This is a genomic window from Paenibacillus sp. GCM10027630 (genome assembly GCF_042676305.1).
Classification (GTDB): domain Bacteria; phylum Bacillota; class Bacilli; order Paenibacillales; family NBRC-103111; genus Paenibacillus_S.
In genome coordinates, this window is the sequence record NZ_JBHTGY010000010.1 from 230,687 (window position 1) to 288,357 (window position 57,671).

Annotated in this window: 42 protein-coding genes and 1 riboswitch (2 of these 43 running past the window's edge); of the genes, 32 read left to right on the top strand and 10 right to left on the bottom strand. The window is 46.2% G+C overall.

Translation table 11 applies throughout. From position 1 onward, the window contains the following. The 5 genes from ACFQ0C_RS05895 to ACFQ0C_RS05915 all read left to right on the top strand — a co-directional run. A protein-coding gene (locus ACFQ0C_RS05895) for a fibronectin type III domain-containing protein (protein WP_379364857.1) crosses the window boundary here: on the top strand, positions 1–1,770 show its 3' portion. The gene continues 1,086 nt to the left of window position 1, outside the view; the window shows 1,770 of its 2,856 coding nt (coding positions 1,087–2,856); its start codon lies off the left edge, out of view; its stop codon occupies positions 1,768–1,770. A 64-nt stretch (positions 1,771–1,834) separates the two neighbouring features. After that, positions 1,835–2,749 carry a TRM11 family SAM-dependent methyltransferase gene (locus ACFQ0C_RS05900; protein WP_379364859.1) on the top strand — a complete coding sequence of 305 codons (915 nt, stop codon included), beginning with the start codon at positions 1,835–1,837 and terminating at the stop codon, positions 2,747–2,749. Positions 2,750–3,009: 260 nt separating this feature from the next. Beyond that, the gene (locus ACFQ0C_RS05905) at positions 3,010–3,786 is read left to right on the top strand and encodes a hypothetical protein (protein WP_379364861.1); all 777 of its coding nucleotides are present in this window, start codon (positions 3,010–3,012) and stop codon (positions 3,784–3,786) included. Positions 3,787–5,103: 1,317 nt separating this feature from the next. Further along, complete coding sequence (locus tag ACFQ0C_RS05910; protein WP_379364863.1) at positions 5,104–7,032, top strand: dihydroorotate dehydrogenase; 1,929 nt, start codon at positions 5,104–5,106, stop codon at positions 7,030–7,032. Between the two features lie 262 nt (positions 7,033–7,294). Further along, entirely contained in the window at positions 7,295–7,609 is a 315-nt protein-coding gene (locus tag ACFQ0C_RS05915) for a DUF2325 domain-containing protein (protein ID WP_258212960.1), read from the top strand. A 320-nt stretch (positions 7,610–7,929) separates the two neighbouring features. On the opposite strand, the gene ACFQ0C_RS05920 is transcribed toward ACFQ0C_RS05915, so the two are convergent. Next, on the bottom strand, positions 7,930–8,799 hold the full coding sequence (locus ACFQ0C_RS05920; RefSeq protein ID WP_379364865.1) for a helix-turn-helix domain-containing protein: 870 nt from the start codon (positions 8,797–8,799) through the stop codon (positions 7,930–7,932). Between the two features lie 217 nt (positions 8,800–9,016). Here ACFQ0C_RS05920 and ACFQ0C_RS05925 point away from each other — a divergent pair, with 217 nt between their 5' ends. Further along, positions 9,017–9,358, top strand: coding sequence for a hypothetical protein (locus ACFQ0C_RS05925; RefSeq protein ID WP_379364867.1), 342 nt, complete (start codon positions 9,017–9,019; stop codon positions 9,356–9,358). A gap of 60 nt (positions 9,359–9,418) precedes the next feature. On the opposite strand, the gene ACFQ0C_RS05930 is transcribed toward ACFQ0C_RS05925, so the two are convergent. The 3 genes from ACFQ0C_RS05930 to ACFQ0C_RS05940 all read right to left on the bottom strand — a co-directional run bounded on the left by ACFQ0C_RS05930 (position 9,419) and on the right by ACFQ0C_RS05940 (position 11,890). Further along, positions 9,419–10,999, bottom strand: coding sequence for a glycoside hydrolase family 26 protein (locus ACFQ0C_RS05930; RefSeq protein ID WP_379364869.1), 1,581 nt, complete (start codon positions 10,997–10,999; stop codon positions 9,419–9,421). An 84-nt stretch (positions 11,000–11,083) separates the two neighbouring features. After that, on the bottom strand, positions 11,084–11,281 hold the full coding sequence (locus ACFQ0C_RS05935) for a hypothetical protein (protein WP_379364871.1): 198 nt from the start codon (positions 11,279–11,281) through the stop codon (positions 11,084–11,086). 240 nt (positions 11,282–11,521) lie between these two features. Then, the gene (locus tag ACFQ0C_RS05940; protein ID WP_258212965.1) at positions 11,522–11,890 is read right to left on the bottom strand and encodes a helix-turn-helix domain-containing protein; all 369 of its coding nucleotides are present in this window, start codon (positions 11,888–11,890) and stop codon (positions 11,522–11,524) included. Positions 11,891–12,332: 442 nt separating this feature from the next. Between ACFQ0C_RS05940 and ACFQ0C_RS05945 the strand changes: the two genes are divergently transcribed. The 12 genes from ACFQ0C_RS05945 (at position 12,333) to ACFQ0C_RS06000 (ending at position 25,615) form a co-directional block, all read left to right on the top strand. Next, a complete protein-coding gene (locus tag ACFQ0C_RS05945) occupies positions 12,333–12,512 on the top strand; it encodes a hypothetical protein (RefSeq protein WP_379364874.1) in 180 nt (59 codons plus the stop codon). A gap of 115 nt (positions 12,513–12,627) precedes the next feature. Continuing rightward, positions 12,628–12,856, top strand: a riboswitch (cobalamin riboswitch). 412 nt (positions 12,857–13,268) lie between these two features. Then, positions 13,269–15,197, top strand: coding sequence for a precorrin-3B C(17)-methyltransferase (cobJ, locus tag ACFQ0C_RS05950; RefSeq protein ID WP_379364876.1), 1,929 nt, complete (start codon positions 13,269–13,271; stop codon positions 15,195–15,197). 34 nt (positions 15,198–15,231) lie between these two features. After that, positions 15,232–16,338 carry a sirohydrochlorin chelatase gene (locus ACFQ0C_RS05955; RefSeq protein ID WP_379364878.1) on the top strand — a complete coding sequence of 369 codons (1,107 nt, stop codon included), beginning with the start codon at positions 15,232–15,234 and terminating at the stop codon, positions 16,336–16,338. Between the two features lie 64 nt (positions 16,339–16,402). Next, entirely contained in the window at positions 16,403–17,176 is a 774-nt protein-coding gene (gene cobK, locus ACFQ0C_RS05960) for a precorrin-6A reductase (protein ID WP_379364880.1), read from the top strand. A gap of 3 nt (positions 17,177–17,179) precedes the next feature. Further along, positions 17,180–17,830, top strand: coding sequence for a precorrin-8X methylmutase (locus tag ACFQ0C_RS05965; RefSeq protein WP_379364882.1), 651 nt, complete (start codon positions 17,180–17,182; stop codon positions 17,828–17,830). 6 nt (positions 17,831–17,836) lie between these two features. Further along, a complete protein-coding gene (locus tag ACFQ0C_RS05970) occupies positions 17,837–19,156 on the top strand; it encodes a cobalt-precorrin-5B (C(1))-methyltransferase (protein ID WP_379364884.1) in 1,320 nt (439 codons plus the stop codon). Between the two features lie 483 nt (positions 19,157–19,639). Continuing rightward, complete coding sequence (cbiE, locus tag ACFQ0C_RS05975; RefSeq protein WP_379364886.1) at positions 19,640–20,953, top strand: precorrin-6y C5,15-methyltransferase (decarboxylating) subunit CbiE; 1,314 nt, start codon at positions 19,640–19,642, stop codon at positions 20,951–20,953. After that, positions 20,946–21,656: a precorrin-2 C(20)-methyltransferase gene (gene cobI / locus ACFQ0C_RS05980; RefSeq protein ID WP_258212973.1), complete on the top strand. Its 711-nt coding sequence runs from the start codon at positions 20,946–20,948 to the stop codon at positions 21,654–21,656. The genes cbiE and cobI overlap by 8 nt, the downstream gene beginning before the upstream one ends. Then, entirely contained in the window at positions 21,656–22,432 is a 777-nt protein-coding gene (gene cobM / locus ACFQ0C_RS05985) for a precorrin-4 C(11)-methyltransferase (protein ID WP_379364889.1), read from the top strand. Before cobI ends, cobM begins: the two co-directional genes overlap by 1 nt. After that, on the top strand, positions 22,429–23,553 hold the full coding sequence (locus ACFQ0C_RS05990) for a cobalt-precorrin 5A hydrolase (RefSeq protein WP_379364891.1): 1,125 nt from the start codon (positions 22,429–22,431) through the stop codon (positions 23,551–23,553). The genes cobM and ACFQ0C_RS05990 overlap by 4 nt, the downstream gene beginning before the upstream one ends. Positions 23,554–23,627: 74 nt before the next feature. Then, complete coding sequence (locus ACFQ0C_RS05995; RefSeq protein ID WP_379364893.1) at positions 23,628–25,028, top strand: cobyrinic acid a,c-diamide synthase CobB; 1,401 nt, start codon at positions 23,628–23,630, stop codon at positions 25,026–25,028. Positions 25,029–25,057: 29 nt separating this feature from the next. Next, positions 25,058–25,615 carry a nitroreductase family protein gene (locus ACFQ0C_RS06000; RefSeq protein ID WP_258212977.1) on the top strand — a complete coding sequence of 186 codons (558 nt, stop codon included), beginning with the start codon at positions 25,058–25,060 and terminating at the stop codon, positions 25,613–25,615. Between the two features lie 193 nt (positions 25,616–25,808). Here the strand turns inward: ACFQ0C_RS06000 and ACFQ0C_RS06005 are convergent, their stop codons facing one another. After that, positions 25,809–28,067, bottom strand: coding sequence for a PAS domain S-box protein (locus tag ACFQ0C_RS06005; RefSeq protein WP_379364896.1), 2,259 nt, complete (start codon positions 28,065–28,067; stop codon positions 25,809–25,811). A 1,113-nt stretch (positions 28,068–29,180) separates the two neighbouring features. Between ACFQ0C_RS06005 and ACFQ0C_RS06010 the strand changes: the two genes are divergently transcribed. The 4 genes from ACFQ0C_RS06010 (at position 29,181) to ACFQ0C_RS06025 (ending at position 33,505) form a co-directional block, all read left to right on the top strand. Beyond that, positions 29,181–30,191, top strand: coding sequence for an aldose 1-epimerase (locus ACFQ0C_RS06010; protein ID WP_379364898.1), 1,011 nt, complete (start codon positions 29,181–29,183; stop codon positions 30,189–30,191). Positions 30,192–30,248: 57 nt separating this feature from the next. Then, positions 30,249–31,223 (top strand): Gfo/Idh/MocA family protein, encoded by a 975-nt coding sequence (locus ACFQ0C_RS06015; protein WP_379364900.1) that lies wholly within the window; start codon positions 30,249–30,251, stop codon positions 31,221–31,223. 87 nt (positions 31,224–31,310) lie between these two features. Continuing rightward, a complete protein-coding gene (locus ACFQ0C_RS06020) occupies positions 31,311–32,552 on the top strand; it encodes an MFS transporter (protein ID WP_379364902.1) in 1,242 nt (413 codons plus the stop codon). 68 nt (positions 32,553–32,620) lie between these two features. Further along, positions 32,621–33,505, top strand: coding sequence for a metal-dependent hydrolase (locus ACFQ0C_RS06025; RefSeq protein WP_379364992.1), 885 nt, complete (start codon positions 32,621–32,623; stop codon positions 33,503–33,505). Between the two features lie 171 nt (positions 33,506–33,676). Here ACFQ0C_RS06025 and ACFQ0C_RS06030 read toward each other — a convergent pair whose 3' ends face one another. The 3 genes from ACFQ0C_RS06030 to ACFQ0C_RS06040 all read right to left on the bottom strand — a co-directional run bounded on the left by ACFQ0C_RS06030 (position 33,677) and on the right by ACFQ0C_RS06040 (position 36,548). Next, positions 33,677–34,759, bottom strand: a complete 1,083-nt coding sequence (locus tag ACFQ0C_RS06030) for a Gfo/Idh/MocA family protein (RefSeq protein WP_379364905.1) — start codon at positions 34,757–34,759, stop codon at positions 33,677–33,679. Between the two features lie 71 nt (positions 34,760–34,830). Further along, on the bottom strand, positions 34,831–35,169 hold the full coding sequence (locus ACFQ0C_RS06035; RefSeq protein ID WP_379364907.1) for an NIPSNAP family protein: 339 nt from the start codon (positions 35,167–35,169) through the stop codon (positions 34,831–34,833). Positions 35,170–35,456: 287 nt separating this feature from the next. Further along, a complete protein-coding gene (locus tag ACFQ0C_RS06040; protein ID WP_258212988.1) occupies positions 35,457–36,548 on the bottom strand; it encodes a ParM/StbA family protein in 1,092 nt (363 codons plus the stop codon). A gap of 199 nt (positions 36,549–36,747) precedes the next feature. Here ACFQ0C_RS06040 and ACFQ0C_RS06045 point away from each other — a divergent pair, with 199 nt between their 5' ends. The 10 genes from ACFQ0C_RS06045 to ACFQ0C_RS06090 all read left to right on the top strand — a co-directional run bounded on the left by ACFQ0C_RS06045 (position 36,748) and on the right by ACFQ0C_RS06090 (position 56,496). Further along, the gene (locus tag ACFQ0C_RS06045) at positions 36,748–37,701 is read left to right on the top strand and encodes a M23 family metallopeptidase (protein ID WP_379364910.1); all 954 of its coding nucleotides are present in this window, start codon (positions 36,748–36,750) and stop codon (positions 37,699–37,701) included. A 19-nt stretch (positions 37,702–37,720) separates the two neighbouring features. Then, entirely contained in the window at positions 37,721–38,155 is a 435-nt protein-coding gene (locus ACFQ0C_RS06050; protein ID WP_258212990.1) for a bactofilin family protein, read from the top strand. A 189-nt stretch (positions 38,156–38,344) separates the two neighbouring features. Continuing rightward, positions 38,345–40,135: an MHYT domain-containing protein gene (locus tag ACFQ0C_RS06055; RefSeq protein WP_379364913.1), complete on the top strand. Its 1,791-nt coding sequence runs from the start codon at positions 38,345–38,347 to the stop codon at positions 40,133–40,135. Positions 40,136–40,259: 124 nt separating this feature from the next. Continuing rightward, positions 40,260–42,644 (top strand): helix-turn-helix domain-containing protein, encoded by a 2,385-nt coding sequence (locus tag ACFQ0C_RS06060; RefSeq protein WP_379364916.1) that lies wholly within the window; start codon positions 40,260–40,262, stop codon positions 42,642–42,644. 230 nt (positions 42,645–42,874) lie between these two features. Further along, positions 42,875–44,512 carry a type 2 periplasmic-binding domain-containing protein gene (locus ACFQ0C_RS06065; protein WP_258212993.1) on the top strand — a complete coding sequence of 546 codons (1,638 nt, stop codon included), beginning with the start codon at positions 42,875–42,877 and terminating at the stop codon, positions 44,510–44,512. Between the two features lie 102 nt (positions 44,513–44,614). After that, positions 44,615–45,577: an ABC transporter permease gene (locus ACFQ0C_RS06070; protein ID WP_379364918.1), complete on the top strand. Its 963-nt coding sequence runs from the start codon at positions 44,615–44,617 to the stop codon at positions 45,575–45,577. A 21-nt stretch (positions 45,578–45,598) separates the two neighbouring features. Beyond that, positions 45,599–46,480, top strand: coding sequence for a carbohydrate ABC transporter permease (locus ACFQ0C_RS06075; protein ID WP_379364920.1), 882 nt, complete (start codon positions 45,599–45,601; stop codon positions 46,478–46,480). A 218-nt stretch (positions 46,481–46,698) separates the two neighbouring features. Continuing rightward, entirely contained in the window at positions 46,699–54,312 is a 7,614-nt protein-coding gene (locus ACFQ0C_RS06080) for an immunoglobulin-like domain-containing protein (RefSeq protein WP_379364922.1), read from the top strand. Positions 54,313–54,555: 243 nt separating this feature from the next. Continuing rightward, positions 54,556–55,530 carry a protease complex subunit PrcB family protein gene (locus ACFQ0C_RS06085; protein ID WP_379364924.1) on the top strand — a complete coding sequence of 325 codons (975 nt, stop codon included), beginning with the start codon at positions 54,556–54,558 and terminating at the stop codon, positions 55,528–55,530. Positions 55,531–55,704: 174 nt separating this feature from the next. After that, positions 55,705–56,496, top strand: a complete 792-nt coding sequence (locus tag ACFQ0C_RS06090) for an alpha/beta fold hydrolase (protein ID WP_379364926.1) — start codon at positions 55,705–55,707, stop codon at positions 56,494–56,496. 185 nt (positions 56,497–56,681) lie between these two features. Here the strand turns inward: ACFQ0C_RS06090 and ACFQ0C_RS06095 are convergent, their stop codons facing one another. Next, entirely contained in the window at positions 56,682–56,885 is a 204-nt protein-coding gene (locus tag ACFQ0C_RS06095) for a hypothetical protein (protein ID WP_379364928.1), read from the bottom strand. A gap of 43 nt (positions 56,886–56,928) precedes the next feature. After that, positions 56,929–57,671 carry the 3' portion of a lysophospholipid transporter LplT gene (gene lplT, locus ACFQ0C_RS06100; RefSeq protein WP_379364930.1) on the bottom strand. 502 nt of this gene lie beyond the right edge of the window, so only the last 743 of its 1,245 coding nucleotides appear in the window; its start codon lies off the right edge, out of view — the gene reads right to left on this strand; the stop codon is at positions 56,929–56,931.

The window sequence follows — 57,671 nt, forward strand, 5'->3', positions numbered from 1 at the left end:
TACGTGGGTGGACAATTCACTGTAGCAGGCGGCATCCCAGCCAATTATATGGCCAAATGGGTTACAGGCATCACAGATCCGGTCGTGACCAAGCCGGACCCGCCGACTGGAGTGACCGCGGCTGCAGGCAAAGGTTTGGCGACGGTAAGCTTTACACCTCCTGCTAATAATGGAGGAGGCGCCATTACAGGCTATACGGTCACATCCAGTCCGGGTGGCTTCGCGGCAAGCGGGACAGCTAGCCCGATTACGGTAACAGGGCTTACCTACGGGATGGCATATACGTTCACAGTGACGGCATCGAACGAAGCCGGAACCTCTGTGCCATCAGCACCTTCTGGTCCCGTAACTCCGGACTCAACGGCAACCGTGCCGGATCCGCCGACGGGGATAAGCGCAGCGGCAAGCAACCAATCGGCAACTGTTAGCTTTACACCTCCGGCTAATAATGGGGGAAGCACCATTACGAGTTATACCGTCACATCCAATCCAGGAGGCTTGACGGCTAGCGGAGCTAGAAGTCCGATTACAGTTACGGGGCTAACCTATGGAACTGCGTATACATTCACGGTGACAGCGACGAATGGAATAGGCACATCGATCCCGTCAACGCCTTCAGGCGCAGTGTCGCCAGGAGGTCCAGCGGCAATAGTGCCGGATTCGCCGACAGGGGTAAGCGCAGCTGCAGGTAACCAATCGGCGACAGTAAACTTTATACCGCCTCTCAATAACGGAAGCAGTGAAATAACCAACTATACCGTTACATCGAATCCGGATGGCTTGTCGGCAAGCGGCAACGTCAGTCCGATCACGATTAACGGGCTGAATAACGGAGTATCCTACACGTTCACGGTAACAGCAACCAATGGGGCAGGGACATCCGCACCATCCTCTGCTTCAGCATCCGTAACACCAAGGTTTCCGTCCAAGTCTTCATCCAAATCATCAGGCTCTCCTTTGGTTATTGCACCTGAGGCGCCAACAGAAGTAAGCGCAGCAACGGGTGACGGCTCAGCCGTCGTAAGCTTTACACCGCCGACTAGCAATGGAGGCAGTGCCATTACGGGCTATACCGTAACATCCAGTCCAGGCGGCTTGACAGCAAGCGGGACAGATAGCCCGATTGCGATTACAGGGCTGACTAACGGAACGGCCTACACGTTTACGGTGACAGCGACAAATGGAGCAGGTACTTCCATCTCGTCCGCAGCTTCTGCTTCCGTCACGCCAGTCCCTTCTGCCCCAGCTGTGCTGCAGCACAAAGCCTACATATCGGGATTTCCCGATGGCACGTTCAGACCGGATAAAAGCGTCTCACGCGCAGAGATAGCAACCCTATTGTCTCGAGTATTCGATAAGGAAGATCAAGCAGCAGCAAAAGTATATACGGATGTCGAGTCCGGGTATTGGGGAAAAGCAGCGATAGACAAGGTGACTAGAATGGGGTTGATGCAAGGCTACGAGAATGATGCTTTCGGACCGGATAGAAGCGTCTCTCATGCGGAAATAGCCATTATTGTAGATCGTTTAAACATCCGCAAGGATGAGGTGGAGAAAATGCTGGGCCGAAATTCGACTGAAGCTGTAACCCGTGCCGAAGCCGTCACCATACTGTGTCGTTTGCTTGGCAGGCTTCCTCTGTCAGGAGCAGCGCAGAAGTGGAGCGATGTTCCACAGCAGCATGGAAATTATGAATATATACAAGAAGCGTCCATCGACCATGCCTACGAGCTAAGCTCGGACGGCAAGGAGCATTGGCTTCCTTTTTAAACAGTCCTCAATAATGTTAAACTGTAGGGGACTATGTTTTTGAAAGTAAGAATGGAGCCATCGAGTGAATTTATACACCTTTATATGCCATGAGGATGAGAGAGAGCTGTGCAGCCTAGAGCTGCGCACCTTGTTTGGAGCCGAGCCCCGAGCCGGTTATATTCAATCGGACCGGTCCATTGATCCGAGCCGCAGTCCCTTCATCAAGCAGCGGCTTGCTGTGATGTACAGTGGCGGCAGCCTCGAAGAAATAGCGCATCAAGTAGAAGCGCTGGAGTTGGGGACTTCGACATTCAAGGTTACTTATGTCGAAGCTGAGGGCGCTGCTGCCTACGATGAGCAGCGGTCGATTGAGCGGCAGCTTGGCGCTCGTATTCGCGGCAAGGCCGATATGCGTAAGCCGCAGCGCCTGCTCGGCGTGGCTTACGCGGAAGGGCGCTGGCTGTTCGGCGACTGCCGCAGCAGCGAAGCCGTATGGCTGCGGCATAATGCGAAGCCGCAGCATTATTCTACCGCGCTAAGCACACGTGTGGCTCGCGCAGTGGCGAATATCGCCGTGCCGCAGCCGGCGGGCGTGAAGGCAATCGATCCCTGCTGCGGCATCGGGACCGTGTTGATTGAGGCTCTATCGATGGGCATCGATATAATCGGTCGAGACATTAACCCGCTGGCAGTGCGCGGAGCACGGGCGAATTTACTGCATTACGGCTTCGCGGATACAGTGGCCATCGGAGATATCCGAGCGTTGACTGGCAGCTATGATGCGGCAATTGTTGATCTGCCGTATAATCTTTGCTCTAAGCTTTCTCAGGAGGAGCAGCTGGAAATGCTCCAGAGCGCGCGCCGATTAGCGCGCAGAGTGGTGATCATCGCTACGGATACCATCGATTCGGCCATTATGCAAGCCGGATTCACACTAACTGATCGGTGTGTCGTTAAGAAAGGGAACTTCTCGCGTCATATCATCTTGTGCTCATAATCTTCTATTGCAAACAACCGCTCTCATGCAGCCACTGGTTGGCTCAAGTGTGCGGTTGTTTTGCATTTAAATTAATTAAGTCTATGACGCGAATAAATTCGCACAATAGGTTGGCTATCATTATCATCTGAATGGGGTCATAGTACCTTGTGAGGAAATTATTTACAAGGACAAGTATAGTGCGATATGGACAAGCATATACTGCTAACAACTGCATATGTTAACGGACTAATCTAATATTTGGACGGGAGGTTTTGTTAATGAAACAGTCTTTGCTGCGCTTATTGAACGCGCTTTCACTTCTCGGAGTGCTTGTGGTGAATTGGCTTGCGGATGCGTTGCCTATCAACGGATTAACTACTGGGCAAATATCGGCCATGTATCCCGTACAGATTACACCCGCGCCCTATGCCTTTTCCATTTGGGGGTTAATTTATGCTCTGCTCATCGGTTTTGTCATCGTTCAATGGCTGCCCAAGGTACGGGAACGCGCAGAGGTGAAAAGTATCGGACCGTGGTTTGCGGTTAGCTGTTTGTTTAATGTGAGTTGGATTCTGGTGTGGCATTATTTATATATCACTACTTCTGTATTTGTGATGCTGGGCCTGGTGCTCTCCTTAATAGCTGTCTATTTATGTACAAGACCGTTCGGATGGTCGTCGGAGCCGTTGGTTCTATGGTTGGTGCAAGTTCCATTCAGCATTTATTTGGGTTGGATTTCTGTTGCAGCCATAGTTAATGCTGCAGCTGCTCTTTATGCGGCGCAATGGGACGGGTTCGGCATGTCCGGTACGGTGTGGACGGTGTTCTTAATACTTTTGGCATCGATTCTTACTCTTGCTGTGGGCTGGCTCTACACGGATCCTGCTTATGTTCTAGTACCCGTATGGGCGTTTATTGCCATAGGAGTGGCGAATCAAGGAAACAGCGCGATTGTTGATATGGGTGGGATTGCAGCCATTCTTCTGTTTGTTTTTGCCCTCTGTCTATTAGCAGGTAGAAAGCTCCAATGGAACAGATCCGCTGTTGCGGGGTGAAGAGGTAGAGATTCGGGGAAGCCCTATTTAGTTTGATTGTTTACGTGCTCTTTTGACCTGAGATGCTTCAGCTTTAATAACACATTGTTGAAGGCCGTGTCCCTAGGGGCACGGTCTTTTTGAGTAATTTGCATGTTTTTGGGGTGAGCGAAGCTTACCCCTTAAATTTTCTATGTCTTTGGGTTCATCTAACATGAAATCCGCTGACTAACGGAACGTCGATCCTCTATGGGGTGAAAACCCATCCCATTTCATGAAGTAGCGGAACTACGATGTGTTATTCCGACTTTTAATAGACTGAAATGCCATATTTACAACAAATAAGAGATCCTAGTTCCCTTTAACTTGAATAATAAAGTGAAAACAATGAAATAGCGCACCTCACTTCCGTTTAGCGAGTGGTTGGCTGTACTAAAGGGGATGAAGGCACGCCAAAGCTTTAGCTTTGAAGGTACATATGGAATACTACGATGGGTAGGGCTGTGAATACCGGATGGAAGGACGAATAGGTAAGAAAAAAGGTGCAGGCCGCACCGCGTAGAACAAGAGAGGGAATCGGTATGGAGTGGAGAAACGTAAGTGTCCGCTCTATGGGGTTCGACTGATCACATACAACGCCACAACGCGCGCTCGGGAGCCGCGCACGTTGGAAAGATACGTGTTCCTACTGCTGCAAGCCTACCAATCCAATGAATACAATTTCAAGAGTGGTCGCGGATAGCCACACCCGTTTCCTCCCCAGCACACACCCAGCACACACACGTAGGAGTTTTAAACATAAAAGGACCGTCAATTTCCTGGCGATTTATCTTATAATATTTAGTCAGAAAGATTAAGTTTGAACCGGAGGTTCACCTTTCTAATATTGCAAGAAAAGCCACCGCTAAGACACGAATGTATCTCCTCGATAGTTTCGAGTAGAAAACTATGTTTGACCGAGCGTGGGAGATAGCGGTAGTGATGGCTAGCTGGAATTTCTTTTCTGTAGCTAATTCTCCGTTCATATCCCTATTAAGGAGCTTAACTGGAAAAGCTCCATCTTTATACAGCGTCATTGAGTGAAAATGCCGTGGGTGATGAAATTAGCATGAGGTTTGCCCGTTACTTGACCCGTTGGACCGATTTTGCACTATAATAGCTGGAGGTTTTCCAGCTACTCATGGGTCCATTGCTAGATGCCGTCGTGATTAATCCTTAGCTGGAAAAAAAGGATAACCACGCTGTCTGTGGAATACCATTAAATTAATATACTGCGACTAATCAAGTTTGTACTCGTTAACTTTTATAATAATATTTTATAGTTTTGAGGTGTTGAGCATGCCGGATTGGTCCTATCAAACATTATTTCGCCCTGTCTTGTTTCAACTGCCATCGAAGCTTGCACGTGATTTTACGTTGAATGCAATGGGTGCCTTAAGTCGGCTTCCAAGCGGAAGCTTTGTGATCCGGACGTTGGGACATATGGAAACCGAGCCTATCTTGGAAACAAAGCTGTCAGGGATAACGCTAAAATATCCTGTAGGGCTATCAGGAGGCTTAGATACTCGGGGAACTGCACATAGAGCTTTAGCGCAGTTCGGCTTCGGTTTTATCGAGATTGGGCCGATTACTATACAACAATCGGCTTCAGACCAACAAATCCTGCGTGTTGTGGAGAAGGAAGCGATCCTCTACCCTGATGATAGCGTTAATGAAGGGCTGGACTCCACTATACAAGCGATGCGAAAGAATCAGGGACATACACTTCCGCTAATGTTTCGCATTAGAAGCGCGCCTGAATTGCTGCTAGAGGAAGCCCTGGAGGAGCAGCGGCTGCTTATGGAGAAGCTTTCGCCATATGCTTCCGCATTTTATATTGAGCTTCACAGCAGCACGAATGGAGCGGCAGAACAGACCGCCACATATTTAGAAGCGGTTCTGAGGGTTGGAGATTCGCTTTCAGACCCGAAGCCGATGCTTCTGTATATCCCGCTCGATTACCCCAACGAAGAGCTGCACAAGTTGCTGAGCTTGCTCCGCATCGATAGATGGAGCGGGATCGTCATAGGGGACATGCGCAAAACGATAGAAGGGTATGTGACTGGAAAAGAGAGCAAACCGCTATGCATGGATAAGGTGGCTCTCATACGCCGATTATGGGGTCAACATCTGCCCGTTATTGCAACTGGAGGTGTTCATGAGCCGCAGGATGCGCTTGATCTAAGACAGGCGGGAGCTACCTATGTCCAGCTGCATAGCGGCTTGGTGTATGCAGGCCCGGGACTTCCGAAACGGATCAATGAAGCTGTGATCTATGAGCAGATCAAAAATACGCAGCCGCCTGAAAGTCCATCCTTCTGGTTTAACTGGGGTTGGATGTGCCTGCTGGGAATCGGCATGATAATCGGCGGCTTACTGGCCTGGATTATAGCGGCAACGAGTGTCGTCCTTCCTTACGATGTTTCTTTTCTTGGCATGGCTGTCTCCGCACTGGAAGAAGCCAATCCATTCGTGCTCCAATTTATGTCTCATGATCGGGTTACTTTAGCCGGAACGATGATATCCATTGGTGTCATGTACTTTCAGTTATCCCGACATGGTCTTCGCAAGGGGCTTCACTGGGCCAAAACAGCGCTTATGACCTCCTGTTTGTTCGGGTTCAGCAGTTTTTTTCTATATTTGGGCTATGGTTACTTTGATCCGCTTCACGCACTGGCCGCGGCTATTCTGCTGCCTATGTTCATACTGTCAATGCGAAGAAATGTGGAGCTGCCCTCCTATGATCGTCCGAATGTGTTGAATGACCGGCTCTGGAAGCAAGCACAATGGGGGCAGCTGATGTTTGTTGTTCTGGGCTTCTCACTGGCTATCGGAGGTATAGTTATTGCCCTCGTTGGGATAACGAAGGTATTTGTCCCGCAGGATCTGGCCTATTTATGCGCCTCACCTGAAATGCTGCAAGCGATTAATGAAAGGCTGCTTCCTCTGATTGCCCATGATAGGGCTGGCTTCGGCGGAGCGTTATTCGCCAGTGCTTTATCTATATTAACTGCGGCGCTATGGGGGGTGAACCAGGGCCGGCGCTGGTTGTGGTGGGCTTTTTTGATCGGCGGCATGCCTGGCTTTATTGCAGGCTTCAGTGTTCATTGGCATATTAACTATACAGATTTCATCCATCTTCTACCGGCTTATTTTGCATTTCTAGTCTATTTAATAGGTTTGGTTTTACTCTATCCTTATTTGATGTATAAGCCGACAGACCAATAATCATACTGAAAAAAGAGCATCCTTCTACAGTAGGGAGAGATTATGTCTAAATCTCGTCCAGGAGCAGGGTGCTTTTTGTATTATTTCGGACATAATAAAAAGCAGTTCTTGACAATGATAATGATAACCATTATCATTTAAAGTGTAAGTAACATTTGCAAGCAGTCATAACTAGCTTATGATACTGGTTCCGTTAAAGCGGAACATGGAGAAAGCTTACGATGCTGGTTTCGATATAGCGAAACCCTTAGGAGGAATGTACATGCCGGCGATTTTGGTAGTAGGGGCCGATCATTTAGGAAATATGCCAGAGCAATTAGCTAATATAGGTTTTGATGAGGTTATGCATATGTCAGGACGTAAATGCCAGATGGTTCGTAAAGGTATTCCCGACCGGATCAATGCCGTGCTGGTGCTGACCGACTATATCAATCACAATTTGACTAAAGTAATTAAACAACAAGCCAAGGAACAGGATGTTCCGATTTATTATGCCAAACGTTCCTGGTGTTCGGTTCAGAAAGCTTTATGCTCCTGCACAATGGAATGCGAATTAGCTAAAAATAACAAGCACTAAACGGCACGCTAATCATGTCCAAGCAGTAGTCCCATACCCTGAATAGGGCTGTACGGTCTGTCTGGACATGAGGTATAGGTATTACATAGAATAGAGCTTCCAACACAGGTGAATACTGGATGCTCGTTGAGGCGCTTTATGGTTGCGGTCGAGCCTCTTAGTCTTTTAATAAAGGCATACTCAATGCTTTAGTCATCCGAATCCAGTACTTCTTCCATCAAATTCCCCACGCAAGCTCACTTTAGATTTTTCCGCAGAGTTCCCTCAGGTAGCTCTAAATCCCTTATTGCCTAAAGCTGCCTCATTTACCACAAGAGCGCTTATTTCTGCATAAATGAATGAGTGCGGTATTGAAGAGGCGAAAATCCGGTAATCTTTTTAAATAATCTGCAAAAATACGAAAAATTAGGAATTCCTACACTAACTCCAACTTGCTCAATTGGGGTTGTTTCTGTGTTTAGCAGCCAGCATGCCTGACGGATCCGACGCGACATGAGATAATCGGTGATACTGCTGCCGGTTTCGGAGCTGAATAGATGAGAGACATGATGCTTGGATAAATGCAGTTCTTTGGCCAATATATCGAGATCAAAAGGAGCCGTATAATTCATTTCAATCCATTGCATGATTTTCTCGGAGTGACGTTCAGAGCGGATGGGAGCATTTTCTGTAAGTGCATTTTCATGCCATAATCTGCGGATTCGGTCTAATATTTGTATGGTCATCAGCGATGCAGCCTCGTAATACTCTGTGTCGGACTGGCTTAGGTGTTTGTCGAAGAAGTGGCTGAGAATTTGCAGAATAAATGCTTCGTCGGATTCATCTGCGGTAATCACTTGATTAGTAAGAGTGCCTTTCCATAAATGCTCGAAAAATCGATTTACAGCAGGGAACATTTTTATATATGCTACCAAGACAGTAGGCTCAAATTTAAGCACAGAGCGTTCATAAGGACAATCTTTGCTCACTTCAAAATGTACCCTATGCAGCTGGAACGGCTGAAGGCACAGAATGCTGCCTGCTTCGAGGGTATACATCTTTTGATTTAATACCGCATGGCCCCGGCCACGGTGAACGATCAGCAATTCGATGCCTTGATGGTAATGGTAGAATCCAATGTACTCCTCGCAGTAATTTCTATATTGAAGATAAAACGGGTTTTTATCCAGCTGAAATTGTGCCAACAGCAAAATAACCGCATCCTCTCCCAATGATATAAAAACATCGCAACACAGTACTATTTTGACACAATCAAATATAACTGTACACCATTGAAATTTGTTATTCTATGAGTAACGCCGCTCCAGGCAGAAACGGTAATCCATTCCATTAGCACCATGTTGTGAAAGGACAGTATGGGGGAGCAGCGTTCACAATGATGTGATTATCCAAAAGGAGACGGATCGTATGACGACTACGGTACAGGATTTAGTAACGGATGCTGAGTACACTCGTATTTTGGATGGAGTTAACGATTTATTGAAGGAAACCTATCATATTCCCGATAGCAAATCGGCCTGGGTTTTAAATCAAAGCCACGACAGGGTAGATGATTATTTATTCGACTATTCATCCTATGTAGCCTTAGTTAAGGAGACACGTAATTATATACGGGATACGTTTGAGAACCAGTTTGAACAGAAGGTTCAGAAGGAACAGGAGCAGACGAACCGGATGATTAATGATGCTGCAGCATGGCTTGCCTTCGAATGCGTCAAATGCTATTTTGAAAAGCGTTTATGGAAATAATAATTAAAAAAACCTCTCCTTCCGCTTTTTCCACGGGATGAGAGGTTTTTTTGTGCTTGTTTATTTGGGCAAGGGGATGCTCGCTTCCGCAAGCTTTTCCATGCTTCGGTTAAAAGCGGTGATAGCCAGCGGCTGGGATGGATCAAGCTTGGAAAAATCAAGCTCCATCTCCCAAGGCAGCTCGTACGTTATGCCCAGTTGCTTACCGTCCTGATAATAGGCGATAGCAAACGGATGCTTGCTCTGAGGCATTGATACATGGGTAAATACCGTATGCTTGCCCTGCAGCTTTGAAGCTTGGGACCATGGAATGTAGTTCACATTTTCATTGGTACGAGCACCCTCTTCAACGCGGCTCAAGAATAGGTCGTCTTGGATGGATCTCCTGTAGAGCAGGTCTGCAAAAGGGTTCTCTCCAAGATCGTAAACCGCATCCATCTTGCTGCGAATGGCACGTTCCTTGCCGAAGTTAAAATAAGTGATAGCTTTTACCCGAGGATACATCCGGGCTAAATAACCATAGAGGTCCCCAAGCTGTCCTTCGGCCCAACGTTCGTAGCTTTGGTTGGTCGTCAAATTATAATGCGAGACGGCTCCTTCCGAGATCATAATAGGTTTGCCGGGAAATTTGCCGCTGAGCGGTTGAAACGATTGAAGGAATCCGCTCTTGTCATTGACTGTATCCCCAGGGCCTCCAACTGCATAGAGTGAGTAGCCGATCCAATCAACGTACTCGTCACCAGGATAATAGTCATCGATATTGTCCATAGGCATGAAATTTGGCGACCAAACCATAACGACATTCGGCGCTTCTTCTTTCATAATGTTATGGATGAGGCGGAATTTCTCAATGTATTTCTTTGGATCACCGTGCCATGGTACCCAAGCTCCATTCATTTCCGAAGCGTAGCGAAGAAATACTGGAATACCGGATGCCTTGGCTTCTCGAGCGAAGGTTCTCACATATTCATCGTCTTGCACATCGTCCAGTCCATATCGAGGCTCCCAACCGATTTGTAAGGCGCCGCCCAATGCTTTTACCGTTTCAGCTGTTTTTACCGGGAAATAGGAGGTAGGATTGGTTTGAACTTTCCTCCATCCGACATAGGATAAGTAAATCGCGTGCTTGCGGCCATAGACGGATTCAATGTTGTTCATATTAAACGCAACGCGTTTATCTGCCCCAAGCATACCTAAGTAAACACCGGATTGAGGCTCGAATTTGGCAGGCGTAGGGGACGCTGCTGATGGGACGCTAACGTAAGGCTCTAGCGTAACCGCCTGCAGTTCAGCCACTGTTGGCTCGAAAGCAGTCGACACTGCAGAGGAGGAATCGCGAGCCAAGTATTGATTGCTTAGCTGATCAGCCGCAATGGCTTGCTCCAGCTCATTTACGCTTCTATGATAAGCGGCTTTGCGGCTGACCAAATCGGCCGCGGCACGCCATTCGTTTTTACTCACCGTATCCGCCAGTTGTTGATCCCACCAAGCTAACGTTTGAGTAGCTGCACTAACCGCAATGGGTTCGGCTTCCATCAGTGGACTAATCAATGGAACCGAATCTGTATTAAGATGGGACTGTACAATGTACACAATATAAGCAGCAAACAAAGAGGCAACTAGCAGCGAGATTTTCCTCATTCGTACATTCCTCCGGCGGGTGATAGTTTCCTCACCATTATACCGTATAACATAAGCAGCGAATGCAGAAATATGAGGAAATAATCAGGTTCTGTTTAAAGAACGTTCTGCACGAATAAAAGCTATGAACTTTCTGGCATCCTCGTGGCTTAGCTCGCGACCATCCAGTGTGAGAGTAAACTCCTCTAATAGGTGATCATCCGAAAATGCCAACCGTTTCACAAAGGTTTGGATATCTTTATTACTGAGAATGAAAATCCCCCTCTTTCCGATCCTTTTCATCGCTTGATATGACCCCCATTTGAGCAATATCTAATTGGTTCATTATGATACCTTGTGTATCAATAAAGTGGATAGTCTTAGTTTTTTTATGAAAAATGATACTTTTTGTATCAATATATTCTCGCATGAAATGACTTGAATTTCAATCATTTTTCTAAAAAGTTAGGCAACTGACAAATGAAAAAAAGGCTAATCCCCATTAGCAGGAACAGCCTCTTGTTTGGTTTTGTAAAAAGATAGTTAACCCATGGATCGTTCCGCACGAATAAATGCAATGAAACGTCGCGCTTCTTCTATAGTTAATGCTTTACCGTCAATAGTTAAATTGAATCTTTTCAAAATTTCCTGATCGGATAACTCCAGACTGTCAGTGAACGCACTGGTTTCGAGGTACACAGACGCTTTGGGATCCTTGGTTCGACTCAATAAATAATCAACAGATACGTTGAAGAAGTTGGCCAGCTTTTGCGTTGTTTCATGGTCGGGCTCTCTGCGGTTATTTTCATAATGGGAAAGCGAGGCACGGGTAATTTCTAATTTGCGCGCTAGTTCTTCCTGAGTCAGCTTTTTTTCATTACGAAGCTCGACGATTCGATTACCGAAGTTCACGTTGTACCTCCTAACCTATAAGGTAATCTTATCACTAATTATACATTACTTTTTGCATTCTAATCAATAAACATGGGGCGCAATGGGGGAATTATGTCGATATATTAACTATCCCTTTTGTGGAAGCTTGACGAAACTACAGAAGGGTCCGAATGTTTAAGAGATAAGGGTGCTTGATTTGGAAAAAAATACTCTATATAGAGCTGTTGAGCAAACTGCAAGAAGTGGCTGTACATAAGGAAATAGGATGATTTACGCTAATTTTTTCCTAATGGGACGGACAATTATGTAATTGTGATCGGTTAAAGTTTCGACAAAAATAATAGCAATTAAGTTTAAACCAATCCCATCAAGTGACACTTTTTTTTATGTGCGTTCGTTATAATAGTGTCTAAAAGATTCTTATCATTAAGTAATTCAAAGATGGAGAGTGGAGAAGCCAATGGAACGAACAAAGACGAGTCTAGATATCCGCTTAATTCTGAAGCAGCTTAATATTCCAATTGAAAAATATGAGCAGTGGAACCGCATGGATCATACGAGCAAGACGGAGCCTCTCTCACTACAATACCCTGATGTCTGGAATTCAACAGAGCCTTCGCTTCGCCGGCAAAAAGCCTGAGCTGCCAGCAGCCGCATCATGCCAAATAAAATACATAATGCGAGTTGTCCTCCCATAGCTTCATAGTGTTATAGACAAAGCTTTGTCTTGAATGATATGATTGCACTGGACAACTCAATATTTTATTAAAAGAGGTGCTGTATGTAGACAGTTTTTCTTCTACAGCTTAATAGGGAAGCCGGTGAGAATCCGGCACGGACCCGCCACTGTAAGAACACCGATTCGAATGATTCGGTACATGTTCCGATAATGTTGCCACTGGAGCCCATAGGGCCAATAATCCGGGAAGGTAGTCGGAGGATGCTGTTCTAAGTCAGGAGACCTGCCTGCTTTGAAAACACTGTTGACCTACGAGGATTTGGGGAGGTGTTAGAAATCCGCTTACCTTTTGTAAATAAGGCACTGTTATCGTCCGGTGTTTTTTATGGTCTGCGATGCCCAAGCATTTCTAACACATATGTTGGAAATGCTTTTTTTGTCGTTTCTGAAAACGTTACAAGCTGATGTCCGTAGGTGCCGAGGGCTTATCTAAAATTAAGAAATTTGCAAGAACCTGAAGAAGGAGGAGCGGAGTTTGGGTAGTATCTACATGAGCACCGGACTTCGAAGGTGAATGCAAGCTTCCTGAGATACTTCGTGAACAAAAGGGGACTTTTTGACCTGCCTCTAAAAGAAATAGAGATTTGCTGCCGGTGTGAATATAAAAGACTTGTCAGTTCCAGATGATTATATAATTAAGGAAAGGATGTGGGTTGGATGGCGGGAAAATTGCTTATTATCGGCTTCGGGCCGGGAAGCTTTGAGCATATTACCAAACGGGCTCGTGAAGCGCTCCAGGAGAGCGAGGTAATTATTGGCTATAACACCTATGTGGACCTGATTCGCGGGCTGTTGACCGATCAGGCGATTGTCCGTACAGGGATGACTGAAGAGGTTAGTCGTGCTCAAGAGGCGGTAAGGCAGGCGGAAGCGGGGAAAAAGGTTGCTGTAATCTCCAGTGGTGACGCAGGTGTGTACGGGATGGCCGGACTTGTGTATGAGGTGTTGATGGAACAAGGCTGGCGTAGAGAGGGTGGCGTTGAAGTTGAGATTATTCCGGGCATCTCAGCAATCAACTCCTCTGCTTCATTGCTCGGAGCACCTGTCATGCACGATGCCTGCACCATTAGTCTGAGCGATCACTTGACACCATGGGAGCTTATTGCCAAACGTGTCGATGCCGCAGGTCAGGCCGATTTCGTAATTGCTTTGTATAATCCGCGCAGCGGCAGGCGTACCCGGCAAATTGTAGAGACGCAGCGAATATTGCTGAAGTACCGTTCGCCGGAAACACCTGTAGGGATTGTGAAAAGCGCCTACCGGGAGCGGGAGCATGTAGTGGTGACGAATTTGCGCGATATGCTTGATCATGATATCGGCATGCTCACTACGGTTATCATCGGGAACTCTTCTACCACAGTGTACGATGGATTGATGATTACACCGCGCGGTTATCAGCGCAAGTATACTTTGGGAGCGGATGTACAGCCGCTCCGTCCGCATCAGCGGCTGCAGCAGGAGGCGGAGCCTTGGGCGTTGCAGCAATGGGACTCGGAGCCAGTCGATGACGGCGATGAGGACTGGGCTTTTGAGGAGGACGACGATGCCGATGAGGCAGAGGCGGTCGTTAAAGCGCCGGAGCGCGGAAGCGGAGCGGTAGCGGTGGCTGCTGCGGAGCGTGAGGTTACGCTCGGTGGCGCAGGCGGTACGCTAGCGGTAAGGGCAGAGCGCGAGGCGGCGCCTGGGCGCGGAAGCGGAGCGGTAGCGGTGGCTGCTGCGGAGCGTGAGGCCACGCTCGGTAGCGCAGGCGGTACGCTAGCGGTAGGAGCAGAGCGCGAAGCGGCGCCTGGACGCGGAAGCGGTTCAGCAGCTGCAACGCCGCTGCTGCTGGCGCTGGAGGCGCTGCAGCTTGCGGCGCGCGGCAAGGGCGAAGCCGTGGACAGCAGCGTTGAAGCTGCGGCTGGGGGAGCTGCTGCGTTGGCCGGATTATTCCGGCAGCAGTCGATTTTTGAGCTGGCGGTTAGCCCGGGCGTAGCCGACAAGAAGTTTACAGCCAAGCAGATGATTACATTGGCTGATGTTGTCGGTGAGAAGGGGTCGATGGAATATACCCCGCATCATCAAATGATTTTGCGTGTACCTACGGAAAATCCTGAGGAAATTACGGCAAGACTGCGCGGCGAAGGGTTTCTTTTGGCTCCAATCGGAGATGTGGCGCAAATTAAAGCTTGTGATTTTTGCAATGGAGAGAAGGGCGAGGCTATACCCTATGCAGAATCACTGCAGCAAAAGCTGGGTGGCATGAAAGTGCCGAAAGAGCTGCGGATCGGGTTGAATGGCTGCGGAATGGCGTGCTATGGGGCTGTGAATGAAGATATCGGCATCGTATATCGCAAAGGGAAGTTCGATTTGTTCCTGGGGGGGAAAACCGTAGGCCGCAATGTACATCCTGCGCAACCTGTAGCGGAAGGAATTGATCCTGACCGTTTGGTGGAGACGATTGAACGTATTGTACATCGGTTTATTAAAGAAGGACATCCGAACGAACGATTCCATAAATTTTTTAAACGAGCGAAGGAACTTGAAGGCTACCGTCATCAGGATATGCCTGCTTTTACAATAGAAAATGCGATTTGCGGGGATTAAAGCTAGCATGCAGTAACACGAGAGGAGTTTGCGGATGAACGCGGTATTATTTGTGGGACATGGAAGCAAGGATGCGGAGGGGAACGAGGAAATCCGTGTTTTTGTAAGATCAGTGGCTGAAGGACTTGAGAATTTGATGGTGGAGACTTGTTTCCTGGAGTTTGAATCTCCAACTATTATGCAAGGAATAGATAAATGCGTCAGACAAGGAGCGTCAAGGATAGCGGTTGTCCCTATCACATTATTTTCTGCGGGGCATGCCAAAATCCATATTCCTGCGGCGATAGACGATGCTAAATTGCGTTACCCAGCTATTGAATTTACATATGGCAGACCCATTGGAGTCCATCAGCAGGTGCTCGATATTCTCACTTCCAGACTTGAATCTGTAGGTCCTTTGAACGAACTTGGGCTTAATCAGGAGCAAGGTCTTGAGGAAACAGCTGTACTTGTAGTTGGCCGGGGCAGTAGCGATGCTGATGCAAACAGTGATTTGTTTAAAATCTCCCGACTATTTTGGGAAAAATTAAAGGTAAAATGGGTTGAAACGGCATTTATCGGGGTAACGGCTCCTTTAATGGATGAAGGTGTAGAGCGATGCTTGAAGCTGGGGGCGCGCAGAGTTATTATTTTACCTTATTTCTTATTCACAGGTGTATTAATTAAAAGGATGGAGAACATGTTAGAGCAGTACTCGGAGCGTTATCCAGAGCTCGAATTTGCACTGGCTGATTATTTCGGCTTCCATCCGACATTGAAAAATATTTTGCAGGAGAGAGCTCTTGAAGCTGTCCAGGGTGAGTCCAAAATGAACTGTGACATGTGCCAATATCGATTGGCAGCGATGGAGCATATCGATCATCACCATCACCATGACGATGACCATCACCACGACCATAGTCATGATCATCGTCACGATCACGATCATGATCACAAGCATGATCACAGTCACGACCACAGTCATGATCACGACCACAGTCACGATCACGGCCATGATCACAAGCATGATCATAGTCACGACCACGATCATGATCATAACCACAGTCACGACCACAGTCACGACCACGATCACGATCATGATCACAAGCATGAGCATGAGCATGTTCACGCCCATGACTCCGGTAATAATAAATCAAAGTAATAATACGCTTTTTACAACCGATAAAACTGCATCTGTACTTAAATAATCGCAAGGAGGGACTTTCATGATACTGGTTATGGCCGGAACTAGTGATGCCCGCGAGTTGGCGTTGCGCATTCATCAGGCAGGCTATACTTTGCTGACTACTGTAGTAACTGACAGTGCTGCCAAATCGATGGAGGAAGCAGGCTTGCCGGTACTCATCGGACGTCTGACTGCCGATGCTATTGCTGCATTGGTACGGGAGAAGGGGATCCGTACCATTGTTGACGCAACGCATCCATTTGCCGAGGAAGCGTCCAAAAATGCAATAGCCGCAGCTCAAGAAGCAGGAGTGCCGTACATCCGCTATGAGCGCGACCGTTTGACGATCGAAGGGCATCCGCTCATTACATTCGTAGATGATTATGAGCAAGCGGCAGAGCAGGCAGCAGCCCGTAAAGGCGTTGTTATGCTGACAACGGGCAGCAAGACGCTGCACATTTTTGCCAAGCGACTGCTTGGCCTGCCGGACACGACGTTGGTTGCTCGGATGCTTCCGCGCAGGGATAATATGGAGAAATGTGAAGAGCTCGGACTTGAGCAAAAAAATATAGTAGCGATGCAAGGGCCATTTTCCAAGGAGCTGAATAAGGCGCTTTACTCACATTACAATGTGACATTGATGATTACAAAGGAAAGCGGAAAGGTCGGCGCGGTGGATGAAAAGCTAGAGTCGGCACTGGAGCTGGGAATTAAATCTATCATTATCGGACGTCCGTCAGTGGAGTACGGTTTGCACTTTGGCGATTTCGACAGTGTAGTAAATAAATTAAACGAACTTCTACAGGAGGCGTAAAATATGGATTTTGGTACGGAGTTTAAGCCATTGACGGTTCAACCGCAAGAGATTGAGGAGGAAAGCTTCCGTATGATTACGGACGAATTGGGCGAACATCCTTTTACAGAGGAGCAGTACCCTGTCGTTCAGCGGGTTATTCATGCATCTGCTGATTTTGATCTGGGGCGCAGTCTCGTATTCCATAGAGATGCTATTCAAGCGGGGATTCAAGCGGTTCGAGCTGGAAAACCCATTGTAGCAGACGTACAAATGGTACAGGTAGGTATCAGCAAGCCGCGTTTAGCCAAGTTTGGCGGGGACGTTAAGGTGTACATATCTGACCCTGATGTAATGGAGGAAGCTAAACGCTTGAATACGACGCGTGCTATCATTTCGATACGCAAAGCGATCCTTGAATCCGACGGCGCTATTTATGCAATCGGCAACGCACCGACAGCGCTGCTGGAGTTAATTCGCTTAGTTAAGGAAGGCGCAGCTAAGCCTGGCCTGGTGATCGGCGTACCCGTTGGATTCGTATCTGCAGCGGAGTCGAAGGAAGAACTGGCTAAACTGGACATTCCGTTTATTACGAATATCGGACGCAAAGGTGGTAGTCCGGTTGCCGTTGCAACGGTTAATGCTATTTCCTTAATGGCGGAACGGTTAGGGTAAACTGCTATGACAGCTGATAAAACGGGCAAGGCAGACAATCCGGATAAAGCTGGGAATATGGACTTAGCAATCGAGTCAGGCAAGTCTTCAAATGAGGTAAGTAAACCAAGCAAGTCAGATAATGCAATTGAACCAAAAAAGTTAGACGATGCAAGCGAACCAGGCGAACCAAGCGAACCCAAAAAGTCTGATAAGGCTGTAAACCCAAAAAAATCAAACCAAGCAGAAGACAGCGCAGCCAAAGAAGAGAAGCCGTTACGGCATGGTTATACAACAGGCTCCTGCGCGACGGCGGCGACGCAAGCGGCACTAACAGCGCTAATCCTGCAGGAGAGCCAGCTGCATGCGACAATTCGAATACCGATTGGAGAGATTGTGACTTTCGAAATTGTTCGCTGTGAATATGAAGCGGAGCGCGCAGAAGCAGAAATTATCAAGGATGGCGGCGACGACCCGGATGCAACTCATAAAGCGAGAATTATTTCCGAGGTCAGCTGGCGTTCTGAGCCAGGCATCGAGCTTGATGGGGGTGTTGGTGTAGGCCGAGTTACGAAGCCGGGGTTGCCCGTGCCAGTCGGTGAAGCTGCCATTAACCCTGTTCCGCGTAAAATGATTCGGCAAGCTGCAGAAGCTGTACTTAACCAGTATGGGTTAGACAGGGGAGTTCGGGTTGTTATTTCCGTGCCGGATGGTGAGGAAATTGCCAAAAAGACATTGAATGCAAGACTTGGAATTCTTGGTGGGATTTCGATCCTTGGTACAAGAGGCACTGTGGTGCCTTTTTCCACTTCTGCCTATAAAGCAAGCGTCGCTCAAGCTATTCGTGTCGCGGTTACTTGCGGATGCAGTCATTTGGTGCTGTCTACAGGTGGGCGTACTGAGAAGTATGGGATGGACATGTACCCGGATTTATCAGAGGAAGCGTTTGTCGAGATGGGGGATTTTATTGGTTTTGCTCTCCAGCAAGCGAGAAGACAAGGAATCCGAAAAGTTACTCTGGTTGGAATGATGGGGAAATTCTCGAAGGTAGCACAGGGCGTTATGATGGTGCATAGCAAAAGCGCGCCCATAGACTTCGGTTTCCTGGGGCAGGTTGCAACAGAAGCAGGGGCATCCCAAGAGCAAGCAGATGCGATTCTTAGCGCCAATACTGCCGCATTGGTTGGCGATTGGATGCAGGAATGGGGCTACAGCGACTTTTTTGAGCTGTTGTGTACTTATTGCTGTGACGCTGGCCTACGGGAAGTCGGAGGCGGCATGGAAATCGAAACCGTAATTATTTCCATGAAGGCCAACCTGCTGGGAAGCGCACGAATTGAAGGCTGACCAACGAAATATTGCAAGTGAATGGGGTTCGACTGACCGCCATGCAATGCCGCAATGCGCACCCGGGATTCTCGCGCGTTGGAAAATACTCCTGGGCTGGTTATAAGAGACCTGCTTGAGCTGGTGAGGGATTGGAACAGTCGGCGAGGCAATTTATGATGGGAATTTTTGGGTGCTACTCGGAATCGGAAAAGTAAGAGGAAAAAAAGTAATAGAAAAAAATAACAGGAAAATCTCCTGCTAATTTCAGATAAATTTGCTGAGATAGAAGATTAGCTGGAAAACGTCCTGGTAATTTTCTGCTTTTATAGAGAAATGACTGAAATTGGTGTAATTAGAGGGAGCTTTTCCAGCTAAACAGAAAATGAAGCGTAAAACTGCTGAATTAGCTGCATGATTTCCTGTTAATTTGTCTGAGATCGGTGTCCGGGATCGGTCATAAAGCGATTAAGCGTTTGTAGTGGAGTGGGGGGAATGGACAGGATGAATCAACAGTACGTGCCGGGTGGTGGCAAGGCAAGTAACAGCAAGCCGAAGGTCATAGGCATCGGAGATAACGGCCGAGACAGCTTACTGCCGCTGTATCTCGATTGGATAGCACAAAGCGAGGTGCTTGTAGGCGGGGAGCGTCAGCTCGAGTTTTTTCCCGAGTATCAGGGAGAGAAGGTAGTGCTGAAGGGCGGCTTGAAAGAGCTCGCAGCCCAACTAAAGGCAGGAGCGGAGCAGGGGCGAAGAACGGTTGTGTTAGCTTCGGGTGATCCGTTATTTTATGGGATAGGCGGTTATTTGAGCTCCAAGCTGGAGGTTGAAGTGTACCCTAATTTGAGCTCAATTCAATTGGCTTTTGCACGTATGGGTGAAAGCTGGCAGGATGCTGAGCTCATCAGTGTTCATGGGCGAAGCATAAAAGGGCTGGCTCAGCGTATAGATGGGAAGCGGAAGGTAGCTTTATTAACCGACGACACTAATAATCCTGCGGCTATTGCAGCTTATTTGCTTTCTTTTGGCATGACGGAATATGAGGTTTTTGTTGCAGAAAATTTGGATGGTTCTGAAGAACGCACCGGCTGGTACGGATTGCAGGAGTTGGCAGCCATGGAAGCGGGGGCCTTCTCCTCATTAAATGTGGTCATTCTTAAACATAAAGCCGATGCAGCCTCCACGCTGCCAGATTGGCCGCTTGGGATTGATGACGAGCTGTTTGCCCAGCGCAAGCCGGATAAAGGCTTAATCACGAAAAAAGAAATCCGTGTGCTGAGTCTTGCGCAGCTGGGGCTTCGGCCGAATAGTATCGTATGGGACATCGGCACCTGCACAGGCTCTGTTGCTATTGAAGCTGCGAGAATTGCGCGTCAGGGTGAAGTGTATGCCATTGAGAAAAATGAAGGCGACCTACAAAATTGCCTGGAAAATATGCATCGTTTTCGTACGGATATTACAGCTGTTCAGGGGCGTGCACCTCAAGGGCTGGAAGCTTTTCCAGACCCGAATGCCGTGTTCATTGGCGGCACCGGAGGGGAAATGAAAGAGCTGCTTCACATATGCTGCAGTCGATTGCAGCCTGGCGGCAGAATTGTGCTGAATGCGGCAACTATAGAAAATTTATATGAAGCAAACCGGACGTTCGCTGAGGAAGGCTTTGCTACAAGCATTACTTTGGCGCAAATATCGCGCAGCAAGCCTATTTTGGATATGACCCGATTCGAAGGCTTGAATCCTATTTATATTATAACGGCACAGCATAAAAAGCCCGACAGCAGTATGACTGGGGAAAAGGAGACTAAGGCAGGTGAGTAATTTAGGTGTTTTATATGGTTTGGGCGTTGGTCCAGGCGACCCGGAATTGATTACTGTTAAAGCTTTTAGAATTTTGAAGGAATCGCCAGTGATTGCCTACCCTCGCAAAAAAAAGGGAGCCAAGAGCTACGCGCTCGCTATTACGGAGCTTTATGTAAATACGGAAGAAAAGACAATGATCGGACTGACCTTCCCGATGACCAGAGACCGCGAAGCTTTGGAGATGCAGTGGAACAAGACAGTGGATTCCGTCTGGGAGCATATTCGGCAGGGGAAGAACGTTGCTTTTGTAACCGAAGGTGATCCGATGATTTACAGCACATTTATTCATTTGATGCGGCTGATGAAGGAACGTCATCCGGAGGTGGATATAATTTCCATACCGGGTATCTCCTCGATCAATGCGTCTGCATCCCGTTTGGGCATCCCGATGGCTGATGGCGATGAGCAGATTGCCATTGTCCCTGCAACGGATGATTATGATACGATGCGGCATGCGATTGAGTCTCATGATTGTATTGTTTTCATCAAGGTGGCCAAGGTAATCGATCTGATGATACGGGTGCTAAGTGATCTTGGATTGGTGGATAAAGCAGCGGTACTGACGAAGGTTACCTCCTCGGAGGAAGAGATTTGGCGCAATATTATGGAGCTTAAGGGTCGTGAGCTGGAATATCTTACGTTAATGGTGGTGAGAAAATAATGAAAATTTATATTATAGGTGCGGGTCCGGGTGATCCTGATTTGATTACGGTAAAAGGCCTTCGTATTTTGCAGGAGGCTGACGTTGTGTTGTATACGGATTCCTTGGTTAATGAGGAGCTGATTGCAAAGGCTAAACCTGAGGCTGAAATTTTGAAGAGCGCAGGGATGGATCTGGAGGAAATGGTCCGGGTGATGGTGGATCGCGTCAAGGAAGGCAAAATGGTGGCGAGAGTTCACACTGGAGATCCCGCTGTGTTCGGGGCGATCATGGAGCAGATTGCTCTTTTGAAAAAGGAAGGCATCGGCTACGAAATCATTCCAGGCGTGAGCTCGGTATTCGCCTCGGCAGCGGCTGTTGGAGCGGAGCTGACTATTCCGGAGTTAACCCAGACGCTGATTCTAACCCGTGCGGAAGGCCGGACACCGGTACCTGAGCTAGAGAAGCTGAAGGACCTGGCTGCGCATCACTGCACAATTGCGTTATTTCTAAGTGCAACCTTGACGAGGAAGGTTGTCACCGAGCTGACAGATGCTGGATGGAGCGAGAATACTCCGGTTGCTGTCGTACAGCGGGCGACTTGGCCGGATCAGCTTATTATACGTACAACGCTTGCAAATCTCGAAAAAGATATGAAGGAGAACGGCATCCGCTCTCATGCAATGATTTTGGCAGGCTGGGCGCTTGATCCTGAAATTCACAGCAACGAGGAATACCGTTCCAAGCTGTATGATAAGGAATTTACTCACCGCTTCCGCAAAGGGGTGAAACCATGATTAGGCTGAGCGAAGGCGTCATGCCATCTATTGAACAACGCGGCGATTATGCGATTATTGCTATTACGAAGCACGGTGTTGAGATGGCAAGAAAGCTGCAAAGCTCCTTCTCTCATTCGGATTTATATTACATGTCTAAATTCGAGCGTGGAGATGAAGCGGCTCGCGGCATTCAAATGTTCGAGGGAAGCGTGCGAATGTTATTTCCTGCGTTATTTCCAGCGTATAAAGGTCTTATTATCATCATTTCATTGGGTGCGGTTATTCGTATGATTGCTCCTTTACTGGAGGATAAAAAGAAAGATCCCGGCATCGTAGTCATCGACGATAAAGGGGAGCATGTAATCAGCGTGCTGTCCGGACATTTGGGCGGTGCCAATGAGCTGACACGTGAGGTGGCAGCTGCCCTTAATGCCCGAGCGGTCATCACAACGGCTTCTGATGTGCAAGGGACAATTGCCGTTGATTTGTTCGGCCGCCGCTTCGGCTGGGTGTGGGAATCGGCGGATAAGCTGACTCCGGTTAGCGCATCCGTCGTCAACGAGGAGCAGGTTGCCGTCGTGCAGGAGTCGGGCGAAACCGGCTGGTGGCTTTATAATACGCCGCTGCCTGCGAATATCCATGTCTACGCATCGGTAGCCGAGGCGATTGCCTCACAGCCGAAGGCAGCGCTTGTGGTCACACACCGGGTGCTGACCCCTGATGAGGAAGCGATTCTCTCCAACGGCGTGCTGTATCGGCCGAAGGTGCTTGCCCTTGGAATAGGCTGCAACCGCGGTACATCCGCCGAGGAGATCGAAGCTGTGATTACGGAAACGCTGGCGGAGCTGAAGTTTTCGCTGAGCAGCGTGAAGGCACTCTGCACAATCGACCTGAAAAAGGACGAGGAGGGTCTGCTCGCGGTCGTACAAAAGTATGGCTGGGCTTTCGAAACTTATACGCCGGAGCAGCTGAACGAGGTGCCTATCGATGACCCATCGGATACCGTCTATAAATTCACCGGTGCGTACGCGGTAAGTGAGCCCGCTGCAAAGCTTTACTCCGGTGCTTCAACGCTTGCGCTTGTTAAGAAAAAATCCGGCAATGTCACGGTTTCCGTTGCTATCATTCCATTTACTTAAGGGAATAAGAAGCCGATTTATTGAATAAAGGGTAAAGGATATATCTTTAATTAAGCTCTTATAAGGAGAATCCAATGACTGTAAGAAAAATGGTAATCGCCGGAACAGGCAGCGGTGTTGGTAAAACTACGCTGACCATCGGGCTGATGGCAGCGCTTCGCAGTATGGGTCATCAGGTGCAGGGCTTCAAATGCGGGCCCGATTATATCGACCCGACTTACCATACTGCGGTTACCGGCCGCATCTCACGCAATCTCGACAGCTATATGCTGTCTCACGATATAGTAAAAGAGCTGTACACGAGAGCCAGCCGTGATGCAGATATTTCGATAATTGAAGGCGTTATGGGCTTCTATGACGGTAAAAATCCGAAAACCAACGAAGGCAGCACGGCGGAAATCAGCATGCTGCTGGAGGCTCCTGTGCTGCTGGTGGTCAACTGCCAGAGCATGGCGCGGAGCGCCGCTGCTATAGTCAAAGGGTTCCAGGTGCTGGAACCCCGCGCACGTATCGTTGGCGTCATAGCCAACCGATGCGGAAGTGAAAGCCACTTCCGCATCGTCCGCGACGCCATCGAGCAGGAATGCGGAATCCCTGTAGTGGGATTCCTGCTGCGCAATGACGACATCCAGATGCCCGAGCGGCATCTGGGTCTTGTCCCATCGGTGGAACGCGGGGAGCTGCAGCCGTTCTTTGATCGGCTGTCTGCTCTTATCACCGCTACAATCGATGTGCAGCGAATCTGGGAGCTGGCGGAATCCCCAGCCGTGAGTCTGCCTGATGTAGATGCAGGCAGCTCCAGCTTGTTCCGTCATCGGGGCAGTCAGGCAATCAAGATTGCCATAGCGAAAGATTCAGCTTTTAATTTTTATTATCAAGAAAATATTGATTTGTTGGAAGCGTACGGCGCTGAATGTGTCTTTTTCTCTCCATTAGCTGGAGAATCACTGCCCGAAGGGGTTCATGGCCTATACTTAGGCGGCGGCTTTCCTGAGGAATTTGCTGATCGTTTAACAGCAGATGAAACCGTCAAGGAGTCGATCCGCAGCGCAATCCAGCAAGGGCTTCCAACACTAGCCGAATGCGGCGGCTTTATGTATCTCACGGAAGCTATCGAGGACACCAAGGGTCAGAGCTTCCCCATGCTGGGAATTGTCCCTGGCTTTGTGCGAATGCAGTCCAAATTAGCGGCACTTGGATATCGTGATATCACCGGCACGGAAGGAAACTTCCTGCTGGGTCCAACAGATAAAGCAAAAGGGCATGAGTTTCACTACTCCACTTATCATCCGCTGCCAAATACCGAGAATCCATATGCCTATGAGACTAAGGGAATGCGTGGAGCCAAGCAGGAAGGCTACCGCAATGAACAAGGCAATCTTATAGCGGGCTATACGCATATTCATTTTGCCTCGGAGCCTGAGCTGGTGCAGCGATGGGTTACTAAATGTCTGGACTACAAAGCGAATCGTTAAATCTTTTATACAAAAAGGAGCTATTGCCCATGTCTGTTATAAAAATTTTGCAGCAGCGCAGAGCTGTCAGAAATGTTCAGCCGGTTGAAGTAGAAGAGGAGAAAATTCATGCTCTTCTTGAAGCGGCTACACTTGCGCCGAATGATCGACTTCGTGAGCCTTGGCATTTTTATATCATCCGTGGAGATTCCAAGCTTCGCTACGAAGCGCTGGCATTACAATATTTGGAGGAACGTTTCCCTACAAAACCGAATCTGGTGAAGGAATCGTTGAAGGTGTTAACGGCTACGCCTTTGGTTATTGTGGTTACCTCGGATGTTATTCCGAATGACAGTGCCTCATCCAAGGATAATGAGTATGCTACAGCATGTGCGATTCATTCGATGTGGCTTGCTGCAGGAGAGCTGGGGCTTGGGCTCGTATGGAGAACCCGTGGAATAGGTCTTGTTCATGATGAACGTATGCATCAGTTTATCGGCTCGCCTGAAAATAAGCAGGTAGTGGGTACTCTGTTTATCGGTTATCCGGCTGATGAAGCAGCAGCCACTGCCAGAACGCCTCATCGTGATAAAATGACTTTTTTATAATATTAAAGTATAAGTTTGAACCGGAGGTTCACCTTTCTAATATTGCAAGAAAAGCAACCGCTAAGACACGAATGTATCTTCTTCGAGAGAGCTTCGAATAAAAGCTTTTCTTATAATACTTCAATCGATCCACAAAGAGGAGCAGGCAATATGCCTGACCCTCTTTTTTCTATAGGTGTTCTTCCCTTCAGCATTACAGCGGCAAGTGTATCTCCACGCAGGTTCCCTTCCCAAGCTCGCTTTGAATCAGGAGACTCCCCTTATGATTGGCAATAATACGTTGACTAACCATGAGTCCCAGGCCATTGCCGGATTCTTTATTTGTAAAGAAGGGCTCGCCCAGCCGTGGGAGATCTTCCTCTGAGATGCCGTGGCCTTGATCGATGATACGGACAATAACGCTGCCCGCAGGGTTGTATTCGATATGAATGAGGAGTTTTCCACCATCCGGCATGGCTTCCATACCATTCTTAAGCACATTCACAAAAACTTGCTTTAACTGATTGGGCTCACAGAAGATATTCGGAATGTCCTCCTCTACTTGCATTTCGATTTGTACATTATTCAAATTAGCTTGTGAATCCAGCAAAAGAACAATATCTCGTAAGATAGCCTGAACATCGCCCAGCTCAAACAAGCTGGCTTGAGGCTTGGACAAAACTAAAAACTCGCTGACAATAAAATTAATTCGATCCAGCTCCGACAGCATAATATCGAGATGGCTGGTCGCGAGCGGCCCCCTGTTTTTTTGCAGCTGGACGAATCCTCTTATCGTCGTCAACGGGTTGCGAATCTCGTGGGCAACACCGGCCGCGAGCTGGCCGACAACGGAAAGCTTTTCTGATTTGCGCAGCAGCTCTTCTGTTTGTTTACGCAAAGTAATATTTCTTGAGATCGAAGCAATGGCAACAATGTCCCCTTGTCCATTACGGATCGGAGATATGGTGGTGCTGACATCGATATATCTTCCGTCTTTTGTGCTGCGAACCGTTTCGTAATCCGCGATGGGCTCACCTAGCAGGATGGATTGACGTATGCGTTCGAACTCATGTTCATAGCTTGGAGGGATATGCTCGATTTGTTTACCAACGGTGTCCTCCTCGCTCCAACCGAATATCGTCTCGAACGCTTTGTTAGTCAGAAGCACATTCCCTTGTAAATCCATCACGTGAATGGCATCTGAGGTGTGGTTGACGAACGATTCCAGATACTCTTTGGTCTCCTGCAGCTCTATGGCTGTATCCTTTAACTGTTGGGTATACGTGCTTAAATTAGTGGACATCGTGTTAACCTTTGAAGCAAGCTGACCTAGCTCATCTTCGCTGTGAACCGTCATTTGGGTACCGAAATTACCTGAGGACACTTCCGTCACTTTGCGGATGATTTGATTTAAGGACCGCAGCATAAAGCCTGCTATGAAGTAACTCGCTACCATAGTAATTAGAATAAGCCCCACAGAAATACTGATATGCAGCAGCAGTTGTTTATCCAGTACATTGGTGATAGCCCCTTGGTCAAATGTGATTCCAATAACGTAGGGCTTGGTTCCGTTTATAGGAATAAAGCTTTTGATAACCTGTCTGTTGTTAATAGTCTCATTGATTGTAAATATGCTGCCGGATTGCGTGGCTTGTTTAATTTGATTGAGATCATTTTCATGTTGGAAGGTGTATTGTCCGAATATAACATCGCGAACATCCAGATTGTAGACAGGTATACCGTTTTTAATTTTTATAATAGGTTTTTGGCCAAAAAATTGCGGATCGAATCCGGTAATCTCCAGAATATTGCTGTTATCCTGAAGCATGGTATGCAAATAAGCATCTGTCCCAAAGCTCTTCTCGAATTGCAGGAGCATTTGAGCATTTAAATAGGGATTAATCATATAATTCGTAGTTCCATCGTAATAATAGCCCCACTTATTTATAACGGAAGGATCGCTAGTAGCAAAGTTAATGGGGCCTGACCAGTAATGTGGCAGCTTTTGACCATAAGGAATTGAGACGTTCCCTTCAGCAAAGAGCTGCCCAAAAGCTGTATACCAGTAGTCCCATGTTTTGGAGCTGAGGTTGATTTCCTTTGAATTGGATGATTTAAGAGCCAGGATATCATTGTCGAGCTGCTTCCAGAGAGTAATATGATCGATCCCCAAGGCTTGGCTAAGTTGAACCAACTGATCATTGGTCACCTTGTTAATATCCGGGTCTAATTTATTTTGCGCCGCAATCGCTGCCATCCGAAGTTTATCTCCAACCATATCTTCTAGAAGCTGCTTCCCTTTCTGGGAAACCTCTATTTTGGTTCCGATTTGCTTGGCAATGGCAGCCATTTGACGCTCTGCATTGGCTTGAAGCTCAGTGCGGGAGGAGTAGTAATAAATAGATATATTTAAAGATAATATAATAGCTACGATGAAGGAGATCCACAAAGCTAGTTTCGTTTTGATAGACACAAGATGACACTCCCCTAACCTGCATGGAACGGCAATGATTTTAGCGAAAATTGTCGAAGATAATAAGATGATAGCATGCTTGGTAGGGTTTTACCATTAGGTATTGACTTGTTAAATATTCGCAAAATTTCATCTCTACTTCGGAATAAGACATTTACTAAATTGCTGGAAATATAAGAGTAACAATTTGTTCTTGAGAAAAGTATGGAGAAAGAGAAAAAACGTTATTTTTGCAGGCTCAAAAGCTAAAATTAGCGCTTGACGGAGTTATTCGATTTCAGTTCTATATCCTGCTCTATATCTAGCTCAGCACATAGACCAAACCTTAAACCGACTAGTCAGCGCATAAGACATAATTCGAAATAAGTTATTCCTGTCCAAAAAACTGCGATTATACAGTCTTTTTGGTCGATTACTCGTAATATTCTTGAATTCATGTAAAAGTACATCTTTTTTATCATTCTTGGCTGAACCCGGCCGTTTTCTATTAAAATTGCTGTATTTTTGCAGTTATTCTCTCGATAGCTAATTTCAATAGTAATTAACTGTAAATTTGCAGGATTTTGTTCGAGCTATCGGTGGAGATAGTGTACTGATTTTGAAGTTGAGACTATTTAGATGGCTTTTTTCCTACAATGCGGACTGGTATATTCGAATATGATGAATTTTACTGTGTACGGACCAGTCGAGTGAAGCATTAAAGAGTGCAATTCATATAGCCGAATGACGCACTTCTCAAGCAAACTACAGGATGCCGGTATGGAGATCCATCCACGGAATACCAAGATGCAGGTTAATGTACTCCGATCTCCCGTCGATGAGTCCCAACGCGCACGAATCCCAGGCGTGCGTTGCGGCGTTGCATGGCTGTCGGTCGAACTCCACGCGAAGCACATTTGACTATGGATCGGATCGTACAGGTTTACCTGGCATACCACAAAGCGATTCCTACCATTTTCTAATTGGTGGGCTTACTGTGTTTTTCGTTCTATCAAACTATTAGTATAAACGGAACTAGGTTTTGCGCTTGAGTCCGATTTGTTGGATAATGGAAAGGGTTGGATTGGCAATTGCCTAATAAGTTTCTGCAAATAACCTGTTGGAGGGATAATAATGGAACAAGCTTCAGCCAAAGAAATATCTTTTTACGATGTACCTGCGATCGAATTAATCTCTGGAGGCTATCGAGCAGTTATCGTTCCTGAAATTGGGAGCAATATGGTGGAATTGAGCCGACCGGAAGAGAACTTAAGCTTTTTACGTACACCGGAGAGCTCGGAGCAGCTGCGCACAGCAGGACAGCGGTATGGAATTCCGCCATTATTTCCGCCTAACCGAATAGAGGGAGGAAAATTCTCTACTCCTTTGCGAGATTATGTGCTCCCATTGAACAGTTCGGATGGAAAGCATTTTATGCATGGCATTCTTCATAAAAGGGCTTGGGAAATCAAAGAATATGGTGTTCGCGAGGATGGAGCAGCCCGGATAGTTCTCTTGATGGATATGGGTAAACATGGAGAAATGTATGCTTATTTTCCACATGAATTTTCCTACGAGCTAACTTATATTTTATCCGAAAGAGGGCTGGAGCAGCAGGTTCGCATTGAAAATTACGGTGAGGAGCCCATGCCGCTTGGAGTAGGCTTTCATACCGCTTTTCGGGTGCCTTTCCATGCGGAGGGACAAGAGAAGGATTACCGATTAAAGGTATCGGTGGGCGAGGAGTGGGAGCTTACGTCGTTGTTTGTACCCACAGGAGCTCTGCTGCCGCTTGATGAACAAGATCAGCAGTTGCTCTTGGATGGCATTCAGCCAACAGGTAAGCCTTATGCGAAGCATTTGACTAGTAAAGCTGTAGAGCGCAACGGAAAAAGCTTCCATGGTGCGGAACTCATAGATACTGAACGGAATATAAGCCTTGTGTATGAGGTGGACCAAGAGTTTAAGCATTGGACGATATGGAATGATGATGGACAAAGCCGATTTATTTGCCCTGAACCGCAAACATGGGCTATCAATGCACCTAATGTGCTGCAATCGGATGAAGCCACAGGGTTTCAATTGCTCGTGCCAGGTGCAGTATGGACAGCAACATGCCGGATGTATGCCGTAAGCGGGGAGTAATTATCAGCTTTAAAGCCAGCAAGCTATTATAAACTCGTATTAAGGGAGAGATATGGGATGTCTTTAAAAATTGGTTTTGTTGGTACTGGCTCATTTACTCGTTTTCACTGCAACCTGCTTTCGAAGATGGAAGATGTCGAAGTGACAGCATTTTGTGGAACAAGCTTGGAAAAGGCGGAGAAAGCTGCATCGTCATGGAATGGGGCCAAAGGCTACGATTCACTCACAACCATGCTGGACGCGCAATCCTTGGATGCTGTATACATTTGTGTTCCGCCTATGGCTCATGGAGCAACCGAATTTGCTTTGATCGAGCGTGGAATTCCCTTTTTTGTTGAAAAACCGCTGGGTCTTGATATCGAGCTTCCTACGGAGATTTTGCACAGGATAAACGCACAAAAGCTGATTACATCCGTCGGTTATCATTTCCGTTATATGGATTCCACCAAACGTGCAGCAGAGCTGCTGGAGCAAAGAAAAGCAGGTATGGCGCTTGGACATTGGATGGGCAGTATGCCTAAGGTAGGCTGGTGGCGGAAGCAGGATGGTTCTGGCGGACAATTCATCGAACAGACTTCCCATATTATTGATCTGATGCGTTACCTAATGGGCGATGTTGAGGAAGTATATGCAGCTTATGCGAATCGTGTAATGCATGAGGTGGAGGATGGAGTGACGGTTCCCGATGTAGGTACAGTTACGGTTAAGCTGGCTAGCGGGGCTGTTGCAACGATATCGAATACTTGCATTCTGCCAGGGGATGGACCGATAGGGCTTCAAATATATACAGATCAAGGTTTGCTGGAAATTACCAGGGATAGCATAAGGGAACTAGGTAAATCCTTCGTAATTGAGCACAAAAATGTTAATAATCCGTATGTTCGTGAGCACGAAGCATTTCTGCATGCCGTTAGAACAGGAGACGGCTCAGACATACTATCGCCTTATGCAGATTCAGTGAAAACACAGGAGGTCGCATACGCAGCTACACGTTCCGCGGCATCTGGCGCTCCGGTTCGAATCCGTAACTAAATAGGTAAGTGCAGTAGTTGAGTGCGTGCGGAAGCAGTATCATGAGATTCAATATTGAAGTCAGCATAATGAAAGGATGATATAGCTATGGCATCAGCAACGCCGGGAGTGGCGGGATTGCTCCGCAACCGGTTTGTGCAGTCGATTTTACTGTCGGGACTTTTTTTGCAGATTGGAATATGGGTACGAAACTTTGCTATTCTGCTCTTTGTTATGGATAAGACGAATGGGGATCCATTCGCAGTTTCTATGATTTCTGTGGCGGAATTTGCGCCGATTTTTATTTTTTCCTTTATTGGAGGCACATTTGCAGACCGGTGGAGACCTAAACGGACTATGATATGGTGTGATGTCCTTAGTGCGGTATCGATTTTAGCTGTACTACTGACATTGTCCTTTGGCACCTGGAAAGCGGTGTTTTTTGCGACACTGGTTTCGGCTATTTTGTCGCAGTTTTCCCAGCCATCCGGTATGCGATTGTTTAAAATTCACGTTCCGGGTGAGCTGATGCAGCTGGGGATGTCCTTGTATCAGACGATGTTTGCCATCTTTATGGTACTCGGACCCATAATGGGAACGTTTGTGTACCAACGGTATGGTATTGAAGTTGCGATTGGCATCATGGGAGTCGCTTTCATTTTATCAGCCGCCGTATTGATGTTTTTGCCTCCTGATAAAGAGCTTGAGGAAACGCAAAAGACAACTACACTGTCCCAGGAAATGGCCGCTGGCTTCCACTATGTGTTATCGAAAAAAGCATTGAAAACGCTCGGTGGCTGCTTTATGGCAGCTGGGCTGGCACTTGGGCTGATTCAACCCCTTGGTGTCTTTCTGGTCACGGAACGATTAAGTTTGCCCAAGGAATATATTCAATGGTTAATGATGGCTAACGGCTTGGCAATGATAGCAGGCGGCGGCTTGACCATGGGCTTAACTAAAAAATTAGCTCCACAAACGCTGCTGGCTATCGGAATGGTCGTCAGTGCAATCAGTATGATCGTGACTGGTTTATCCACTTCCTTGTGGCTGACATTGGGAGCGCAGTTTATCGGCGGATTTGTACTGCCTGCGATTCAGATTGGCATCAACACAATGATTTTGCAAAATACAGAGGAATCCTTTGTTGGCCGGGTCAACGGAATTTTAAGTCCGATGTTTATGGGGGCTATGGTCTTAACGATGAGTATGGCCGGCTGGCTGAAAGGGGTATTCAATATTGTTATCATGTATGAAGCCGCGGCGGTTTTGTTCGTTATTGGGGCTCTGCTAATGATCCCGCTTTTCCGCATGAGCGGGATTCGTCCAGAGCTGGAGCAAGGAGAGGCTTAGCAGCTTGATTGGGAAGTACTAATGGAGCTGATGAGTGCTTGTATTTGCAGGGGAAGAAGGGATTTATAATCGATACGGTTACACACACTTTTTTTGGATTAACATTATACGCGGCTATGAAGAAGGAAGGCTGGAGCCGCAAGGAAAAAACAGCTTTCTTCGTAACTGCCGTTGGAGGCTCGCAAATTCCAGACATCGACGTTATTTCTTCATGGTGGGATACGGCGGGGCGTTATCAAATGTGGCATCGGGGTCTTACACATTCGGTATTTCTGGTGCCGATTTGGGCAGCCTTATTCTCAGCAATAAGCTGGCTGTTCTGGAAGGTCAAGGGATGGAAGCTGTATGGGCTTGGTGTTCTGGCCGTATTGATTCACGATACCAGCGACTTGTTTAATGCTTGGGGGACGGGCTATCTGGAGCCTTTTTCGACTCAAAGAATCACTTTCGGTACGATTCCAATTGTCGATTTAACTTTATGGGCGATCATGCTCGGAGGCTTGCTGTATGCCAAGCTGCGCAAGATCAGCCGTCCTCATCATGTCTATAAGCTGGTATGGCTGCTGATGGCATGCCATTTCATTGCCCAATCCGCACAAGGCTATGCTTTGTATGAGCAGCATGCGGGACGTTATGAACAGTTTGCGCTTTCGGCGGGTTTTGTTCCTGGCCAGTTTCAGATGATCGGTAAAAAGAACGGGGTAGTCGAAATAAGCAATGCAACCGCGTTTACAGAACCGAAGCTGCAGGTAGAGCTGAAATCACAGGAGGGCGCCGATCTCGATAAGCTGTTTGCAGCAAATCCGAAAGCTAAAACTTTGTACGAGTGGTCACCGTTCGTTGTTCTTGTTGATAATGAGAAGCAGATTGGCTTGTATGATCCCCGTTTTTATCGCAATGGGCAATCCTTTTTATTTGAGGCTATTGAAAAAGACCTGAAGCAAGGCAAGTAAGCCGTCAATCCCTTGATGTAGGGGAGACGGCTTTTTCTTATAAAAGCCACCTCTAAGACACGAATGTATCTTCATCGAGGGGCAAGAAAACCTGCAAATGAATCGCGGTCGCTCATCTCTGAAGGTGCCTCGATAGAGCTGTTCTTTCTGCCTACTTTTAAATGAATACCATTAATGAAATTCACTCCATGGCTGTCGAACAGCCGTTACGGTCTCTCCTGTTTGAACAGCCTCTTCGAGCAACAGACCCAGGTAATGATCCTGGGAAGCATCCGGCAGTCCATAAAATCCCGGTCCTCCTGCGGCATAAGCGGCCATCTTGTCCAAGCATACCGCGATCGCTATTTCATCGTCATACAGCCGGGCAGGGGCAAACGGATTCTCATACACCCAACGCTCTCCGGCTATAATGCCTTTGAGAAAATATCCTTCTAGGTTACCGTTTTCTCCCCGGTTGATCCGCTTCAAATCTATCTGAAGCGGTGTAGCGAAATCGGCAAGCATCTTCAGACGATCATCGAATATTTCACCACGAACACCTCGGGCTGAAACATGATTGGAGCGAATCCAGGAACGATGCTGATCGCTCGTGAAATCATAAATGCCTAATTTGTCACCATAGTCGATCCAAGCGATTTCACGCTTGGACGTGACAATTTTTTCCTCGACAGGCGGACCGCTGCGATTGGGGCCAGCCACCCAAGGAGATTCGAAACGCATGGCTCGAATTTTGGCTTCCTCGAATCCTACACCCAGCAATTTCCGGATCATATTCATTCCGTGATAAGCTTGTGAGACCGATACGGTCGCCTGGGTTACTGAACCAATCATACCCGAATCGATGATCGCCAGCTGTGCCGCATGGACAGGCTGGAAATGGTACTGCTCAGCCACCTGGATTTTGGCACCGCTTAATGTAAGCTCATGAAGTGCCAACAAACCGTCCAAATCCGGAGCAGGTGGTGTTTCCGCCAGCGCCGGGATGCCTCTTTCGGCCAGCTCGAATAAGAAGTCAGGACAAGCAGAGCGGCTTACCGACACGACTGCAAACTCGGGGCGTTCCCGCTCCAGCAGACTATCTAATGTACGGTATGTGGAAACATTCCATTTCCGCTCCATTTCGCTTCCTTTACCTTCATCTCGTACCACCATGCCAGTTACTTGAAATTTGTCGGGCATCGCTCTAGCGATTCTCAGATAAAACTCCGATCGGAACCCTCCGCCGATGATGCTGAATTGTATGGGCTTGTTCATTGTAAATACTCCCCTAACTGTTTCATTAAGCCTAAAGCTCTTTAGGAAGCAGCCGTCGATAGGACTGGCGGCTAATCCAGAATGGTTGGATACCCTGCAGAGAAATAGTCAGCCCGTTTCATAAATACCTGTTCAATGCGCTCGACAATTTTTCCATCCTGCTCGGATTTTTGTTTCACTTCATTCCATTCCTGGTCCTGTGAGAAAGCTTCCCATTGCCGTCTCCGTTCCTCCATGCTTTCGTATCTCATCGTATAGTACAGTTTGGGCTGTTCCTCTAGATCCTCCCAGAAATCACACACTTCCATGCCAAGTCTGTCGAAAATACCTAACGTATGATCAGAAAAGCGCTTTCGAATCGCATCGATTCTTCCCGGAAAAATCGTATAAATTCTCAATTCGTAGATCATTATTCGTTCACCTCCGATCATCTATTACTTCAATTATAGATAATCATCCATGGCATGAGAAGGAGTGAAAAAATTCATATTAAGTTACTTAAAGTTAACTAATGAATCATTAGGCTTTCGTCAACGACAAGGTTATCGCTGAGTTTGGCCAAGAATTTGCAAAAATACAGAAGAAATAAAAAGGATTGGGCGATCAAGAGCCTGTCAGCGATTAATTTGAAATAGAAAAAAGCTGTCCTAAGGTAGATAAATCTACTTGGGGACAGCTTTTTTAATGGGAGTATGACTTAAACAAATGAAGCCTGGTTCATTTTGCTCTTGGCCAGCTTCAGGTAGCCTTGTACGTTAAGCATTTCACTATCATCAACAAAACGAAGCTTGATCGGTCCGGCCGCATCGATAATATAAGGTTTAAGTGCAGCAGCGCCCCCGCCAATTACGTAAAAGCATTGAATGTCAGGATGCTTCTTCCAGCGCTTTTTGATTAAATCGACGATTTTGGAAGCTGCTCTATTGAAGTACATGTCGATGACGGGTTTCATGGTGGATTGCCCTTCGCCCATGCGGCGTATAGTGAAGTCATTGCGTTTGATACGCTGAACCAGCTTGGCGCGACTTGGGAAACGGTATCCGAATTGATCCTCCACATCCCGGATAATGTTATCCAGGTAGGTAGCAAGACCCATTTGCTCTCCTGTGCTGAATTGGTTATCGATGCTCATTTTGTTCACAACAGGAAAGTCGGTTGTTAACGCGCCCATTTCGCAAATGCCGATGCAGCCGTTATACAGCTCCTCATCTTTTACTTGCAGACTTTCATGGGTCGCCATGTGGAACAAGGCTGCAGCGCCTTCAATGGATACAATAGCTCGGCGAATGGACACTTTGACCTTGCGATTGCGCATATTCGGCGTGGACAGGAAAGTTACTTCGTGTTCACCTACCAAGCGATCTTCGAATGTTTTGTTATAGTAGGAGTAGGTCCGGACAGGCAGTCCTGTTCCGATTACATACTCAGCTTCTTCTGTATTGTTGTAGCCGGTATTTGTCACGGATTGACTGACGATGGCCGCATAAGCCAGTGCGGTCAAAGCGACGATCAAGGATTGATCCGATACGGCTTTGTTATCCGTCTCCTCCAGCTCCACACTATCCTCATTTTCCATGGCCAGCATACCAACGAAATAGCGTTGATTATTTCTGGATAGTCTTGGACTATGGACGACCACATCGAGTGCCTTGAGGGGAGAATCCTCCTCCTGCAAAATATGCCGTTCAAATCCGGGCGCTACAATATTTGGAACCGTTAATGGGTCACGAACACCATCCAGTACTACCTTGATACTGTCATTACCGATATCTATTCCTGCCAACTTCATCTATGAATTCCCTCCTGTCAAATCCACCTGCTTATTTAGTACTAAATTCGCTTCGTACGTTGGAAATCCCTTCGTACTTTAGAACTATTTTCTATAAGTGGCCGTCAGATGAGAAGGTTTTTTCGTCCAATGTGACGAATAATATCATATTCTAGCGAGGATTGTAAATTTGTGCCAATTAGAAAGGGCGGACAAGAAATTGATATGGGGCAAAAAGCGTTATACATTCGTCATCATTCCTGATGCTAACAGCTCTGTTCGTCGTTTCGAGGTGCCCAAGCTGATCCCTTACATCGCCGGTGCAGGTTTATTAAGTTTAGTTATCGTAACCTTGACTTTATATGTTCTTCATGCAAGAACAGCAATGGTTGCGAGTGATTTGCAGACGCGTGTAAAAAGTCAGGATACCTTATACGCAACAACGGTTCAGGAGAAGAATCAAACGATTGAGCAGCTGCAAAACGAGGTTATCAATCTATCCCGTCAAACTTCGGATATGAAGACCCAAATCGATGATATTCGAAAGCTGGAAGATGAAGTTCGGACTATAACGGGGTCTGACAAGACCACAGCTGCGGCAAATTCGGCATCTAGCGGATTAGCAATGGGAGGGACCAATCGTCCTGCGACCGATGACGAGGTTCAGGATATGCTTGAACAGACCCGAACGCTGCTGTCTGACATGAATGAAGAAGTGGACAAACTGAAACACAGCATTGTTAATACCAAGGAGGCAGCGTTGGCTGTTCAGAAGAAGCAGCGCGTCACCCCTACAATTTGGCCTGTAGATAGCCGGACTATTACCTCCGGGTTTGGGCTAAGGCAGGATCCGTTTACATTTCGTCCCAGCTTTCATAGCGGGTTCGATATTAGTGCGCCGCTAAACTCCAAGGTTCATGTTACCGCGGATGGTGTTGTTCAGTCTACAGGAAGTGATTCGCTGCATGGCAACAATATTGTTGTAAGCCACTCAGACGGATTGCAGACCTGGTATATGCATTTGAATAAAATTAATGTGGATAAAGGCGAAAAGGTAGAAAAAGGCCAGGTAATCGGGCTTGTCGGTTCAACCGGAAGAAGCACAGGCAATCATTTGCATTACGAAGTATTGAAAAACGGTGTAAGTATTGATCCGAAACCGTTTTTAAAATAGTGTGAAAGAAGGTTGCTTTATGTTTAAAGGAAAAAAACATGCGGTAGACCTCCATACAACCGATACGCTAATTGGCGAAGGTACTGTATTTGAGGGGAAAATCAAGTCGGAAGCAAGCATTCGTATCGAGGGTCAAATTAACGGGGATGTGGAATGTGCGGGTGATGTTACCGTAGGAGAGCTTGGAGTGGTCAAATCGAACATTATTGCGAGAGATGTTATTCTGGCGGGGACTGTGAATGGCAATGTGCTGTGCAAAGGCAAGCTGACCATCCGTTCAACAGGCAAGCTGTTTGGAAATACGACGGCCCAGTCGCTTATTATCGATGAAGGTGGTATGTTCCAAGGGATGAGTAAGATGGAAAACGGTGCTTCCCAGCCCGAAAATCAGGAAAAAGCTGTGCAGCAGGGCAACCCGTATCAACCTGTCACAACATCACCAACCTGGCAATAATTTTATTGATTCATTAACAAATAATTTAGGGGCACGTACTGGAACAACGCTGGGTACGTGCCTTTTTATGTTAAAAGCAGGAAAATGAATTGATCTTGTAGAATACCAAATCTTAACGGATTCGTGGTAACAAGAAGCCTGTTACAAGATATACAGCCTTATGACATCTAGTGTAATGGGGGATGATTAATGGGGGTAAATGAAGGCAACTTTTACTCGGTACCACTTGTGGTTTTATCCATTGTAATTGCCATCTTTTCATCATATGTATCACTGGACTTATCTCATAAAGCACGTTCATCCTCGAACCGAATGACCCGGAACTTGTTCTTGATTTACAGCTCTTTTTCCTTGGGTATCGGGATTTGGACTATGCATTTTGTTGGGATGTTAGCGTTTCATACACATTTTCCGGTTTCCTATAATCTATTGCTCACTGGCATTTCTTTTGTCATACCCATCCTTACTTCGTTTATTGCTTTCAGGCTTGCGAGCCGTTTGAAGACGTACAGGTTTATTTTTGCATGCTTTTGCATGGGTGTGGGTATTAGCTCCATGCATTATATTGGAATGGCCGCTTTAGAAAGCTCATACTCCATTAAATATGATCCGGTACTGTTTGCGGTATCCGTTTTTATCCCAATTGGGGTATCTTTCATATCCATGTTCCGAATGTTTCAGGATTTCCTGGACGGCTGGGGCAAATTGGCGAACGCACTCTTATTGGGAGTAGGTATTTCGGGCATGCATTATACTGGGATGAGCGCTATGCACTTTACCGTGGGCATGAGTCATTCACCTCCTGGTAATTCGCTTTTTGCTCAACTGATGAGCTATGTTATGGAAACTACGAGCTTATCCTACGTTGTATGCTCCGCTTTATTTTTACTAGTTGGATGTGTATGCTTCGGTGCTCACTTAGATAGAAGGCTGGCTTATGAGGCGGCGAGTAAAAACGAGCTTCATTTTCAATCGCTTTTTGAACACAGTCCGGATATTGTATGCTCGATCGATTTACAAGGAAGAATTGTTTCTGCTAATGGAGCGACTGAAAAGTTACTCGGTTATTCCAAAAACGAGCTAAAAGAACGAATGAGTACGGAATTCATTGTGCCTGAGGATTCAGAAAAATTCGAGCAACTGTTTGAGAATGTAAAACATGGCATGCCGCAAAACTATGAAATCCATTCCATTCATAAACAAGGCTTTATTATGGAATTCAGTGTGACAACCATTCCGATCATGTTCAGGAAAAAAGTTATTGGAGTGTTTGCCATAGCCAAGGATATAACAGAGCGCAAGCGTAACGAGGAGCGGCTGCGGAGGGCTGAGAAGTTTGCCATGGCAGGGCAGCTTGCCGCCGGAATAGCTCATGAGATCCGAAATCCGTTAACTACCGTTAGGGGAATGACTCAATTGATAAGAGAGGGTATCTCTAAACAGAGCTACTTTGATCTTATGCTCAGCGAAATGGGACAGATTGAATCCATCCTGTCTGAATTTCTATTGCTGGCTAATCCCGGGGAGTTTAAAACAAGCAATCTCCATGAGATCCTAACAAATATTGTCATGCAGATGGATGCACGGGCGCTTCTGAGCAACATCCATATTTTGGTTGAGTACGAAACAGATACGCCGTGGATTTTTTGCGATGAGAATAAAATCAGACATGTTTTTAACCATGTATTAGTAAATGCGATAGAATCTATGAATGATGGGGGGGATATTAACGTACAAATATGCTTTGTAGACGACGACAAGGTTCAGATTCGATTCACTGACCAAGGCGTTGGAATTCCCGATGAGTGGCAGAATAAGCTAGGGGAACCCTATTACAGCACCAAGGATAAGGGGACCGGGATTGGCTTAATGATAAGCTATCAGATTATTCATGAGCACAACGGTGAAATTCATATATATAAAGCCGGCAGAAGGGGCACGGTAGTAGATATAACTTTGCCTGTGACAGCAGAGGGATAGCGGGCTTGCTGGTTTCAATTCTATAAGATTTTTTAGTATTTGCTTGTATACTCACCCTCCTGGAACAGGTACAATAGTAGTTAGCATCAGCATATATTTTCATTTGTAGCCGAGGAGGAGTTTGATGCTGGGAAAGTTTAAAATCAACAGGCGCAGTGTTCTGCTAACCTGGCTTCTATCCTACCTGGCTGTTTTGCTGCTGCCTGTAGCTATGAGTGTAATCGTATACATTAAATCAAGTGATACCTTGGTTAATGAAATACATCAGGCAAATGAATCTCTATTGAAGCAAGTTCGTGAGGTTATGGACAATCAATTCGCAACTATGGAGCGGCTGAATTTCGAGCTGACCTGGAATATGAGAGTTCGGCAGCTGTTCTCTAATAAATATCAAATTTACCCTAATGAATATTTATATGACCTGCATCAGATTACTCAAGATCTTCTTATGTACAAAACTTCCTATTCTCTAATTGATTTGTTCTATATTTATTTATCCGGCCCCAACAAGGTTCTTTTACCCGATCTCTATAGGGATGCCCCGTTTGCTTACGAATTGATGCATAAGACGAATTCTTTTTCATATGACCAATGGATCAATACTTTGAATCAAAAGGAAAAAAAAGGATTTATCCCAATGGTTCGTGTGGATGAAAACGGTAAACAAAGGAAGACGGTAGCTTATATTAGCCGCTACCGTATAGAGTCGGGAGAAACCGAAGGAACTAACGTTATTATGATCGATCAGTCTCGTATTCTTCGTGCCATTGAGAATATGGAGCTGTTCAATAAAGGGCATGTACTGATCTTGAACGAAGCCAACGAGCTTCTCGTTTCAAGCTCAAACGATAGCGAACGTCTGCTGCATGACATTCCATTCGGCCAAGAAATGCCGGGATCGAAGTTTTTTTTCTGGGAAAAGGACGGGCAAAAGTATGAGATCACTTATATCCAGTCCGATCGCTCCAAGCTGAAGTATTTGTCCATCATTCCAAGCCTGCTGTTCTGGGAGAAGGCTGAGCAGATCCGCAAGCTTACTTATATGAGTATTATTATTAGCTTGCTTGGCGGCTGCCTGCTAACGTACTTTTTTCTGCGAAAAAATTACAATCCGGTCCGCAGGCTGGTCCGTGCATTCTCGGAAAAGACAGATGTTCTCCAAAAACCGGGACATGATGAATTCAGCTTCATTCAACAAGCCGTTGATCACACTTTGGTTGAATTGGCGAAAATTATGTCCGAACGAAAAAAACAGCATCATATTTTGCGTTCGAATTTTGTAGGCCGTTTATTAAAGGGGAAATTGGATCAAATTCCTGTAGACGAATCCTTGGCAACCTTTAATATGCGGTTCATTACCGATGATTTTGCCGTTATTCTGCTGTATGTTCAGGAAAGCAGCTCTTTTAATGAAAGAATTCAGCAGATAGGCCCAACAGATCCGCAGAAGCTGATGCAGTTTATTATTACCAACGTCATAGAAGAATTAGCTTTACAGCATCATCAAGGCTTTGTTACAGAGATTGAAGAGACTTTGGTCTGTTTAATCAACTTCTCACCTGGAACTAATGAGGATCGTATGCAGCAGTTGGTTGCGATCGCCCGCGAGGCGCAATCCTTTTTGATGACGAAGTACCATATCGGCTTAACGCTTTCTATCAGCGGCATACACAGCGAATTGGCAGGGATCTCCCAAGCCTATTTGGAGGCGCTCGATGCGATGGAATACAAGCTGGTTATGGGAAGCAAAGAGATTTTATCCTATGATGAAATTCATCAGAGTGTTGCCGCGGAAGATTCAGATACAGGCTATTATTACCCGCTGCAGGTCGAGCAGCAATTAATTAATTATATCAAAATCGGTGACTTTACGATGGCGCGTCAAACATTGGATGAAATCATCGAACGCAATTTTAACCGAACTTTCATGTCGGTGCCGATAGCCCGCTGCTTAATGCTGAATTTGGTCAGCACGATGATCAAAACGATTAGTGAGCTTGGTGATTTTCAAGACAGTGTCTTGATAAGAAATCCGAGACGAATCGAGAAATGGATTGAACAAATAACGACCTGCCAAACTATAAAAGAGATGCAAGTGCAGATAACGGAGTTTCTAGGAAAAGTATGTGAATATACCGCTAACAAACGTCAGCAAAATATTCAGCAATCCCGGCAGCGAACGCTTGATGAGAGAATTCACCAAATTATTGAATACATTAATCAGAACTTCAACGATCCGAACCTTAACATTTCCATGATTGGGAGCCATTTTGACATGAAGCCCGCATACCTGTCCAAGCTGTTCAAAGATCATACAGGAGAAGGCTTGCTGGACTCGATTAATAAAACCAGGCTTGAAAAAGCCAAACATTTAATAGAAGATCGTAAAAAGAATATAAGTGACGTTGCCATAGATGTAGGTTTCAATGATGTTAACGCATTTATCCGCACATTTAAGAAATATGAAGGGATTACTCCCGGTAAATACAAGGAAATGAAAGATCAATGAGCTGCTTAAGAGCGGCTTTTTTCTTGCCCAAAATGGGCTTTTTTTGTGTTTTTACGCATTTTGCATATTAAATTGTATGTTTTGAATAGTCTGATAATTGTTTTTGCAGATGAGATTGGCAATAATTGCGATTACAAATTTGGAAGCGCTGTCATATAATCAAGTCATGAGAAATATCTCATATGAATCGAAATTCGGTTAAGCCGAAATATCAAGGAGGTCTTCCACTTATGAAGAGAAAGAAGAAAATCGCTTCTACAATTGTTGTAACTACTGTAATGAGCACGATGGTTATGGCTTGCTCTACAACAACACCGGCGCCTGCTTCAGACACCAAGACCCCTGCACCTGCAGCCACAACTGGAACTGCAACCACATATCCTATGAAGACAGACAAAACCTTAACCTATTGGGGCGAGCTTCCGGGCAACTTGACTGGCGTAAAATCAACCCATGCGGATACTCCATTTTTCACTGAATGGCAAAAGAGAACCGGTGTTCCATTAAAGTTTAGTGCGCCTCCAACCAACCAAGCGAAGGAAGCTTTAAACGTAATGCTGGCATCTGGCGATCTTCCTGATATGATCGAATTCAACTTCCTTAAGGATTTCCCGGGAGGACCGGAAAAGGCGATTAAAGACGGCTACATTCTGAAATTGAATGATCTGATCGATAAAAATGCACCAAATCTTAAAAAATATTTAAAGGAACATCCAGATGTTGACAAGATGGTCAAGACAGATAACGGCAGTTACTATGCGTTTCCATTTATTCGCGGCGATGAAGCCTTGATGGTGTTCCAAGGTCCTATAGTTCGAAAAGACTGGCTCGATGAACTGGGATTGCCAATTCCGCAAACAATCGATGATTGGACCGCTATGCTAAAAGCATTTAAAGAAAAGAAAGGTGCAACAGCGCCATTCACAACGAACAGTAAACCGCGTGTATTTAATGATTTCAACAACGGACATTTCATGGGCGCTTACGGAGTTACTCGCGATTTCTATATGGAAGGCGGTCAGATCAAATTCGGACCTGCCGAGAAGGGCTACAAAGATTTCCTTGCTTTATACCGCAGCTGGTACGAACAAGGCTTGCTGGATAAAAACATCGCTACCGTTGACCAGAAGGCATGGGATTCTAACATTGCTTCCGGCGCATCAGGTGCAACAGTTGGTAATGCAGGAGGCGGAATCGGTAAATGGCAGCCGCTTGTTGAAGCTAAGGATCCTAAAGCCTTGCTAGTAGCTACCCCTCAACCGGTCTTGAAAAAAGGCGATACAGCCAAGTTCGGACAAAGAGATATCCCTTATTCATTTGGCGGTATGGTAGCGGTGACTGCTAAATCGAAAAATGCTGAATTGGCTGTTAAGATGCTCGATTATGGTTACGGCGAAGAAGGACATATGTACTTCAATTTCGGAACTGAAGGCGTGAGCTATAAGATGGAGAACGGTTATCCGAAGTATTCAGATATCGTAATGAAGAACCCGGATAAATTGGCTCCAGCGCAAACACTTTCCTTGTATACTCGTGCAAACTATAACGGACCTTTCGTTCAAGATAAGCGTTATATCGAGCAATATTTAGCACTTCCTACTCAACGTGATGCCATTGGTATCTGGGCTAAGACGGAAATGGCTAAATACCAAATGCCTCCAGTTACACCAACACCGGAGGAAAGCTCCGAATTCGCTAAAATCATGACGGATGTCAATACATTGGTGGATGAAATGACATTAAAAATCATTTTGGGCGCAGAACCGTTGGATAGCTTCGAGAAGTATATGGATAAGCTGAAATCCGTTAAAATCGACCGCGCTATTGAAATTCAAAAGGCAGCTTTGGATCGTTACAACAAACGTTAATCTTTCATGCTAACCGCGGGGGAGGGCCGGGAAGCCCTCCCTTTTTTAGAGAAGAATCCGGATGTATAGAGACAAATAATTTTGTGGAAGGAGGGGTATGAGATGGCAAAAACAGTACAAATATCGGCTACCAGATCAGCAACTAATACTAAACCAACCTTTATGAGGCGGTTTATCCGAGATTTTCTGTTAAATAAATATTTATATGTAATGATGATTCCCGTCATTGTCTATTATGGTGTTTTTCACTACGCCCCTATGTATGGAGCTATAATCGCCTTTAAAGACTATACCCCTATAAAAGGCATTTTGGGTAGTGAATGGGTCGGTTTGGCTCACTTTAAAGACTTCTTTGGCAGCTATTACTTTTGGCGTATTTTAAAAAATACCGTTCTAATCAGCGTATATTCACTATGCTTTGAATTTCCGGCTCCGATTATTTTGGCCATTCTGATTAATGAAGTTCGTCATCAGATGTTCAAGCGAGTCGTTCAATCTATCACCTATATGCCTTATTTTATTTCTATGATTGTCATTTGCGGTATGATCAGCGATTTTACTAATGCTGACGGTATTATTAACAATTTCCTTACTTATTTTGGTTATGACGGCAAGGCCATATTGCAAAAACCTGAGTTATTCCGAAGCGTTTATATTATTTCTGAAATTTGGCAAAAAATCGGCTGGGAGTCGATTATTTATATTGCGGCTTTGATGGGGATCGATCAGGAGCAGTATGAGGCTGCTCGTATGGATGGTGCCAACCGCTGGAAACAAATTCTTAATATTACATTGCCGGGAATTATGCCGACTATCGCCATCATGTTCATTTTGCGGATGGGTAATCTATTAAATGTAGGCTTTGAGAAAATCATCCTGCTCTATAATCCGGTTACTTACGAGACGGCAGATGTCATCTCCTCCTTCGTATATAGGAAAGGTTTGCTGGAGTTTGCTTGGAGCTACAGCTCGGCTGTCGGAATATTTAATTCCGTGATCAACCTGATTCTGTTAATTACAGCTAACTATATAAGCCGCAAGGTGAATGAGAGCAGCTTGTGGTAAAGTAAAGGAGGGACTTAAGTCATGACGAGAGATCAAAGTGTTTCCAGCAAATCGTTTGATATATTCTTATATCTAATATTGACAGTCTTAGTAGTAATAACTCTGTATCCACTGCTATATGTTGCTTTTGCGTCCATCAGTGATGCTAATCAGCTGATTTCTCACAAAGGCCTGCTATATAGACCGCTTGGATTTAGTATTGAAGCTTACAAAAGTGTATTTAAAAATCCGGGTATTTTAACAGGATACCGCAATACTCTTTTTATAGTAGTCGTGGGAGTTACTCTTAATTTATTTATGACTGCTTTGGGAGCTTATGTTTTATCACGTAAAAATGTTATGTGGAACAAAGTATTTATTTTTGTTATTGTGCTTACGATGTTTTTCAACGGCGGGTTGATTCCCATGTATCTGGTTGTAAAAGGCGTTGGTTTGATCGACTCCTTATGGGCTCCCATCATTCCGTTTGCTATCAGCACTTTTAATCTAATTATTATGCGGACTGCATTCATGTCTGTACCTGACAGCCTTGAGGAATCGGCCAAGATCGATGGAGCTAATCATTTCACCATTTTGTTTCGCATCATTCTGCCGCTGTCGATGCCGGTTATCGCTGTAATGATCTTGTATTATGCGGTTGATAAGTGGAACGGTTGGTTCTACTCCTCGATTTTTATTAAGGACCGGGAGCTGTTCCCGCTTCAATTGATTCTCCGCGAAATTCTGATTGCCAATCAGACGGACAGCATGGCAGCAGGCGCTAGTGCGGGCGACCAGTTCCAGCTCGGTGAAACGATCAAATACGCTACTATTATGGTAGCAACAATACCTATTCTGTGCGTGTACCCTTTTGTGCAGAAATACTTTGTAAAAGGGGTTATGGTTGGTGCTTTAAAAGGATAATTATAAAAAAAGACTGTTCATTCTCCCTTAGAAGTCAGGGGATGGATGAACGGTCTTTTTATTGTAAATATCATCACAAAACTGCAGAAAAATCCATTAATTTTTGTAGGAAATTAGAATAGTAGTGATATAATTGAAAGAAAAATGTCGAAATTCCTATAGAAATACTCCGTGTAAATACTAGAAAGGAATTGGGATGTCAGGGAGGTACATTTTTCTTGAAAAGAAAATGGAATAATGCCATTATTTTATGGTTTACGCTGCTGCTTTTTACCGCGGCTATTTCTTTACCTGCCTCGACAGCGGAAGCTGCAAACATAGTAGTGCAGGATGATTTCACAGCTAATACTAACTTGTGGAATTACATAGGTTCCGCTCAACGTACATCAAATGGCTTGATGATGCTTACACCGTCTGCACAAAATAAGGTGGGTACGGTCTGGCTGAAGCAGACTTTGGCGCCTCCTTATGTAGCCACTTTCAAATATTGGATGACAGGTCCGGGACCTTCGCCTTCAACAAATGTAACAGACGGTGCGGATGGGATTGTATTCATGTTCAATAAGCTTCAGAATACTTCGCCGGTCAGTGGAGGAGGTATGGGGTTTGAGGTCGGGAATGGGTATGGGGTGGAATTTGACTCCTATTCCAATGAGTGGGATCCAAGCAGCAATCATATTTCTTTATTCAAAAGTACCCCTGACCATAGAGTAACTGGATCGCTTATTGGTCAGGTGAAGGACAACACAATAGAGAATAACAACTGGCATGATGTAAAGGTTATTGTTAATCCCGGGTCTGTGCAAGTATTTATGGACGGTTCTTCGAAAGTCAACTGGACAGGTACTTTGGATCAAACCTACAGCGGAATAGGGTTTACAGCGAGTACAGGCTATTACTACAATACGCAGTATATTGATAATGTTGTAATCTCTAAACCGGCATCGGTAGAATCTATCATTTCAGATAAACAAAGCGGCACCTATAGAATCGGCGACGTGATTCCGATCAAGGTGAAATTTAATGATACGGTAACAATCAATGCTTCCGCCCCGCCACAGTTAAGTATGAAAACGGGAAAAACAGCTGTTTATGCAGGAGGCAGCGGTACAAATACGATAACGTTCAATTATACGGTCCAACAAGGAGAGTATGTTACGGATTTGGATTATGCTTCAGCTAATGCATTGACAGGCGGAATAACCGACAGTAATGGATTTACAGCTGTACGGACGCTGCCCGTTCCCGGAGCAGCTGGAAGCTTAAGCGCGGCATTTGATCTCAATCTGGATACCGGCTCGATATTGATTAATAACGGAGAGTTAAGAACCAACACGACTGCCGTGAATTTGCAAATAAAACCTGCCTATTCCGGTTCGATTCAGATGAGCTTATCTAATAATGGGGGAACCTCCTGGTCGGCTTGGGAGTCTTTTGCAGCAGTGAAAGCATGGAATCTTACAACGGGGGACGGTACGAGAACCGTTTCAGTACGTTTCAAGAATAGCGCTGGAGCAGTAAGCCAAGTGTATTCCGCTACAATCGAACAAGATTTGACGCCGCCGGCGCCGCCATCGTTCACGCCCAGCCTGACTACTAATACAAACAGCGATGTACAGCTGACCATCCATTTCCCTGCTGATGCAACGGCTGCCCGTAAATACAAATTGGGAGCTAGCGGAGTCTACAGTGATTATACAGGTCCGGTTACAATCGCAGCAAATACTGTGGTATATGCACGGGGGCAGGATGCTTTTGGAAACTGGTCAACGGAAGCTCCTTACACAATCAGCAATATTGATAAGACGCCTCCAATCGGCTCTTTGAAGTTTAGCAATGATGCAGAAATAACGAATACACTTGGAGTTACGCTCCAGCTTACTGCTTCTGACATAGGTGTAGGCGGTATTCAAATGCAATTACTTTATGATGGAGAAAGTACTTGGCCTTCAACCTGGGAAACGTTTTCTACTACAAAAGCGAGGACATTAACGCCAACCGACGGTTCGAAATCCATTTCGGTTCGATTCAAGGATGGAGTTGGCAATATAAGCTCGATTTATACGAAGAGCATCATTTTAGACAGAACAGCACCACTGCCTGCTGCATTGACCGCAAGTCCAGGAGGGGCTGTTTATACGAGCGGTAATGTAACGATGACAATTGAATATCCTTCAGATGCTGTGCAGAAGCAGTATAAACTGGCAGCTGACGGATTGTATGAGAAATATACCGGACCATTTACAGTTAACGGAAATAAAACGATATATGCCCGCAGCATGGATGCGGCTGGCAATATGTCGGTGGAGACATCTTACACGGTAAGCAATATTGATACAACTGCGCCAATCGGAAGCATATCGATCAATGGTGGAGCGGCAGCAACGAACAATGTAAACGCAATGCTGCAGCTGACTGCATCCGATATTGGCGTTGGCGGCATTACAATGGAGCTGTCCGATAATGGGTCTGTCTGGAGTGCGCCGATAGCATTCAACCCGAGTCTCAGCCGGACATTGGCAAATGGCGACGGGATCAAGACGGTTTACATTCGCTATAAAGACAGTCTGGGTAACACGAGCCCGGTATACAGCGATAGTATTATGCTTGATACAACGGAGCCTGCTCCGGCAGTGTTCACATCGACTCCGAGCGGCTATACAACAGGCAATGTAAACTTATCCATCGAGTTCCCGGCGGATGCTGTGCAGAAGCAGTTTAAGCTTGATTACAGTGGTATTTACATGGATTACACAGCGCCGATTGTATTAACTTCGAATCAAACCATTTATGCCAAAAGCAAAGATGCTGCAGGCAATTGGTCTACGGAAGCACAGTACAATATGAACAAGATTGATAGAACCGCACCTGTGGGAGCTATTGCCACCTCTATTCTTTCGGGCGCGACCAGTAATAGAACTATTACGCTGCTGTTGAGCGCAACTGACGCTGGGGCAGGCGGAATTGAAATGCAGCTTTCCAACGACGGGGCATGGGGAAGCAGTGCATGGGAATCTCTTCAGGCTACGCGCAGCTGGGAGCTTTCGGAAGGTGACGGCACGAAAACAGTCTATGTTCGCTTTAGAGACAGCCTTGGTAATATCAGCCAGCCCTACAGCAGTACCCTAGTACTGGATAGGGCAGCTCCGGCAGGTCCAGAGCTTACGGCTTCACCCAACGAATATACCAGTGGAAATGTGAGTATAACCATAACGTATCCATTGGATGTGGTTGATAAAAAATATAAGTTAGGCTCAGCGGGGAATCCTCAAGCTTACGAATCGCCTCTCATGCTGTCAGTAAACGAAGCTGTATACGCATGGGGCTACGATGCGGCCGGCAATCGTTCACCGGAAGCCTATATCGTAATCAGCAATATTGATAAAACAGCTCCGACAGGCAGCATTTCGGTGAATAGCGGAGCTCAGGTGACAGGTAATGTGTATAGTGTGAGCGGTAACGTCTACGGGCTGGGAGTAACCGGAAGTATATACACTTCGTTGAATATATGGGCAACAGACAGCGGAGCTGGAGGCATTCAAATGCGGTTCTCCAATGACCAGTCTGCCTGGACTGATTGGGAACATTATAAGCCGTCTAGAAGCTGGACGCTTACCGATGTACCTGGAATTAAGACGGTACACGCCCAGTTCAAGGACAGCTTGGGCAACCAAAGCTCTACCGTAACAGGTTCCGTTTACTATGATCCTGCTATTCTGGGGGCGAAGTTTACTTCCAATCTGACGGAATATACAAATGAGAATGTAACGGTTACTATTGATTTTCCATTAAGCGCAACATCCCGAGATTATTCGTATGATGGAACTACTGTAACTCAAGCTGCTATTTCCAGCTCAATCATCCTAAACCGCAATACGACCATTGTTGCGGTTAGCTCAGACGGAATTCATCCTTCCGTAACTACAAGCTATACGGTAAATAACATCGATAAGGAAGCGCCAAGCGCTTCAATTTCCATTGCGGGTATAGTGGAAGGAGCGCCCACGAATTTATCTGAAGTGAGACTTTTGTTGGATTCAAAGGACACCGGCGGTTCTAACGGATTGCAAATGCAGTTTAACCTGAGCGATACATCAGGCTGGACTTCATGGGAGAACTACTCGGCGAGTAAAAGCTGGAGCCTCCTAGGCGGTGATGGCACGAAAACCGCACAAGCCAGATTCAGAGATGCAGCCGGGAATGTAAGCAGCATTGTTTATGCTTCACTGGTGCTTGACAGAGTAGGACCTGAAGGTCTGCTGATCACTGCTGCTCCGACAAGCTGGACTAACGGTTCGGTAACCATTGACGTTTATTATCCTGTGGATGCCCTTATCAAACAGATTAAACTCGGTTCTGTAGGACGTTTTGCAGCTTATACAGGTACTCTTTCGTTAACAGCTAATGATATCGTATATGCACGAGCCCAAGATGCCGCAGGCAACTGGTCTTCAGAGACTCAGCTGAGCATAGCCAACATTGATCGTGCTGCTCCTGTCGGAACCGTGAAAATCGTTGACCGGAATGGGGGCGGATTAACGAATCAATTGCAGGTGGATCTGCTCCTTACTGCTACAGACACGGGTGGAGCTCTTATGGGGATGATGCGGTTTTCAAATGATTCCTTAGGCTGGTCGGATTGGGAAGCTTATAAGGAAACCAAGGCTGGCTGGAGCTTGATTGAGGGAGACGGAATAAAGACAGTCTATGTGCAATATAAGGATACCGCTGGCAATATTAGCACAGATATTATCCAAGCCAGCATTATTTTGGATACATTAGGTCCTGCTGCACCAGTGGCGACAGCCAATCAAACTTCATATACGAAAGATGATGTGAGGGTTGAGATCGTTTATCCAATGGATGCGGTTGAGAAAGTATATAGGATCGATTTAGGCGGTTATGTTAATTATGTGGCTCCTTTATCAATCACAGTGAACGGTACCGTCTATGCTAAGGGCAGAGATGCTGCAGGGAATTGGTCCGCAGAGACTGCATTGAATATAACAAAAATCGATAAGACGCCTCCAACTAAGGGAACCATTCAAATTAACGGAGGTGCCGCGTTAACCAAAGATCGGCAGGTAACCCTGCAGCTCACGGCAAGCGATGGCGAATCCGGTGTGACCGGAATGCGTTTTTCATTAAATGGATTGGACTGGGATGCCTGGGAGTCTTTTACCTCTACAAAAGAATGGTCCTTCTCCGTGGGCGATGGCTTGAAGAAGCTGTATGTGCAGTACCGCGATGCGGTAGGCCACGAGAGTTCGGATGCCGATTTAGCGGTAGACTCCATTATTTTGGATACGAAGGGACCTGATCCGGCAAGCTTCAGCGTATCTGCCTCAAGTGCCACCAAGGATGATGTGATAGTTACAGTTCTGTATCCTGCTGATTCAGTGGCGGAGAGCCGTCAATACAAGCTGGGAAGCGGGAGTGTATATAATGCATATGCAGGTGCGATTTCACTAAGTGTGAACGATGTGGTATATGCACAATCCATGGACGAAGCTGGCAATCGGTCTGCAGAAGCTTTCATCGGGATTAACTATATCGATAAGCAAGCTCCTGTCGGTACCATTACAATTGATGGAAATGCAGCACAGGCAGCATCCTATGAAGTGGTGCTGCAGCTTAGCGCGATCGATGCCGGTGTTGGTGGGGTGGAAATGCAGTTTTCCAATGATGGTGCGCAATGGTCTGAGTGGGAAGCCTATACCTCACTCAAAGCGTGGCGTTTACCTTATGGAGCAGGGACGAAGACGGTGTTTGTCCGGTATCGAGACAGCCTGGGCAATACAAGTGAAGCTTCCGACAGTATCGTCATTCAAGGTGATTTTGCCGACGTAGCCGAGGATAAGGAGCTATTGACACCTGACGACTTCCTTAATGGTAATTCGGCATTGGACAATGTTCTGACGGACCTAAGGCTGCAGTTGACAGGTACGAAGGGCACAGCGATTAGTTGGGGAACGAACAGCTTATTGGTAAGCTCTAACGGTACAGTAGAGCGGCCAAGCTTTAATGAAGCGGACGTACCGGTTATTTTAACAGCGACTATCAGTAAAAATAGCGCGTTCACAACCAAGTCATTCCCCCTTATAGTAAAAAAGATTAATGTGTCCGACGAAGGGACCTTATCCCAGCTGGACACTAACATAGGGCTGCTCACTCCGGCATTTACGCCTGATGTATTCGACTATACGGTTAAGCTTTCAAAGCAAACGACCGAATTGGAGTTAACGCCGGTACTCAGCAACAGCTCAGCGAGCTTGACCATTAACGATACGGCAACGAAAGCTGTTTACAGCAATGGTGTTGTGAAAGTAAGTGAATTGAAGATGGGAATGAATGACGTCAGCTTAAAGGTTACAGCCTCGATAACGGGAGGAAGCCATAACGATTATATAATCCATCTGTTTAAAGCTTCGGATGAAAAGGAGATTATGAGCTTTAGTTTGAGCGGCGAAGTGAAGCCTGCCGTTATCGATGCGGAGACAGGAACCATTACTGCGACAGTTCCTTATGCATTTGACCGCACAGGGCTTACAGCTCAGATCAGCGTGTCACCCGATGCTGTGATGAACATAGATCTCGCTCTTGCAAGAGATTACACTCATTCTTTTACGATTCTGGTGACAGCTCAAGACGGTACAGAGCGGTTTTGGACAATAGAGACGAAGGAAGCACCTGCTGAATTAGGGGCTCCAGTACCAATCCTGCCCGACAAACCGTTAACGTTTACCAATGGGATCTCATTGAATTTTAACGGTGTTACTTTGGCACCAGGCGCAACGATGACGATGGAGGCGATAGAGCCCGCAGTAGCAGGTACCCAATTGGTAGCAGCTGGGGCCGTGGCCGAATTTACTCTACAGGGTATGACCCTTAACGGTGAACAAGGCGTCGAGCTTGCACTGCCGATTCATTCAAACGTAGATCCGAATCAGGTCGGTCTCGCAATTTTCTACTATGATGGAATAGCTTGGCAGGAACAGCCTTCTGTAATTCGTGGGAATACGGTTGTGACGACGGTATATCACTTCTCAACCTATGGTGTGCTCACATCGGATAATGCCAAACTATCCGGTCTTGCTGTAACGGATGGCGGTGTTTTAGCGGATGCTTATCAGCAGGGACAAAAGGATTATATGATTTTCGTGGACACGCTGACAAAAAGTATTAGGCTAAAGCCTACTACAGCTGAAGCGCATGCGAAATGGTCCGTTACTGGAGCAGCATATATGGAGCTGCCGGGGGGGATTGTACAAGTCCAAGTGGATCAAATAAGCAAGTTCGGCATTACTGTAACAGCGAGAGACGGCAGCACCGTTCAAACGTACACACTGCATATCAACCGACTGCTTGCTTACGCCTCTTCCAATGAAGCAGGTAATGAGATTCAGCTCATGTTCCGTGAGAAGCTGGCCGTACAGCCGCTCGTTGGTACCCAGTTTACTCTGGCTGGTACAACTTCGATAGTGCAGTCCGCACAAATAATGCCGGTTGCCAGGGAAGGGACGCTGTTAACACTCAAGCTGTCCAAACCGCTGAACGATGCCGGGCAAGGAAGTATGCATCTGTTTGTAACAAACCTTAGCACGGCTGCCGGGAATAACTTCGAACTGGGAGCAATTCCGGTTTTCACACCCCGGTATGTGATTGATTTGAAGCATCAGCTGGATAAACAATCTAACGGAATCGGAATTGATGATGTTGTCAGCTGGCAGAGAACTCGAACCGATGTAACATTAGATCAGCAAATAGACAAGTTTGACCTGTTGTTTCTGCTGGATTTGATTCAACCGTTAAGCTCACAGGAAGTGGATTAAGCTACAGAATACAAGCCCATTCTTCAAGCCACACTGAGGATGGGCTGTTTTTTTGCCTATAGAATTTATATGTTTCGGGGCTCCCCGCAAAGTATTTGAATCAACTTCGAAGCAAGACCCCACTTTGTGCGGATATTTATGCTCTGTCAGCAACCTTTTACAGAACATGGCCGTCTATATGAATAACTCCGGAGCAAGTTAAGGTCATACAAATATAATTTCACAATGAAAAGGATGAGAATAATGAAAAAGCTACTTTCAGTTATTACTACTGCTGCGTTAGTTTGCAGCTTGTCGGCAGGTTCTGTATTTGCATTTTCAGATCTGGATTCAGCGGAAAAGGCACCGATCCTTCAGCTAAAGGATAGAGGAATTGTTGCGGGCGTGGATAGCGAGCATTTTGCGCCGCGGGGTACAATCAGCTTTGCCCAAAGTATTAGCTTACTTGTAAAAGGGCTGAATCTCAACATCGACAACATCAGATTTATCAAACAACCGCTCGCTAGCGATTATTTCACGAATGTGCCTAACGATGCCTGGTATGCAGAGGCTTTTATTATAGCGAAGATGAACGGTCTGGATATCCCGCAAAATGTTGATCCCAATGCTGCAATCACACGTGAGCAATATGCGAATTTGCTTATACCGGCCATGGAGACCAAAGGACAATTTCCATTAATCAAAATGCTCGTTATATTTGCTGACGACGACCAAATAACTCCTTCCTACCAAGGTGCTTTGCAGCGAATGTATTTGTATAAGCTTGCTAAGCTGGGCGAGGATCGTAAGGTAAATCCGAAGCAGGAGATGACCCGGGGTGAAGCGGCAGTCTTACTGTACAACGCAATTCAATATGTTGAGCAGCATACGGTGAAGCAGCCGCAACCCCAGCAGGGTGATGTAAAGGTCATAGTGGAGAAGGTGAACGATGATGTAAACAAGGTCATCCTATCCCGCGGTGAAATGCCGAATCCCGGTTATGGAATAGCAATTACGGGCATTAGCTTTCAAGCAGACGGAACGGCAGCCATTTCCTACACACTTAGTGACCCGAACCCGGATGGCATGTATGCACAGGTGATTACGGAGGCGAAGGCGGAAACTTATGTGTCTGCCAAATACAAGCCGATTGCTGTAAACGCAGCAGGATCCCCCACTAATTCAACAGGATTCGTAATTGATCCGGAAGCACCAGTTATTAACCCGTTCAAGGAATAAATATATATACGGCTAAGTTGAGATTCCTCATAGCACTCTGATTCTGCTTCCGGCATACTAGCCACAGGTGAAGGGGAACAGGGTGTTTTTTGTTGACTTATTTTGGGTAATATTAGAAGCTTGTGTTAAAATGGCGCTGTTGGATATCCTTTAGATAAGGAAGGAGCTGGATAAATGGAAAAGAAATATTTTGAACAAAAGGGCACACGTTACTCGTACACGGAAAAAGGTGAAGGGGAGGCGGTCGTGCTGCTGCACGGTTTTTGCGGGAGCTCCTCCTATTGGAATAAGCTGCTGCCAATGCTGCCTAATCATTACAGGGTCATAGCTCCAGATTTGCGGGGACATGGAAGCTCGGAAGCACCCGATGGAGACTATTCTATGGAAGTATTTGCCGAAGACCTTGCACAGCTGCTCCAGCATCTCAAGGTTGAGCAGGCAATTGTACTAGGTCACTCTTTGGGCGGCTATGTGACATTGGCTTTTGCAGAACGATATCCCGGCATGCTAAAAGCTTTCGGTCTCATTCACTCGACTGCCTATCCAGACAGCGATGCGGGCAAGGAAGGTCGGATTAAGGGGATGGAAACGATTCGGGAAACAGGGCTGCCGGTCTTTATAGGCGGGTTGATACCCAAGCTGTTTGCGCCGGAGCATGTGAAGTCTATGCCTGAAGAGGTGCGTGAAGCTACTGCAATAGGAGAAAGCACCAATCCTGATGGTGCAATTCGCACTCTGGAAGGAATGAGAACACGCCCCGACCGCAATGCTGTGCTGGAGGATGCTTCAATACCTGTGCTGCTTGTAGCTGGAGTTCATGATCAAATCATTCCTCTTGATCGAGCTTTCTCGGTTAGCGGGGGGCGAATTGTTAAGCGGCAGATTGAGGCTGCCGGTCATATGAGTATGGTGGAGGCGCCGGAGAAGCTGGCGAATGTGATCGTTGAGTTTATAACGAATGTTTAGAGAAATATGTCTTGGCTGACATTTGTAATAAAGATGAAATCTTATTTTAATCTGGCCTTAAGAAATCAGGTCTATAATCATATTCAACCCCCTTTTCTTTTATATAAGAGACCCACAGCTGCATGGAGCTGTGGGTCTCTTGAGTGTGCTGATGGTGAAGCCTATTGATTGGAAAAATAACATCTTTAGCTGCGAAGCATAAAAATTAACAATACAACCACGATTACAGTCATAGCTACATAATAAATGCCGAGCCGTCCCCAATTACTGACCAATTGTTGATCATAGGAGGGATCGCCTGCTTTATTTTTCTTCGAGAAACCGACAAGAATCGTGCCAATGAGTGCCGCAAGCATGGTTACAATAATTAATGTCATGTAGGTTTGCATAGGAATCGTTCCTTTCCGAGCGGTTGCTGTATTTCTATTATACCTATGCTTTCAGTTGTTTCAATCTTTTTACCTGGCTTGATAAGAAGACAACGAAAACCGCGAGTGCAATTCCAATCCCGATGATCGAATTATCGGACGAGGCACCCATCTTGGTAATTTGTGTGTAGATGCCGACCCCCGTCAGCATGAGAGCGTTTTCTACCATATTCTGTACGGCGATCGTTTTACCGGATCCAATCATTCGGTGGCCTTCATCCTGCAGCGCTGAATTCATCGGTACGATGAATACTCCGCCTGCAAAGCCAATCAGCAGCAGGAGTACAACAGCCAATGGCAGCATGTAAGTCAGAGGAAACAGCAGCATAGCGAAGATCATAACAGCGCCGAAGCGGTAAGCATTGTAATACTTTGCAGCAGGGATTAGCTTCGGAGTTGCAAGTGCGCCAATCATGATGCCTACACCGGTTATTGCCGTTAGCATGGAAATCTGATCCAACGAATCGATAGCCAGATGGATCGGAACCCAAGCGATCAATGCCAGTCGGAATACGGCTGAAGACATCCAGAAGGATCCGGTGCCGATTAAGGAAAAGCGGGTTTTGCGATCCGCAAACAGCCTTCTTGTATCCTTAAAAAAAGTTAGCATTTCGCGTCCATAATGCAGCTGGCTGTTGACGGGGCCTTTGGGAATAAGGAAGGTTATGAGCAGCGAAACCAGATACAAGGCCAAGCATACCGCCAATGCGGCTGTAATGGAGTAGCCTGCCAGCGTTCCGCCTGCCA

What these genes read in the sequence shown, in the direction of transcription:
- ACFQ0C_RS05905 (WP_379364861.1), top strand. Translation starts at nt 3,010, where the DNA reads ATGAAACAGTCTTTGCTGCGCTTATTGAACGCGCTTTCACTTCTCGGA.
- ACFQ0C_RS05910 (WP_379364863.1), top strand. Translation starts at nt 5,104, where the DNA reads ATGCCGGATTGGTCCTATCAAACATTATTTCGCCCTGTCTTGTTTCAA.
- ACFQ0C_RS05915 (WP_258212960.1), top strand. Translation starts at nt 7,295, where the DNA reads ATGCCGGCGATTTTGGTAGTAGGGGCCGATCATTTAGGAAATATGCCA.
- ACFQ0C_RS05925 (WP_379364867.1), top strand. Translation starts at nt 9,017, where the DNA reads ATGACGACTACGGTACAGGATTTAGTAACGGATGCTGAGTACACTCGT.
- ACFQ0C_RS05930 (WP_379364869.1), bottom strand. Translation starts at nt 10,999, where the DNA reads ATGAGGAAAATCTCGCTGCTAGTTGCCTCTTTGTTTGCTGCTTATATT.
- ACFQ0C_RS05935 (WP_379364871.1), bottom strand. Translation starts at nt 11,281, where the DNA reads ATGAAAAGGATCGGAAAGAGGGGGATTTTCATTCTCAGTAATAAAGAT.
- ACFQ0C_RS05945 (WP_379364874.1), top strand. Translation starts at nt 12,333, where the DNA reads ATGGAACGAACAAAGACGAGTCTAGATATCCGCTTAATTCTGAAGCAG.
- cobJ (WP_379364876.1), top strand. Translation starts at nt 13,269, where the DNA reads ATGGCGGGAAAATTGCTTATTATCGGCTTCGGGCCGGGAAGCTTTGAG.
- ACFQ0C_RS05955 (WP_379364878.1), top strand. Translation starts at nt 15,232, where the DNA reads ATGAACGCGGTATTATTTGTGGGACATGGAAGCAAGGATGCGGAGGGG.
- cobK (WP_379364880.1), top strand. Translation starts at nt 16,403, where the DNA reads ATGATACTGGTTATGGCCGGAACTAGTGATGCCCGCGAGTTGGCGTTG.
- ACFQ0C_RS05965 (WP_379364882.1), top strand. Translation starts at nt 17,180, where the DNA reads ATGGATTTTGGTACGGAGTTTAAGCCATTGACGGTTCAACCGCAAGAG.
- ACFQ0C_RS05970 (WP_379364884.1), top strand. Translation starts at nt 17,837, where the DNA reads ATGACAGCTGATAAAACGGGCAAGGCAGACAATCCGGATAAAGCTGGG.
- cbiE (WP_379364886.1), top strand. Translation starts at nt 19,640, where the DNA reads ATGAATCAACAGTACGTGCCGGGTGGTGGCAAGGCAAGTAACAGCAAG.
- cobM (WP_379364889.1), top strand. Translation starts at nt 21,656, where the DNA reads ATGAAAATTTATATTATAGGTGCGGGTCCGGGTGATCCTGATTTGATT.
- ACFQ0C_RS05990 (WP_379364891.1), top strand. Translation starts at nt 22,429, where the DNA reads ATGATTAGGCTGAGCGAAGGCGTCATGCCATCTATTGAACAACGCGGC.
- ACFQ0C_RS05995 (WP_379364893.1), top strand. Translation starts at nt 23,628, where the DNA reads ATGACTGTAAGAAAAATGGTAATCGCCGGAACAGGCAGCGGTGTTGGT.
- ACFQ0C_RS06000 (WP_258212977.1), top strand. Translation starts at nt 25,058, where the DNA reads ATGTCTGTTATAAAAATTTTGCAGCAGCGCAGAGCTGTCAGAAATGTT.
- ACFQ0C_RS06010 (WP_379364898.1), top strand. Translation starts at nt 29,181, where the DNA reads ATGGAACAAGCTTCAGCCAAAGAAATATCTTTTTACGATGTACCTGCG.
- ACFQ0C_RS06015 (WP_379364900.1), top strand. Translation starts at nt 30,249, where the DNA reads ATGTCTTTAAAAATTGGTTTTGTTGGTACTGGCTCATTTACTCGTTTT.
- ACFQ0C_RS06020 (WP_379364902.1), top strand. Translation starts at nt 31,311, where the DNA reads ATGGCATCAGCAACGCCGGGAGTGGCGGGATTGCTCCGCAACCGGTTT.
- ACFQ0C_RS06030 (WP_379364905.1), bottom strand. Translation starts at nt 34,759, where the DNA reads ATGAACAAGCCCATACAATTCAGCATCATCGGCGGAGGGTTCCGATCG.
- ACFQ0C_RS06035 (WP_379364907.1), bottom strand. Translation starts at nt 35,169, where the DNA reads ATGATCTACGAATTGAGAATTTATACGATTTTTCCGGGAAGAATCGAT.
- ACFQ0C_RS06040 (WP_258212988.1), bottom strand. Translation starts at nt 36,548, where the DNA reads ATGAAGTTGGCAGGAATAGATATCGGTAATGACAGTATCAAGGTAGTA.
- ACFQ0C_RS06050 (WP_258212990.1), top strand. Translation starts at nt 37,721, where the DNA reads ATGTTTAAAGGAAAAAAACATGCGGTAGACCTCCATACAACCGATACG.
- ACFQ0C_RS06055 (WP_379364913.1), top strand. Translation starts at nt 38,345, where the DNA reads ATGGGGGTAAATGAAGGCAACTTTTACTCGGTACCACTTGTGGTTTTA.
- ACFQ0C_RS06060 (WP_379364916.1), top strand. Translation starts at nt 40,260, where the DNA reads ATGCTGGGAAAGTTTAAAATCAACAGGCGCAGTGTTCTGCTAACCTGG.
- ACFQ0C_RS06065 (WP_258212993.1), top strand. Translation starts at nt 42,875, where the DNA reads ATGAAGAGAAAGAAGAAAATCGCTTCTACAATTGTTGTAACTACTGTA.
- ACFQ0C_RS06070 (WP_379364918.1), top strand. Translation starts at nt 44,615, where the DNA reads ATGGCAAAAACAGTACAAATATCGGCTACCAGATCAGCAACTAATACT.
- ACFQ0C_RS06075 (WP_379364920.1), top strand. Translation starts at nt 45,599, where the DNA reads ATGACGAGAGATCAAAGTGTTTCCAGCAAATCGTTTGATATATTCTTA.
- ACFQ0C_RS06085 (WP_379364924.1), top strand. Translation starts at nt 54,556, where the DNA reads ATGAAAAAGCTACTTTCAGTTATTACTACTGCTGCGTTAGTTTGCAGC.
- ACFQ0C_RS06090 (WP_379364926.1), top strand. Translation starts at nt 55,705, where the DNA reads ATGGAAAAGAAATATTTTGAACAAAAGGGCACACGTTACTCGTACACG.
- ACFQ0C_RS06095 (WP_379364928.1), bottom strand. Translation starts at nt 56,885, where the DNA reads ATGCAAACCTACATGACATTAATTATTGTAACCATGCTTGCGGCACTC.